We start from the raw sequence: 44,678 nt of genomic DNA, 5'->3' as shown, positions 1-44,678 counted from the left end.
GCTACAGCGCTAATTGATAGAGAGGGGGCTAACCGCGAACTACAGACAAAAGCTAACGAGAAGAAGGCTACGATTAACGGCATTCAACATCTTACGAAAGAGGAGAATGCTGTGAAAGCAGCCATAGAGTCCAAAGAATACGATTCAACACCTCAAATTGACCAAGCCAAGATCAAAATAGTGTTAACACGGCTAAGAATAGCGCTGTTTCCGAGATTAATTGTTTAAAAGACGGGTCAAGTGGGACGCGAGTTATCTAAGACAACAAATGAATGAGCTAGAAGCTAGACAAAATTCAATTTTATACTCATTTATAGTAAATCGTAACCGCCCAATAACGAAGTATATTGAAAAATCTCCAGACTAGAGAACTCACTGATGGTTCCTAATCTGGAGATTTTTTATTTGCACTTTTCTTGTATAGTAGATTGAAATAGGAGACGAACACATTAATTTGACTTCCCCAATTGATTCACCTAATTCCTACTTCATTTTGATGTAACTATTTTTATCGAGACCATAACTCACATACAAAATTTTTAATTTTCGTTTTTAAGAATTTCTTCTAATTTATGATAGTCTTGGACACTATCGATCTCATAGATGCTATTGCCTTCTAATTCTTCAACATAGACATCCAACTCTTTGATATTATCCTTAACCATATTGTCCCAATAGAGATCAACAAATTCACCACTTGCATAAGCCTTGTCAATAAAGCTGACAATCTTTTCTGCAGTTGGAGCATCCCAGAAGGATACACCACTAAGGATGCGACCTGCCTTGCTATCAACAATAATGTCTTGAACCTTGTAGTCATCTCCATAGACCAAGAACCATTCGTTGGTACAATCTTCACGATAAACACTAAAATAAGTCGAACGTGTCAAATCATTGCGGAACATATTTTTAAAGAGATAGTTATCTGCATCAATAACATAGCTGTTGGCCAATTCTTCTTTTACAAGATAGAGAGAGTAAAAGTTATTGTAGTCAGCGTATTTATCATTGAAAACGAGGCGAACTCCATATTTTTCTTTTAAGTAATCGAATTGTTCTTTAAGGTAACCAACTATGATGATGATGTCATTGATTCCTTTTTCTTTGAGAAACTCAATTTGGTATTCAATCAAAGGTTTTTCATTAACCTGAACCAAGGCTTTAGGGGTATTTTCAGTCATAGGACGCAAGCGAGTTCCCAATCCCGCTGCTAAGATGATAGCTTTCACACAAATCTCCTTTATTCTTTAATAATAATATAAACTCCAGCAATGACGACAAGTGACGTAATAATTGTCAACATATCTAGCGGTGCACCCAAGAAAACAACTGCAAACAAGACTGTCCATACTACATAGCTCACATTCAAGCCTGTAGCCTTGGCTGGTTGCAAGCGATTGATAGCGATATAATAAGCCAAGTAGGAAATCATATCAAAGGCTGCAAAGACAATCATAAGACCTAGCAATTGTCCATTGGCCACTTCTGCAAATGACTGATGAGAGAAGAGCACAATCACAAGATAGGACAAGAATGAAGTCACTTGACGGATTAAGAGGGCTTCGATTTCACTCAATTCACTTTCCATGGCAAAAGAGCTAAGAACACTCTCACTTCCCCATGCAATAGCACAAACCAAAGCACAGAGAATCCCAATGTAGAAAGAATTGACTTGTTCAACCTTATAGGTCTGAGCAATTATCCCTCCAATAATCAAGACGATCCCAAACACAGTATTTTTCGAAATCTTGTGCTTCAAAAAGAAGAAAGCCAATAAAACTGAAATCGCAGGGTAAATAGCCGACACAGATGAAGCTAAGGAACTTCCGATATACTTAACCGCATAAAGATTGGCCTGCATACCGATAGGGCCTGCTAGCAAGGCTCCGATGATAACACTAACATTGCGAATATTTAAGAAAATTGAGAGACGAATTTTTCCTTCTTTTACCAAGAGAAAAGCTAGTAAGATAAAGATACTCAAGAAATCGTGAGCAGCGGCCACCACAAAGGGCGACAAATCTGTAAAAATCGAAAAGATATAAGCACTAATCGTTAGACCTAAACCCCAGAAAATACCTGAGAGTAGACCAAAAGAAACTCCATTTTTATTTTTCATCTGAACCTCCATAATAGGCCAAACCTTTAACAGCTCTTTGGTAACGACTCACACCATAGTCACCAAAATCTGCACCTTGCTCTTCTTTGTAGACTGTCCATAGACTCCAAATAGCATCTTGTAAAATTTTATAAATGGCAATCTTTTCACGAGAGACAGGTGTTTGCTCACTCTCATAGTGAGACAAGAAGTCTTCTTCCTCTTGACGAGTGAATTCAGACTCTAAAAAGAGAGCAGCCAAATCCCACATTGGATCGTTCATTGATGAATATTCCCAGTCAATCAGATAAAGTCGTCCTTGTGGTGACTCGATAAAGTTTTCAGGCACCAAATCAATATGACAAGATTTTCTGTCAACACCTAAGTCAACCAGTCTTTTCTCTAAGGAGAAGACTTCTTCTCGAACAGTTTCATAGTTGGCATAAGGGATTTTCTCTTCAATCAAGGATTCGTATTTTTTGATTTCTTCAAAAGGAGCAAATTCTCCTCTTAATTCCTTGCCAGAAGCATGAATGGTTTGTAATATTGGAGCAATTTTATCAAATTTGGTCTTGATTGACCTTGAATCAAGCGTAATCGCAGATTCGATATACTCATTTACTTTGATACCAGCTTCAATATCAAAAAGGTAATTTTTCACATCTAAATCTAAATCTTTTAGTAGTTCAAGATTGTACTTTTCATCTTGTCGATTGATAAGCTTTTCTGTCCCTTTACCAAAGAATTTAACAATGTATTGCTTATTTGTTGTTTTGACCAAATAGTTTTGATTGGTCATTCCCCCCAGTTGTTCAACACTGAGGACTTCCTCTTCTTGACTAAGTAAGGAAGAAATTTTTTCTTTAATGATTTTCTCCACAATTAACCTCCAGCACTTATACTTCCCACTTAAACACAGTTTTAAAGGCTGTGTTTAAATCGGTCGCAAAGACACGGTGAATATCTTTAATTTCTCTTACAGGTTCTTCTAGATAAAGGATATTTTTAAGACGATTGGCAAATTTCTTGACTTCCATCATTTGGATAGCATTTTCAAAATCAATGCGACCAGAACGAGAGGAACCAACCAAGAGCAAACCTTTTTCTAAGGCATCGCGTGTATTGAGATTGACTTTATACTCACTAACTCCCATCATAAGAATCGTTCCCTGAGGACGAATATAGCGAATCAAATCATTAATAGCTGGTCCAGTACCATCACCACCACAACACTCAAAAGCATGGTCAAAGGCCAAATCTTCAGGAATATTATCCGTAATATAGCATTCTTTGGCAAATGAGAAAAGTTCCAATTTTTCCCAATGACGACCAATAACCACAATCTCTGCTTCTGGCAAAGTATAGTTGATAATATTGGCAACCACAAATGCTAAACTTCCATCTCCGATAACGGCGATTCGGTCCCGCTTGCTATGAGCAAGGGTCAATAGACGATTCATAGCGTGCATGCCGACACTGACAAACTCTGTAATGGCTGCAACCGTATCTTCAATAGCATCATAAGCCACCACACGGTCTTTAGGGAGAGAAACAAACTCTCTCATAAAGCCATCAAAGCCACTGGACAAGAAATGGGTCCCTGTCATGTAGTTCTCATAAAATTCTTCATCACTCTGCATAGGAGGCTGATTGGGAATCATGACAACTTTTTGCCCAACCTCATAGGTTCCTGTCGGGTCAGAAATAACGGTTCCACATGACTCGTGAATCATTGCCATTGGAAGCTTTTTATTCAAAATCTTTGGATCACGTTTTCCTTGGTAGTAACGCTGATCCGCATGACAGACAGCCATGTAGTTAGGGCGGATGAGGATATGATTCTCTTGTTCAATAGCCTCTTCCTGATATTTGACATTGATAAACTTAGGCTTAGTTAGTTGATAAATTTGATTAATCATTTTACTAGTCTTTCTCAATCATACTTTTTGCAATCTTCAAATCTGTTACGGTTGTAATCTTCAGATTTGAGTATTCACCTTTGGCCAAGGCCACATCTTTTCCTTTGATCACAAAGATTTTACATGCATCTGTCAAGATTTCCTTCTCTTCATCAGAAAGAGATCCATAAAGGTCCATGAAGTCCTTGCAACGGAATGTTTGAGGTGTTTGTCCTTGATAAAGGTGAGCACGATTTGGAATATCTGTAATAAATTGGCCATTAGTACTTTCAACGATAGTATCAACCGCTTCTACCACTGTGTCCACTGCGTCATGATTTTGAGCAAGTTTGATATTGTCTTGAATCATGCGAAGTGTAATAAATGGACGAACAGAATCGTGGGTAACAACAATGTCCTCTGGAGTAAGCGGACGATAAGCATCAATGGCTTCAATGATTTTCTCAATACTTGTATTGCGGTCAGCACCACCTTTTGTAATGATGATACGTTCCTTATGAAGAGGAAGATATTTATCTACAAGATCTTCTGCATGAGAAACCCAGTCTCCATGAACCCCAACTACAATTTTTTCAATACTTGGTTCCAAGACAAATTTTTCAATTGTATGAATCAAAATAGGTCGATCACCTAGCTCTAAAAATTGTTTTGGCAAGTTACTGATTCCCATGCGTGTGCCAGTTCCACCAGCAAGAATTCCTGCATAAATCATCTATTTTCTCCTTTGTCTTACTAAAAAAACTTATTCTCTCTATTATACCACAATCTAGTCCTATCATGAAAGAAATACCGACCCTCCCGTTCTAGAATAGAAGGTTTAAGGAGTTCTATTATTCAAAGAAACTAGTCCATTTCTAGTAATGACTAGGAATTCTGTAGTCATTACCGATAAATGGCTGTGAAATTTTAGAGTTCTTCAGAATAATATACTTTCCTTAAAGAAAACTTAAAATTAAGCTTTGAAACTTCAAAGTGATTACTTGACTTATACTCAATGAAAATCAAAAAGCAAACTAGGAAGCTAGCCGTAACTGTACTTGAGTACGGTAAGGCGACGCTGACGTGGTTTGAATTTGATTTTCGAAGAGTATTACTTCCCTTCATTTCTTATTAGCTGACTTTATGATATAATGAAAAACGAGGTAAATTGAATGAAAAGTATAAAATTAAATGCTCTATCCTACATGGGAATTCGTGTCTTAAATATTATTTTTCCCATCCTAACTGGAACCTATGTCGCGCGTGTCTTGGACCGAACTGACTATGGTTACTTCAACTCAGTTGACACTATTTTGTCATTTTTCTTGCCCTTTGCGACTTATGGGGTCTATAACTACGGTTTACGGGCCATCAGTAATGTCAAGGATAACAAAAAAGATCTGAATAGAACCTTCTCTAGTCTTTTTTATTTGTGCATAGCTTGTACAATTTTGACTACCGCTGTCTATATCCTAGCCTATCCTCTCTTCTTTACAGATAATCCAATTGTCAAAAAAGTCTACCTTGTTATGGGGATTCAACTCATTGCCCAGATTTTTTCAATCGAATGGGTCAATGAAGCTCTGGAAAATTACAGTTTTCTCTTTTACAAGACTGCCTTCATCCGTATCCTGATGCTGGTCTCTATTTTCTTATTTGTTAAAAATGAACACGATATTGTTGTCTACACACTTGTGATGAGTTTATCGACACTGATTAACTATCTGATTAGTTATTTTTGGATTAAAAGAGACATTAAACTTGTTAAAATCCACCTAAGTGATTTTAAACCGCTCTTTCTCCCTTTAACAGCCATGTTGGTCTTTGCCAATGCCAATATGCTCTTCACATTTTTGGACCGTCTCTTCCTCGTTAAAACAGGGATTGATGTCAACGTTAGTTACTATACCATGGCTCAGCGAATTGTGACCGTTATAGCTGGGGTTGTAACAGGTGCAATTGGAGTGAGTGTGCCTCGTCTCAGTTACTATTTGGGTAAAGGAGACAAAGAAGCCTATGTTTCTCTGGTTAACAGGGGCAGTCGAATCTTTAACTTCTTTATCATTCCACTGAGTTTCGGACTCATGGTTTTAGGACCAAATGCTATCCTACTTTATGGTAGTGAAAAATATATCGGAGGCGGTATCTTAACCTCTCTCTTCGCTTTTCGCACGATTATCCTGGCACTGGATACCATTCTTGGTTCCCAAATTCTCTTTACAAATGGCTATGAAAAACGAATCACAGTCTATACAGTCTTTGCAGGGCTACTCAATTTGGGCTTAAATAGTCTCCTCTTTTTCAACCATATCGTGGCTCCTGAATACTACTTACTGACAACTATGCTATCAGAGGCCTCTCTACTTGTTTTCTATATCATTTTCATCCATAGGAAACAACTTATTCACTTAGGACATATCTTTAGCTATACTGTTCGATACTCGCTCTTTTCACTTTCCTTTGTAGGAATTTATTTCCTGATTAATTTCTTGTATCCTGTGGATATGACCATTAATTTACCATTTTTGATTAATACTGGTTTGATTGTCTTGCTATCAGCCATCTCTTATATTGGTCTACTTGTCTTCACCAAAGATAGCATTTTCTATGAATTTTTAAACCATGTCCTAGCCTTAAAAAATAAATTCAAAAAATCATAGGAGTTTAAAATGAAACAACTAACCATTGAAGATGCCAAACAAATTGAATTAGAAATTTTGGATTATATTGATACTCTCTGTAAAAAGCACAATATCAACTATATTATTAACTACGGTACTCTGATTGGGGCAGTTCGACATAAGGGCTTTATTCCTTGGGACGACGATATTGATTTATCCATGCCTCGAGAAGACTACCAACGATTTATAAACATTTTTCAAAAGGAAAAAAGTAAGTATAATCTCCTATCCTTAGAAACGGATAAGAACTACTTTAATAACTTTATCAAAATAACCGACAGTACAACTAAAATTATTGATACTCGAAATACAAAAACCTATGAGTCAGGTGTTTTTATCGATATTTTCCCTATGGATCGCTTTGATGATCCTAAGGTCATTGATACTTGTTATAAACTGGAAAGCTTCAAACTTCTGTCTTTCAGTAAACACAAAAATATTGTCTATAAGGATAGCCTTTTAAAAGATTGGATACGAACAGCCTTCTGGTTGCTCCTTCGACCTGTTTCTCCTCGTTATTTTGCACATAAAATCGAGAAAGAAATTCAAAAATATAGTCGTGAAAATGGTCAGTATATGGCCTTTATCCCTTCTAAATTTAAGGAGAAGGAAGTCTTCCCAAGTGGTACCTTCGATAAAACAATTGATCTCCCCTTTGAGAATTTAAGCCTTCCTGCACCTGAAAAATTTGATACTATTTTGACGCAATTTTATGGAGATTATATGACCTTGCCACCTGAAGAAAAACGCTTCTACAGTCATGAATTTCATGCCTACAAATTGGAGGATTAGAATGCAATATTTAGAAAAAGAAGAAATTAAAGAAATTCAACTAGCCCTGCTAGACTATATTGATGAGACTTGTAAGAAACATGATATTCCTTATTTTCTCAGTTATGGAACCATGCTTGGAGCCATCCGCCACAAAGGTATGATTCCTTGGGATGATGATATTGATATTTCTCTCTATCGTGAAGATTATGAGCGTTTACTGAAGATTATTGAAGCAGAAAATCACCCTCGCTACAAGGTTCTTTCATATGACACTTCTTCTTGGTACTTCCATAATTTCGCATCGATTTTAGACACTTCTACTGTTATCGAAGACCATGTTAAGTACAAGCGTCATGATACCAGCCTTTTCATCGATGTCTTCCCAATTGATCGCTTTACAGACTTGAGCATTGTCGACAAGAGTTATAAGTATGTGGCCCTTCGTCAACTAGCTTATATCAAAAAATCACGCGCAGTTCACGGTGATAGCAAGCTAAAAGATTTTCTAAGATTATGTAGCTGGTACGCTCTCCGAGTGGTCAATCCCCGTTACTTTTACAAGAAAATTGATCAGCTAGTCAAAAATGCTTCAACCAGCACTCCTCAATATGAGGGAGGAATTGGTATTGGTAAAGAAGGAATGAAAGAAGTCTTCCCAGTTGATACCTTTAAAGAACTCATCTTAACTGAGTTTGAAGGTCGTATGTTGCCTGTGCCAAAAAAATATGACCAATTTTTAACCCAGATGTATGGGGATTATATGACACCACCATCAAAGGAAATGCAAGAGTGGTATAGCCACAGTATTAAAGCTTATCGCAAAAGCTGATTAAGGGCAATTATACAAAGTATTGAGTGAGACTTGGAAAAAACTCAATTGCAGGAAAAAATGAAGTAAGCCCCCCCCACAACAAAACGCATAATATCAAGGATTTCTACACCTGATATTATGCGTTTTATAATTTTAAAGACCTTTTTCTATCTTATTTTTCTATTTAAATTGCTTCTGTGACAAAACTACGGCTTTCCAATACTTTAAGCATGGCATTAGCTGTATCTAGGGCTGTGAAGAGGGGCACTCCGTGTTCAATAGCTGAACGGCGAATCTGCTCACCATCTTCGTCTGCAGTTCGTTTGGTTCCTACTGTGTTAATGATAGCTTGGATTCTTCCTTTACGAACAAAGCTTGGAATATCCTTATCGTCATCACCAATCTTACCAACAGGTTGGGCTTGCAATCCATGACTGGCAAAGAAGGCTGCTGTTCCTTCTGTCGCGAGGATTCCATAGCCAATATTTTGGAAACGACGAGCCAAGTCCAAGGCTTCTTCTTTGGCATCATCAGCGATGGTAAAGACAACATTTCCAAAAGTTGGCAAGTGTAAGTAAGAAGCTTCAAAGGCCTTATAGAGAGCTTTTTCCAAAGTCGTATCAGAACCCATAACTTCCCCTGTTGACTTCATTTCAGGACCAAGTAAGCTGTCTACCTTAGCTAGTTTGGTAAAGGAGAAGACAGGTGCCTTGATATGAACGCGGGTGCTTTCAGGGTAAAGTCCATCTTGGTAGCCAAGTTCTGATAAACTTTGACCAAGAATGAGCTTGGTTGCTACTTGAGCCATAGGGATATTGGTCACTTTAGAAAGAAATGGAACCGTACGGCTGGCACGTGGATTAACCTCAATAACATAGACTTTTTCATCCTTGATGACAAACTGGATGTTCATCATTCCAAGACAGTTGAGGCCGATTGCTAGGCGTTTTGTGTAGTCTGCAATAGTTTCCTGAACCTTTTGCGACAAGGTTTGTGGTGGGTAAACGGCCATTGAGTCACCTGAGTGGACACCGGCACGTTCGATATGTTCCATGATACCAGGGATAAGGACATTTTCTCCGTCTGAGATGGCATCAACTTCGCACTCTTGCCCAACGATGTATGAGTCAACAAGAACTGGATGATCTGGACTAGCCTTAACCGCTGTACGCATGTAAGAACGAAGGTCTTCCTCATTTTCTACGATTTCCATGGCACGTCCACCAAGTACATAAGATGGGCGGACAAGAACTGGGAAGCCAATCTTTCGAGCTGCAAGCACTGCTTCTTCTTCATTTGTAGCCGTTTGTCCTGGTGGTTGTGGAATATCCAAATCTTTGAGGGCTTGTTCAAAGAGGTCACGGTCTTCCGCACGGTCTAGGTCAGCGACCTGTGTACCAAGGATGGTCACACCTGCTTTTGCCAATGGCTCCGCAAGGTTGATGGCTGTTTGACCACCGAACTGAACGATAACCCCTTTTGGTTGCTCCAAGTCAATGACGTTCATAACATCTTCGAATGTCAATGGCTCAAAGTAAAGCTTATCTGATACAGAGAAGTCTGTTGAAACAGTCTCTGGGTTTGAGTTCATGATGATAGCTTCATAACCAGCAGCTTGAATAGCCTTGACAGAGTGAACGGTTGCGTAGTCAAACTCAACCCCTTGCCCGATACGGATTGGACCTGAACCTAGGACAAGTACAGATTCCTTATCAGACTTGATAGATTCATTTTCCCAACCATAGGTTGAATAGAAGTATGGTGTTTCAGAGTCAAACTCCGCCGCACAGGTGTCGACCATCTTGTAAACTGGGACAATCTTGTTTTCCAAGCGAAGTTGACGAACTTGGTCAGCTGTCATTTCCCAGAGTTCAGCAATCTTACGGTCTGAAAATCCATTGAGTTTAGCAGTTTTCAAAACGTCTAAATCTTGTGGATGGGCACCCAACTCCTGCTCAATTTCAAAGATATGTAGGAGTTTATCAAGATAAAAAATATCGATTTTTGTAAGCTCTGCAATTTCTTCTGGTGTGTAGCCACGGCGAATGGCTTCTGATACGTAGAAGAGACGGTCATCTTGAGCTTTGACAACCTTTTCAATCAAGGCATCATCAGGAACTGCTACAAGCTCTGGCATTTCATTGTGGTGAACTCCAATTTCAAGTGAACGACAAGCCTTAAGAAGAGATTCCTCGATGTTACGACCAATCGCCATGACTTCTCCAGTCGCCTTCATCTGGGTACCAAGACGGCGCTCACCCTTTTCAAACTTATCAAATGGGAAACGTGGAATCTTGGCAACCACGTAGTCAAGGGCTGGCTCGAACATGGCATAGGTTGAACCTGTAACTGGGTTGATCACCTCATCCAAGGTCAAGCCAACTGCAATCTTAGCAGCCAATTTTGCAATCGGATACCCTGTCGCTTTAGAAGCAAGGGCTGACGAACGTGATACACGTGGATTTACTTCAATGACGTAATACTTAAAGCTATGTGGATCGAGAGCTAACTGAACGTTACATCCCCCTTCAATCTTAAGGGCACGAATAATGCTCAAGCTCGCGTCACGTAGCATTTGGTTCTCATAGTCTGACATAGTCTGAGCTGGGGCAAATACAATGGAATCTCCTGTGTGAATCCCGACTGGGTCAAAGTTTTCCATGTTACAAACAACCAAAGCATTATCAGCTGAGTCGCGCATCACTTCGTATTCGATTTCCTTGAAACCTGCGATTGAACGCTCAATCAAACATTGGGTAACAGGTGACAACTTCAGACCATTTTCAGCGATCTCGCGCAATTCTTCCTCGTTGGCACACATACCACCACCAGTACCACCAAGGGTAAAGGCTGGACGGACGATGACTGGGTACCCAATTGTTGCTGCAAAGGCAACAGCTTCTTCGACTGTGTTGACAATTTCAGATTCTGGAATTGGTTGTTCCAATTCTTCCATCAATTGTTTAAAAAGGTCACGATCCTCCGCTTGGTCGATGGCAGATAATTTTGTACCCAGAAGCTCAACACCAAGCTCATCGAGGATACCATTTTTAGACAATTCCATGGCCATGTTGAGACCTGTCTGACCACCGAGTGTTGGTAGCAAGGCATCTGGACGTTCCTTACGGAGAATACGAGTCACAAACTCAAGTGTAATAGGTTCAATATAAACCTTGTCTGCAATCTCCTTGTCCGTCATGATAGTTGCAGGGTTTGAGTTAACCAAAACAACCTCATAACCTTCCTCTTTCAACGACAAGCAAGCCTGGGTCCCAGCGTAGTCAAACTCAGCAGCCTGACCAATAATAATCGGACCAGAACCAATCACCATAATTTTTTGAATATCAGTACGTTTAGGCATATATAAGATATTGAGGGCGTCAAGCGGACAAAGCTAAAATAGGAGTTATGACGAAGAACTATCAGTTCTAGGAATAACTATCTTTTTAGCACCGTCCGTAGCCCGTATTCAGTTCAACAAATACGGAGCACCCTTCTCCTTTCTATTCGGCAACTCTCGGGTTGCCATTAAATAAATTCTCCGACGATTTTTTAGCGAAACGATACTTTTCGATAAAAAATCTAGTGCAGGGAGTTTTTAGTTCGCCCAATAGCGACTAAAAGAAACGACCTGCCTCTCTATTCGTCGCCTCTCAGGGCGACATTAAATAAATTCTCTGACGAGCTTTTACTCGTTCTTAGTTTGATTGTTTAAAAGCTTCCATCATCTCTATAAACTCGTCAAATAGGTAGCTTGCATCATGAGGACCAGGAGCTGCGTCTGGGTGGTATTGGACAGAGAAAGCAGGTTGGTATCTGTGACGCACACCTTCAACTGACTTGTCATTGATTTCTTCGTGGGTGATAATCAAGTGTTCTGGCAAATCCTCACGGCTGACTGCATAACCATGGTTCTGGCTGGTAAAGTCTACACGTCCTGTAGCAATTTCGCGTACCGCATGGTTGAATCCACGGTGTCCAAATTTCATCTTGTAGGTCTTAGCCCCGTTTGCCATTGCAAAGAGTTGATGCCCCATACAAATACCAAAGATTGGAATTTTTCCTTGCACACCACGAATCATATCCAGTGCTTGTGGAACATCTTCTGGGTTACCCGGACCATTTGACAACATAACTCCGTCAGGATTGAGATGGAGAATTTCTTCAGCCGTTGTCGAATAAGGAACAACCGTCACGTTACAGTTACGCTTAGAAAGTTCACGTAGGATTGAGTGCTTGAGACCAAAGTCCACTAGAACCACGCTCAAACCAACTCCTGGAGCTGGATAGGAAGTTTTAGTAGAAACCTGTTTGATATTATCTGTCGGCAAGACTGTTGCTTGGAGCTGGTCCGTCACATGGTCCATGCTGTCCCCAACATGGGTCAAGGTTGCACGCATAGTACCATGTTTACGGATAATCTTAGTGAGGGCACGCGTATCAATCCCTGAAATACCTGGAATTTTCTTGGCTTTCAAAAATTCATCCAAGGTCATTTGGTTGCGCCAGTTACTAGCTCTACGTGCTTCTTCGAAAACAACAACTCCCTTACAAGTTGGAATAATAGATTCGTAATCATCACGGTTGATTCCATAATTTCCTACCAAAGGATAAGTAAAGGTCAAGATTTGTCCATTATAAGACTGGTCTGTAATGGATTCTTGATAGCCGGTCATTCCTGTATTAAAGACGATTTCGCCTGTTACATCAATATCTGCTCCGAAGGCCTTGCCTTCAAAAACTGTGCCATCTTCTAATACTAGAAGTCTTTTTGTCATATTTTCACCTCTCGTGGACGCTCACTGGCGTCTTTTAACGTCTTGTGTTTTAGTTGGCGTTTCTACTCGCCAATACGGATTCTAAGATTGCCATTCGAACAAAGACACCATTGGTCATTTGTTGGACAATCCGTGATTTTGGTGCTTCAACCAAGTGGTCTGCGATTTCTACATCACGGTTGACTGGAGCTGGGTGCATGAGGATTGCTGTTTCTTTCAAACGATCGTAACGTTCTTGAGTCAAGCCATGTTGGGCATGGTAGTCTTCTTTGGAAAAGACTGCACCACTATCATGGCGTTCATGTTGCACACGAAGAAACATCATGACATCCACCTGATCAATGATTTCATCAATGGTTACAAACTGTCCATAATCTGCAAACTCTTGACTTCTCCATTTCTCAGGTCCAGCAAAGTAAAGTTCAGCTCCCAAGCGTTTCAAAATCTGCATATTGGATTTGGCAACACGTGAATGATCCAAGTCACCTGCAATAGCAACCTTAAGACCCTCAAAGTGACCAAATTCCTCATAAATAGTCATCAAATCAAGCAAGCTCTGGCTAGGGTGTTGGCCCGAACCATCTCCACCATTGATGATGGAAGTCGTAATCGTGGGACTAGCAATTAACTCTCTGTAATAGTCGACCTCAGGGTGGCGAATCACACAGACATCCACTCCTAAAGCAGACAGAGTCAAAATGGTATCATAAAGTGTCTCACCCTTATTGACTGAACTAGTTTTCACATCAAAGTCAAGTCGCTCCAATCCCAGTTTAATCTCTGCCACTTCAAAGGACTTATGCGTCCGTGTAGAATCCTCAAAGAAAAGATTGGAAACAATCGGATGGTCTTCATAAGGAAGCTGAGCTCCGTTTTTAAACTCAATTCCTCGCTTGATCAATTTCATCACTTGATCGACAGTGAGGTCTTCCATGGATACCACATGGTTCAATGCTTGTTGATTTTCTGACATGGCTACTCCTTTAGCTTTCTAAGCTTCTTCAGTAATCAGAACTCTGTCTTGGCCATCAAGTTCTGCCATCTCTACGATGATTTCTTCAGAACGACTGGTTGGGATGTTTTTTCCAACGTAATCTGGACGGATTGGCAATTCTCTATGTCCACGATCGACTAGAACTGCTAAACTCACGCGCGCAGGACGACCATGACCTACAATATTATCAATAGCAGCACGGATGGTACGACCTGTATAGAGCACATCATCCACCAAGATAACTTCGCGGTCTGTCACATCGACAGAAACCAAAGAAGTATCTTCTCCACTTTTAACATCATCACGGAAGGGTTTAGTATCCAATTCCACAACAGGAACTGAAAGATTTTCTAGTTGCTCCAAACGTTCTTGGATTCGGTGGGCGATAAAGACACCACGAGTTTTAATACCAGCCAAGACGATTTTATTCAAATCTTTGTTGCGTTCGATAATCTCATATGTAATACGCGTAATCGCTCGTTTGACGGTCAATTCGTCTACAACTTCTTTTGTCTTCATGACAAACCTCCAAAAAGAAAAGTCTCCTTAAACAAGGAGACTTGAAATGTATAGCTAAGCAAGCCCAACTGCTAACAGTATAGACTTCACCCTTCTACTTTATCGCGCTCCTTGCCTGCCTCACGGGACAGGTTTAAAGGAATATTTAATTATCAATTACTATAGCACAAAGCGAGCGTAAAATCAAGCAAAAACTTTTGAGCCCCCATCTTATAAATTGCTAAAATCATATAACTGTGGGTACTGGTCACACTCTGGATTTTTAGGATGGCAAATGGCTCTTCCAAAATAAATCATGGCCTGATGAGCTGCTAACCACTGCTCCGGTGGTAAGATATCCATGACCCTCTTTTCCACCTCAAGTGGTGTCGCTGACTTTTTAACGATATCGTGGTGTTTACAAATACGCTCCACATGAGTGTCTACTGCAAAGGCTGGAATTCCAAACCCCACACTCATGACAACATTGGCTGTTTTGCGACCAACTCCTGCCAAACTCTCCAATTCCTCACGTGTTTGAGGAACTTGACCATCAAAATCGTCTAGTAACTGTTGGGCACATTTTTTAAGGAATTTAGCCTTATTCCGATACAATCCCAAGCGAGAAATGTGTGAAGCAATCTCACTCTCAGTCGCCACAGACATGGCTTGTGGCGTTGGAAAGGCAGCAAAGAGACCCGGTGTGGCCTTATTTACCGCTGCATCCGTTGTCTGAGCTGACAACATGACCGCAACCAAGAGTTCAAAATGATTGGTAAAATCAAGACTGGGTTTGGCATCTGGAAAAAGAGCAATGATTTCTTCTAGCACTTTTCGTGCTCGTTTTTTTGACAAGACCATTATTCGTCTCCGTCAAATAGTCCTTGTAAGCCAGCAAAAGGACTGTTTTCTTCTTTCTTAACCGCTTGTTGGGCTTGGTATTCTTCTTCTGTCATGATTTGCCAGTCATTTCCTGACACAAAACCTTGACCAGCTTCTTCTTCAGCCGTCAAGACCTTGATAGGAATGTTTAGTAGGATATTGTCTGACACGCTCTCAGCAAGGTCAAGTTCTCCATTTTCGATAGGCAAGACCAAATCATCGTCTAAAACTTCTTGATCTAGCTGGTTAGTTGCGCCTTCCATGAAAACTTCTGTGACTGGATAAGATTCAGCCAACTCAACTGGCTCCATACTACGACTTGAAGCAAGGACAATGGTATAAGACAACTGATAATCTAAGAAATACATACGGTCTTCATATTGGACTTTCCCAACTGCAAGGATATCTTTTACATCTAAAATTTCTTGATTACGTGCACGTAGGTCAGCAACTAAATCTAACGCTTGTTCAAAATGCAAGCCTTCAGACTGCTTACGAATTTCTTGAATATTTAATTTCATACTTCCTCCATAAAGATTTACTCTCTTGATTATACCATGAAAAGGCTACAAATCAGCACAGCAAACTTTGTAATTAACATTCGAGTTTTTAACATGTTTACTATGTCATTTTTTTAGTTCTATACTATAGGCAAGAATACATCAGAGCAAGGAAGATACTCACATGGAAGACAAAGAACTCATTACTAATGCCTACCACACGGATTTTAGAGCATAGAATTTCCAGTTTTCTGTTGACAAAATTTCCTTAAAGGTATAGTATAAAGATACTAATACTCGGAGGTAAGGGAGACATGAACAACTAAGTCTATCAAATAAAGAACCTTTATTTAGTAGATCTTGTTTTTGTCTCTTTTTGTGTGCTCTTTTATGCTCTTTTTTCTGGCATTTTCATAGAGTTTTTTTGACATAGACTTTGGGCTCTACTAGGTAAAGTAGAGCTTTTTGTTATGCACTATGGACATTCTAGAAAGGGCAATCATATGATAAAAATCAATCACCTGACCATCACACAAAACAAAGATTTACGAGACCTTGTCTCTGATCTAAGCATGACCATCCAGGATGGGGAAAAGGTAGCTATTATTGGAGAGGAAGGAAATGGCAAATCAACCTTACTTAAAACTTTAATGGGGGAAGCTTTGCCTGATTTCACTATCAGGGGAGACATCCAGTCTGACCATCAATCACTAGCCTACATTCCTCAAAAACTCCCCGAGGAGCTGAAAAAGAAAACTCTACACGACTACTTCTTTTTAGATTCTATTGATTTAGACTACAGTATCCTCTATCGTTTGGCTGAGGAATTGCATTTTGATAGCAATCGTTTCGCAAGCGACCAAGAGATTGGCAGTCTATCAGGGGGTGAAGCTTTGAAAATTCAGCTCATCCATGAGTTAGCCAAACCCTTTGAGATTCTATTTTTAGATGAACCTTCAAATGACCTAGACCTTGAGACGGTTGATTGGCTAAAAAGTCAGATTCAAAAGATTCGGCAAACTGCTATTTTCATCTCCCATGATGAGGACTTTCTTTCTGAAACGGCAGACACTATTGTTCACTTGCGACTGGTCAAACACCGTAAAGAAGCAGAAACGTTAGTAGAGCATTTAGACTATGACCGCTATAGTGAGCAGAGAAAGGCTAATTTTGCCAGACAAAGTCAGCAAGCGGCTAACGATCAAAGAACCTACGATAAAACCATGGAAAAACATCGGCGAGTCAAGCAAAATGTAGAAACTGCACTTCGAGCTACCAAAGACAGTACTGCCGGTCGCCTATTGGCTAAAAAGATGAAAAATGTTCTATCTCAAGAAAAACGCTTTGAAAAGCTAGCTCAGTCCATGACCCAAAAACCACTTGAAGAGGAAGAAATCAGACTTTTCTTCTCAGATATACAGCCATTACCGGCTTCTAAAGTCTTAATCCAACTGGAAAAAGAGAATTTGTCCATTGGCGAGCGAATTTTGGTGCAAGAACTACAACTAACTGTCCGTGGGCAAGAAAAAATCGGTATCATCGGGCCAAATGGTATGGGGAAATCAACTCTGTTAGCAAAGTTGCAACAAATGCTAAGTCAAAAAAGAGAGATTTCTCTTGGTTATATGCCACAAGATTACCATAAAAAACTACAATTGGATTTATCCCCTATAGCCTATCTCAGCAAAACTGGTGAAAAAGAGGAACTGCAGAAAATCCAATCTCACTTAGCCAGTCTCAATTTCAGTTATCCAGAAATGCAGCATCAAATTCGCTCCTTATCTGGCGGACAACAGGGTAAACTCCTGCTTTTGGATTTAGTCTTGCGCAAACCAAACTTTCTCCTTCTGGATGAACCCACACGAAACTTTTCTCCAACTTCTCAACCCCAAATCAGAAAACTCTTTGCAACCTATCCAGGCGGTCTCATCACTGTTTCGCATGACCGTCGTTTCTTAAAAGAGGTCTGTTCAAGCATCTATCGCTTAACAGAACACGGTTTGGAGATAGTTAATTTAGAAGATTTATAAATTTGCAACATAGTAAAAATCCAGAGATGACCTCTGGATTCTTTTTACATATGTTTTAAACGTTCAAGCCGTTCTGAAATAGGTGGGTGGGTATAAAAGAGTTTTTGGAACCCTCCCCCTTTCTTAGGATCATTGATATAAAGTGCACTGCTGGCATCATCGACAGGACGACTCATGGGTTTACTATTATCCAACTTACGTAGAGCATTGATCATCCCTTGAGGATTACGAGTCAACTCGACACTGGAAGCATCAGCTAGGAATTCCCTCTGACGAGAAATAGCTAGTTGCACCAAGGTTGCAGCGAGAGGAGCCAGTACAATAGCTAGTAGAGAAACCACGAGCATAATGATTTCTAAGCCATTTCCTTCTCGGTCATCGTCACTTCGTCTACGGCCTGCTCCACCCCACCACATCATACGACCTGCCATACTAGAAAGCAAGGTGATAGCACTAGCAAGGGCGACAGCAATAGTCGAAATACGGATATCGTAATTACGAATATGACTGACTTCATGTCCCATAACAGCTTCTAGTTCCTCACGATTCATGATAGCTAGGAGACCTGAAGTCGCAGCAACAGCAGCATTTTGAGGGTTAGAACCTGTCGCAAAGGCATTTAAGGCTGGATCATCAATGATGAAAACACGGGGCATAGGAATCTGAGCCACCATAGCCATATCTTCTACTACATGGTAGAGGTCTGGTGCCGTTTGTTCATCCACCTCACTCGCTCCATTCATGGACATGACAATCTCTGTCGATTGAAAAATCATGGACAAGGCATAGATAAAGCCGATAATCAGTGCGATAACCAAACCACCAAGCCCAGATCGCATAAAAAGGTAACCAACCGCATAGCCCACAAGAGCTAAGAGTAGGAAAAATACCAGCAACAAAATCCACGTTTTTCGTTTATTGCTTGCAATTTGATCAAACAACATCTTAGTCACCTAAACCGCTAAAATCAACTTTAGGAACTGCCTTTTCCTCTTCTGGTGTTTGAAGGAAATCTGCTGCTTTAAATCCAAACATTCCAGCGATAATATTGCTTGGGAAAGTTTCTAATTTTACATTGTAGTTGCTGACAACACTGTTGTAGAGTTGACGAGAGTAAGAAATTTTATTTTCTGTGTTTGTCAACTCCTCTTGCAATTTAACAAAGTTGGCACTAGCTTTCAAATCTGGATAGCTTTCTGCAACTGCAAAAATACCTGAAACCTGACGAGTGAGGGCATCACTAGCTTTCATAGCTTCTGCTGGTGAAGTCGCTGCCGCCACTTGGTTACGCAGTTCTGCCACCTTTTCAAGGGTAGAACCTTCATATTTAGCATAACCTTTTACAGTTTCAATCAAGTTTGGCAAGAGGTCATTTCGACGTTTCAACTGAACATCAATTTGACTCCAAGCCTCCTTGGTTTGCATACGATTCTTAACCAAACCGTTATAGCTAACAATCACAAAAATAACAATAAGAGCTAAAACTCCAAGAATAATCCAAGTCATGATATAAGTCCTTTCTACTTTTAGATTAGTACCAGTATATCAAATTTTTAATGATTGTGGTAAAATAAGATGATACTAAAGAAGGAAATAACTATGAAACCAGAAACATTTTACAACTTGCTTGCCGAGCAGAATCTTCCACTTTCGGACCAGCAGAAAGAACAATTTGAACGTTATTTTGAACTCTTGGTCGAGTGGAATGAAAAAATCAATCTAACAGCTATTACAGACAAGGATGAAGTTTATCTCAAACATTTTTACGATTCGATTGCACCCATCCTTCAAGGTTTGATTCCTAATGAAACTATCAAACTTCTTGATATTGGAGCTGGGGCAGGATTTCCTAGTCTACCAATGAAAATCCTCTATCCTCAGTTAAATGTAACTATCATTGATTCTCTAAATAAGCGCATCAACTTCCTCCAACTTTTGGCTCAAGAACTGGATTTGGACGGTGTTCATTTCTACCATGGACGTGCCGAAGATTTTGCCCAAGACAAGAACTTCCGTGCTCAATATGATTTTGTAACAGCTCGTGCGGTTGCCCGCATGCAGGTTTTATCTGAATTGACAATTCCTTACCTTAAAGTTGGCGGAAAACTATTGGCGCTCAAGGCCAGCAATGCGCCTGAGGAGTTGTTAGAAGCTAAGAATGCCCTCAGTCTCCTTTTTAGTAAGGTCGAAGACAATCTCAGCTACGCCCTACCAAATGGAGATCCGCGCTACATCACAGTGGTAGAAAAGAAAAAAGAAACGCCCAACAAATACCCACGTAAGGCTGGCATGCCCAATAAACGCCCACTTTAAACTTTTTAGTAAAAAATATTTACAAAGTTTGCAATTTTTGCTATACTATCACAAGCAAAGGTTTTTAATGTCATCCCGTGAGGTGACGAAGACGCAGAAATATTTGAAACTCTTTAAAATCTAGATTTTAAAGAAGTCTTACTCTGAGGGCCTATTGCTGTAAAATAATGGGCTCTTTTTTGTTGCCCAAAAGTGAGGTTTATATGAAACAAGAATCAACTGTTGATTTGTTACTAGACGTTGACCAACGTCCTTCGGCTGGAAAAGGAATTCTCCTTAGTTTCCAACACGTTTTCGCCATGTTTGGTGCGACCATCTTAGTACCATTGATTTTGGGAATGCCTGTATCTGTTGCCCTTTTTGCTTCAGGTGTTGGAACACTCATCTACATGATTGCTACTGGATTTAAAGTTCCAGTTTATCTAGGTTCTTCATTTGCCTTTATCACAGCTATGTCACTGGCTATGAAAGAAATGGGTGGTGATGTATCTGCTGCCCAAACAGGGGTTATCTTGACTGGTTTGGTCTATGTCCTTGTTGCTACCAGCATCCGATTTGTAGGAACAAAATGGATTGATAAACTCTTGCCACCAATCATTATCGGTCCTATGATCATCGTTATCGGTCTTGGACTTGCAGGTTCAGCTGTTACCAATGCAGGGCTTGTAGCAGACGGAAATTGGAAAAATGCTCTGGTAGCCGTTGTTACGTTCTTGATTGCTGCCTTTATCAATACAAAAGGAAAAGGCTTCCTACGAATCATTCCATTCCTCTTTGCCATTATCGGTGGTTACCTCTTCGCACTAACTCTTGGCTTGGTTGACTTTACGCCTGTCCTAGAAGCTAACTGGTTTGAAATTCCTGGTTTCTACTTGCCATTTAGCACAGGTGGTGCCTTTAAAGAATACAATCTTTACTTTGGTCCAGAAACTATCGCTATCTTGCCAATCGCTATCGTAACAATTTCTGAGCATATCGGAGACCATACTGTTTTGGGTCAAATCTGTGGCCGTCAATTCTTGAAAGAACCAGGTCTTCACCGTACTCTTCTTGGTGACGGTATCGCAACTTCTGTTTCTGCCTTCCTTGGTGGACCAGCCAATACAACTTATGGAGAAAACACAGGGGTTATCGGTATGACTCGTATCGCTTCTGTCTCAGTTATCCGTAACGCTGCCTTTATCGCGATTGCCCTCAGCTTCCTTGGTAAATTCACTGCCTTGATTTCAACTATTCCAAATGCTGTACTTGGTGGTATGTCAATCCTTCTCTATGGAGTTATCGCCAGCAACGGTTTGAAAGTTTTGATTAAAGAACGTGTTGATTTCGCTCAAATGCGAAACCTCATCATCGCAAGTGCTATGTTGGTCCTTGGACTTGGAGGAGCTATCCTTAAACTTGGTCCAGTTACCCTTTCAGGAACTGCCCTATCAGCCATGACAGGAATCATCTTGAACTTGATCTTGCCATACGAAAATAAAGATTAAATGTCTAAACACCAAATCCGCTCAGACAACTGAGTGGATTTTTTCGTACACTATAATACAAATATCTGTAAATTGTTAAAATCAAAAAACGTATAATATCAGGTATTCTAAAACCTTGATACTATACGTTTTATCATAGATAATTTTTACTTCATGTTCTCATCAAATGAGATTTGCATCAATCCCTTGTCTTACTTACGTTTCTTCTTCGCTTTTTTCATTTTGTTAGCCATGCGTTTCATAGACTGTTTCATGGCAAATTCACCGATTTTACCTTTTAGTCCGCCACCAAACATCTGACTCATATCTGGCATTCCTGCTCCTCCAAGAGCTGACAGGTCAGGCATACCGCCTTGTCCCATCATTCCTTCAAGGGCAGACATATCCATTCCTCCCATATTTGGCATATTTTTAGGAAGGTTGTTTGGATTGATTCCCATTTGCTTCATCATCTTATTCATGTCGCCAGACATAACACCCTGCATGAGTTGTTTAGCCTGGTTAAAGTCCTTGATGAATTTATTGACTTCGACGAATGTATTTCCAGAACCAGCAGCAATACGACGTCGACGGCTCGGATTTAACAAATCTGGATTTTCACGTTCTTCAGGTGTCATGGAAGACACAATGGCACGTTTGCGCGCAATCTGGCGCTCATCCACCTTCATGTTTTGAAGAGCTGGATTATTGGCCATACCTGGAATCATCTTGAGCAAGTCTTCCATTGGCCCCATATTTTGCACCTGATCCAATTGATCAATGAAATCATTGAAATCAAAGGTATTCTCACGCATTTTCTCAGCCATTTCAAGGGCTTTTTGCTCATCGTATTCTTGAGAAGCTTTCTCAATCAAAGTGAGCATATCCCCCATACCAAGGATACGGCTAGACATGCGGTCTGGGTGGAAGGTTTCAATGTCCGTAATCTTTTCACCTGTACCAGTGAACTTGATTGGTTTTCCAGTAATGTGACGAACAGATAGAGCCGCACCACCACGAGTATCGCCATCAATCTTGGTAAGGATAACCCCAGTCACTTCCAACTGAGCATTAAACTCACGCGCAACATTGGCCGCTTCCTGACCAATCATAGCATCAACCACGAGTAGAATTTCGTTTGGTTGAGCTAGTGCTTTCACGTCACGAAGTTCATTCATCAAAAGCTCATCAATCTGCAAACGACCTGCCGTATCAATCAAGACATAGTCGTTATGATTGGCTTGGGCTTGCTCCAAACCTTGACGTACAATCTCAACAGCTGGTACTTCTGTTCCAAGTGCAAAGACAGGCACATCAATCTGTTGTCCCAAGGTCTTAAGCTGGTCAATGGCAGCTGGACGATAAATATCCGCCGCAATCATCAAAGGACGGGCACTTTCTTCCTTCTTGAGTTTGTTGGCCAATTTACCAGCAAAAGTTGTTTTACCAGCCCCCTGCAAACCGACCATCATGATGATTGTAGGAATCTTAGGTGACTTGATAATTTCTGCCGTATCAGAACCTAAAACGGCTGTCAGTTCCTCATCAACGATTTTGATAATCTGTTGCGCAGGATTAAGGGTATCAATGACCTCATGCCCAACTGCACGCTCACGAACTTTCTTGATAAAGTCCTTTACAACAGGCAAGGCAACGTCGGCCTCAAGCAAGGCCAAGCGAATTTCTTTGGTTGCCTCTTGGACATCAGATTCAGAGATTTTTCCTTTTTTACGTAGATTTTTAAAGACGTTCTGCAAACGTTCTGTTAAACTTTCAAATGCCATTTTTCTTCCTCTTATTCTCTATTATCAATGCTTGTTAAAATTTCTATCTGCTCCTGCAGAAAGCTATCCTTGGGATAGCGCTCCAAAATCTGGTCAAAAATCTGACTGCGGACAATGTAGTCCGAGTACATGTGCAATTTCATCTCATAATCTTCCAGAATCTTTTCTGTCCGCTTGATATTATCATAGACAGCCTGACGACTAACACCAAACTCCTCGGCAATTTCAGCAAGGCTGTAATCATCAGCGTAGTAGAGCTCGATATAGTTCATTTGCTTGTCTGTCAAAAGCGCCGCATAAAATTCAAAGAGCGCATTCATACGATTGGTTTTTTCGATTTCCATAACTTTTATTATACCAAAAATTAGCCTAATCTACCACACTAGGAAGCCAATCCAAGAAGATAGCTAGCTAAATTTGAGAAATATAAGAGCCTAGCCCCAAGTAATTTCCAATTGATAGCTGGCAAAGAGATGTCCCTCTTGATTTTGTAGTTGATAATCTAGTTCAATCTTTTGCCTATCAACTTGATAATGGCTCGTTTGGATGATAAATTCCTGCATGCCCATTGGTGTAGGAATGTAGGCTAAACTATCGCTATCCTTTAAAAAGCGCATAATGGTATTGGGATTGGAAAAACGGCTCATCACCAGTTCTTGACCATGAAATTTAATCACTACTTTTTCCTTTTCCTCATTGTAGAACAGCAGGTAGCTATAATCTCCCTTTTCATGCACTTCTACATCATAAAGCTGGTCAATCACTTCCAACTGCTCATCAAACTGAATCGTATTTCGCATCCGAATCTTCACATCAGGTCCTCTTTCTTGTCTCTTGTCCTACTATTTTACCAAAAAGAGCAGGATTTTGCTATAATGGTCATATGAACGAAAAAGTATTCCGTGACCCAGTTCACAACTACATCCATGTCAATAATCAAATTATCTATGACTTGATCAATACAAAAGAATTTCAACGTTTGCGTCGCATCAAGCAACTGGGAACTTCCAGTTATACCTTCCACGGTGGAGAACACAGCCGCTTCTCTCATTGTCTAGGAGTTTATGAAATTGCACGACGTATCACAGAGATTTTTGAAGAAAAATATCCTGAGGAATGGAATCCTGCCGAGTCTCTCTTGACCATGACCGCTGCTCTCCTACATGACCTTGGTCATGGTGCCTACTCCCATACTTTTGAACATCTCTTTGATACAGACCACGAAGCCATTACTCAGGAAATCATCCAAAGTCCTGAGACAGAGATTCACCAAGTCCTGCTACAAGTGGCGCCAGATTTTCCAGAAAAAGTAGCCAGTGTCATCGACCATACCTATCCTAACAAGCAGGTCGTGCAGCTCATTTCTAGTCAGATTGATGCAGACCGCATGGACTATCTCTTGCGCGACTCCTATTTTACAGGAGCATCCTATGGGGAATTTGACCTGACTCGCATCCTCCGAGTCATTCGTCCTGTCGAAAATGGTATCGCCTTTCAGCACAATGGCATGCACGCCATCGAAGACTACGTCCTCAGTCGCTACCAGATGTACATGCAGGTTTATTTCCACCCAGCAACACGGGCCATGGAAGTTCTCCTGCAGAATCTCCTCAAACGCGCTAAGGAACTCTATCCTGCGGACAAGGACTTCTTTGCACGAACTTCTCCACACCTCCTGCCTTTCTTTGAAAAAAATGTGACCTTATCTGACTATCTGGCTCTAGATGATGGTGTGATGAATACCTACTTCCAGCTCTGGATGACCAGTCCTGACAAGATTTTAGCTGACCTGTCACAACGCTTTGTCAATCGCAAAGTCTTTAAATCCATCACCTTTTCACAAGAAGATCAAGAACAATTGAAATCTATGAGAAAACTGGTTGAAGACATCGGCTTTGATCCTGACTATTACACAGCTATCCATAAGAACTTTGACCTTCCTTATGATATCTATCGCCCTGAATCTGAAAATCCACGGACACAGATTGAGATTTTACAAAAAAATGGTCAACTGGCCGAACTCTCTAGCCTGTCTCCTATCGTTCAATCCCTTGCTGGTAGTCGCCACGGAGATAATCGTTTCTATTTTCCAAAAGAAATGTTGGACCAAAACAGCATCTTCGCAAGCATTACCCAGCAATTTTTACACTTGATTGAGAACGACCATTTTACCCCAAATAAAAACTAGAAGAGGAAATTTATGAGTATTAAACTAATCGCCGTCGATATCGACGGAACCCTAGTCAACAGCCAAAAGGAAATCACTCCTGAAGTCTTTTCTGCCATCCAAGATGCCAAAGAAGCTGGTGTCAAAGTCGTGATTGCAACTGGCCGCCCCATCGCAGGTGTTGCCAAACTTCTGGACGACTTGCAGTTGAGAGACGAGGGTGACTATGTGGTGACCTTTAACGGTGCCCTTGTCCAAGAAACCGCTACAGGACATGAGATTATCAGCGAATCATTGACTTATGAGGATTATCTGGATATGGAATTTCTCAGTCGCAAGCTCGGTGTCCACATGCATGCTATTACCAAGGACGGTATCTACACTGCCAATCGCAATATCGGAAAATACACGGTGCACGAATCAACCCTCGTCAGCATGCCTATTTTCTACCGCACTCCTGAAGAAATGGCTGACAAGGAAATTGTCAAATGTATGTTCATCGATGAACCTGAGATTCTCGATGCTGCCATTGAAAAGATACCAGCCGAATTTTACGAGCGCTACTCTATCAACAAATCCGCTCCATTCTACCTCGAACTCCTTAAAAAGAATGTAGATAAGGGTTCAGCTATCACCCACCTAGCTGAAAAACTAGGATTGACCAAAGATGAAACAATGGCTATCGGTGACGAAGAAAATGACCGTGCCATGCTGGAAGTCGTTGGTAACCCAGTTGTCATGGAAAATGGAAATCCAGAAATCAAAAAAATCGCCAAATACATCACTAAATCTAATGATGAATCTGGCGTTGCCCATGCCATCCGTACATGGGTACTGTAAAATAATTTGAATATAGAAAAAGCACTCCAGAAGTTAGAGATAATGTACTGACCCCAAAAGTTAGACAGAAAAAATCTTACTTTTGGGGTGCAGTTTAAGATTCAGTATTTTTGGTTTCTAGTTCTATCCCCTTAATAATTATTAAATCTGAAAAACATAGTACATTATGTAAAACCTTTTTCAATTTTTTATTTTACTACAAATTAATATTATTTTTTCTAATGATAACTGATCCACTAATCTTCCTTTATAAATATTGCAGTGCTTTTCTTAATTAGCTTTTTTTCATAACTCTTTATAAGAATAACCAATAAACTACTTAGTAATCCCAAAATAACTAGACTTAATCTCGGGTTTAAAAGCCAATTAAAATAAGCAGCCAGTATCCCTCCAAAAGGAGCAAAAATGGTAGCTATTACAAAAGAACTAGAAAGTATCTTTCCAATATTATACACAGTACTTTCTTGCTGCTGTATTGTTGTAATCGAAACAGAAGCTATTGTAATTAATCCGCTCAAAATTGAATAACAAATTCCAAAAAATATCCAATTTTCTACTATTCCGCTTGCCATAATGACAAGTGGGATAGTTGCCATTGATATATTCATTAAGATAAAGGTATCCTTCTTATTCAAAAAAGTAGAAAGAAGGGTTACTGCTATCAAACTACCAAATCCAGCAATGGAGTAAACAATCCCAACAAGACTATTTGATAATTTTAATTACGTCCATTTTTTTCTCTCATTAATTGGACATAGCCCTTTGTTTCTATTTTTGAATTTAAAAACGAGAACTCTCCGCACATTTTATCATAAAAATTATTATAATCTTCTTTTGAAAAATCTCCTAAAATCTCTATCTCAAGATAAAATCCAAGACCATCAATCTTATCTAGATTAATCGTTTTATTTTCTAATGCGTCATGATAAGTCTTTCTATATTTACTTATTGTGAAAATATTTGAAAAACCATCTTGTAAGATATTCCTTACAAATTCTAATTTTTCAGATTCCAACTCTATTTCACTTTCACTCCACATTCCTTGTTTTATCGTATCTTTTCTTGTGAAAACACATGCTTTATTATCATCTTCTTGGCGAATTCTGTAGATAAAGCTACCTACCTCATCATTTTCAAATTCTCTTCCTTTTATTTTAAAATATTCATCAATTTGCTTATTTTCACTCTTAAATTTATAAGATTTTTCTAAATATGAAATAGCATTATTATAATCTCTCTCATCGTTGAGTTCAAATCTAACTTCTAATTCATTCATTAATTTTACCTCTCAATTCTTCAAAGGCTGAAGTCTCTTTACATTCACTCAGTCTATAGTAAGTTTCTGGTGATGTTTTATAGACACAAAGCCTAATATTTTCTTGCACTCATTGTAGCACTTCAATATAATACTGTCAATATTTTTGATAATATTTTTTTATTAAATACATATTTGTATTGTTTTGGATTAAAAAAACGATGCTTAATTGAACATCGTCTTTACTATTCTGTTATATCTGCAATGTAATGCTCGATTTTAAGAGCCATTGACATATTGCTCTCAAGCTTATATAGGAAATAAGCCGTTTCAAAGTACTCTTTTACTGCAACTTTAGAAGAAAAATTCTTACTGACATTTCCCATCAACACATACAAATCAGCCAAAAGATATGTTGTTCTATACGTCTTACATTGCTTTATCGTATCTGTGATTTTAGAAATAGCCTCTTCAGTATTATTCTGCAACCATAGATAGCGACAAACATTATAATTAAATTTAATAGAAAGGTTTAATTCTTCGATTGTGTTTAACTTGAGTTGATTTACTTGACACTCTAACTTTTCTCGAATTTCATTAAAGCTCTCTAAATCTTCAATATCATAATAAAAATTAAATAGAGTATTTGCAACTTGAAGGTAGATTAGGTCAGTTACACTTAACTGAGACAGTACCTTCTCCAATCTTGCCACAGCCTCCTCTTTTTGCCCATAGAAATAAAAATCTATAAGAGATTTTATCCACTCCATATAAAATTTATTTACTAGAGACAAGCGATGTACCTTTACACTCTCTAATTCATATATATATTTCAAAGACTCATAATTTCGATTGGTGATAAATGTCTGGGCTAACTTTTTAAACTCTAATAACTCATCAATCTCTTCTACAATCTGCTCATTAAAAAAATAATCTATACTAACTTTTAACTTCTTAGACAGAGCATATAAAAAGTCTGCTCCTGGAGTAAATTCTCCATTCTCTAATCGACTAATCTGTCCCTGTTTGCATATCCCCTCAGCCAATTCTCGCTGAGACATTTTTAATTCTTTTCGTCTATTTTTTAATCTTGTTGCTAAAAGTGTGCCCACGTTTGCATTTTCTTTTTCTATTCGATTTCAATTTCAATTGTAACATGATTAAATTTTAAATACAAATTAATAAACCAAAAGATACAAATTATATATAAACAATGACTAGATAGGTTATTTTTGAAAACCTATCCTTCTTCTTTTAAGATTTTCTTACGCAAACGATTGATAAACGTATTCACTTTAAATGGATTAGATATTAGACTATCATGTTTAAATTTTGTTATTGATATATTTAACAGACCAGAAATAATCTTTTACAGCATATCAAATTCAGGGGAATGGTAACATTTTTAACGCTCTCTATTATATAATGATTAATTCATCTTGTCATATACCTTAATCCGAAACCTCCACATCAAATCTTTTTGAAAGCTGTTTAAAGCTTTGTACTTACTTTCTGAGTTCATAGATCTGAACCTTTACCTCATTTGTCCAATTCCATAATAAAAATAAGGACATTCTAACAAAGGAAGTCCTTATTTTTTAACTAATAGATGTCAAAGTTACTATGCAGATCCACTTTATTCTGTACTCATTAATCAAAATATAACTTTTGCTCAAAATTTGGTCAAAAAATACTAAATTATTTTTAAAAATGAACTTGTGATAATTGCCATTAAATAAACACTTTGAATTTTCTTTATTTTTCTTAATTTACTAAAAATGCCCCCTGCCGGAATCGAACCAGCAACTACTCCTTAGGAGGGAGTTGTTATATCCATTGAACTAAGGGAGCTAGATAAAAACTCTGCTGAATGAGCAGAGTTCTTTAGTCGAATTAACGACGGATTTCTTTGATACGAGCTGCTTTACCTTGAAGAGCACGCAAGTAGTACAATTTCGCACGACGCACTTTACCGTAACGAACAACTTCGATTTTTTCAACACGTGGAGTGTGGATTGGGAAGATACGCTCAACACCTACACCGTTAGAGATTTTACGAACTGTGTAGTTTTCTGAGATGCCAGCACCTTTACGTGCGATAACAACACCTTCAAAAATCTGGATACGTTCACGGTTACCTTCGACAACTTTCGCGTGTACACGAACAGTGTCACCAGGACGGAATGATGGGATATCTGTACGAAGTTGACCTTCAGTCAAGCTTTGGATTAATGGATTCATTTTATTCTCCTATCTTTGTCAATCTTGAGGAACCTTCCTCAGCGGATAAACTGTATTTTTGTGCGTCCATTACACACAAGATACAGTTTACCAAATTTCCACAAAAAAGTAAAGAAATTTATAGAAGAATTCCTAAAAAAATCGCAATCAAACCACCTAGGTAGGTCAAAGCTAAATAAGAATAAAATACCTTCTTATCACTTAACAGTCTTTGGAGTTCGTCATTCAAGGTCGAAAAAGTCGTTAAACCGCCACAAAATCCTGTTGCTAAAATAGCATAGACTTCCTTAGACTCCACATGATTGTAGAATAATCCAATCAACAAACACCCTAAAAGATTGGCTATTAGCGTTCCGATAGGCAATTTAGATGCTTGATTATAGCGGGAAAAGAAATACCGTACTAGAGCTCCGAAGCCACAAGCAATTGCAAGATAGACGATTACCATTTTTTCCTCCCTAGACAGTAAGCCAAGAGCAGGCCTCCACCTATACTCAAAAGCAAATACATGACCAAACTCAGATAACGCTCTGTATCCAGTAGTTTAACAGCATCAAGCATTAGACTGGAAAAGGTTGTCAAACCGCCACAAAAACCTGTACCCAGTGCTAAAATAACACCTTTACTGGTTCCTTTATAGACCAGATAGCCCTTGACAAGACACACCAAGCAGAAAATACCCAGATAGTTAACAAGAAGGGTGCCCCAAGGGAAATCCGGACTGGCTGGTAACCAAGTAGAAACCAGATAGCGAACCAATCCGCCCAACATAGCAGCTAGAAAAATTCCTAGCGGATAAAATTGTTCTTTTTTCATTTGATGTTTTGATCCTGATAATCACGCGAACGTTTGAGTATGTCCGAAAATGTTGCGACAATAGTTTCCTGATAGCGCTTGTCTCCTACACGACTTCTAACCTTTTCAAAAATAACTTCTTCTCTCTTGGTATCTAAAATTGGTTTACCCGAAGCTTTCTTATAAGCAACTACACCCTCAACCAAATGCATTCGTTCTTCTAACAGTTTGACAATTTGGTCGTCGATTTGATCAATTTCTTGACGAATACTATCTAAATCCATAGTGTCTCCTCCTTTATTTGAATTATTGTATCAAAAAGCCACCAAATAGGCTAGTAAAATCCCAACTCTCGATAAGAAAAATGCACTGATTGATTACATCAGCGCACTTTTGTGCTTATCCTACTTTAGCAGCCAATTCTTCTGCGAATTGTTCCAAGCGTTCAATATCTTCTTCCTCGGCAGAAAGATCAACTTTAACACACTCTGAACCTTTTTCTGCTCCTGTTGACACAAAGACACGGTCAAAGTCATCAACAGCCTTACAGAATTCATCGTAGAAGGTATCACCTGAACCGACTACTCCATAGATTTTGCCATTCAAGTTGAGATCTGCTAGGTCTTCGTAGAAGTCCATCATCTCATCTGGCAATTCACCATCACCATAAGTATAGGTCGCAACGATAGCGATGTCTGCTTCCAAGAAGTCTGAAGCGTCAACAGTTGTACATTCATCAACATCGACATCCAAGCCCAAGTCACGTAATTTGTCTGCTACAATATCTGCAATTTCTTCGGTATTACCGGTCATACTGGCAAATACAATTTTTGCTAATGCCATATCGTCCTCCTCAATTTATCTTTCTCCATTATATCACATCTTTTTCATTTTAAAAATAAAAATTCTTGTGCTACAATGAGATGAGAAAGAATTGAGGTTATTTATGGACATTTGCCATCAAATTTTAGAAAAAATCAAAGAATACGACACGATTATCATTCATCGTCATATGAAACCAGACCCAGATGCTTTGGGAAGTCAAGTGGGCTTGAAAGCTCTTCTCAAACATCATTTTCCAGAAAAAACCATCAAAGCCGTTGGTTTTGATGAACCAACTCTAACTTGGATGGCTGAGATGGATCTTGTTGAAGATAGTGTCTACCAAGGGGCACTTGTTATCGTCTGTGATACGGCGAATACTGCTCGTATCGATGATAAGCGCTATCGTCAAGGTGAATTTCTCATTAAGATTGACCACCATCCAAATGATGATGTATACGGTGACATATCTTGGGTAGATACTAGTTCAAGTAGCGCTAGTGAGATGATTACCCTATTTGCCCAAACAACCCAGCTGGCCTTGTCAGATCGCGCTGCTGAGTTGCTCTTTGCAGGAATTATTGGTGATACAGGCCGCTTCCTTTATCCTTCTACGACTGCACGGACTCTTCGCCTGGCTGCTTATTTGAGAGAACATAACTTTGACTTTGCGGCTCTCACTCGCAAAATGGACACTATGAGCTACAAAATCGCTAAACTTCAAGGATACATCTACGACCATCTGGATGTGGATGAAAATGGCGCGGCGCGCGTTATCCTGAGTCAAGAAGTCTTGAAACAATTCAATGTTACCGATGCTGAAACTGCAGCCATCGTAGGTGCACCTGGACGCATTGACAGTGTGAGTCTTTGGGGAATTTTTGTAGAACAGGCTGATGGCCACTACCGCGTTCGCTTACGCAGTAAAATCCATCCTATCAATGAAATCGCCAAGGAACATGATGGTGGAGGCCACCCTCTAGCAAGCGGTGCTAATTCCTATAGCCTAGAGGAAAACGAAATCATCTACCAAAAGTTAAAAAACTTGCTTAAAAATTGATAAAATACTTGCCAAACTTTTCAGAATCTGATAGACTAGTATGGTAACAATCTATGGCTCGCAAAGAGACCATGGCAGAAAGGAAATATTGCAAAATGAAAAAAGATATCCATCCAGAATATCGCCCAGTTGTCTTCATGGACACAACTACTGGTTACCAATTCCTTAGCGGTTCAACAAAACGCTCTAACGAAACAGTTGAGTTCGAAGGCGAAACTTACCCATTGATCCGTGTGGAAATTTCATCAGACTCACACCCATTCTACACTGGACGTCAAAAGTTCACTCAAGCAGATGGACGCGTGGATCGTTTCAACAAAAAATACGGTCTCAAATAGTGATAAAAAGACAGCTTCGGCTGTTCTTTTTTGTTTCTTGAAATCAACTACTGTTTTCATGTTCAAAACTCAAAAAAACTTTGAACTCTAGCTAGCCACACAATGGTTTCTAGAGAACAAAGTTTTTTCTTGCCTAAAAAGTATAAAAGATATATACTAGCTATATATAGTATAGATTGGAGATATACCATGACTACATCACTTACTAAGCAATACAATTTTAAAATCAATGAATCATCAATGGAACAAGCTAGAGCTATCATCAAGGAAAAAGGAATGACTATGACGGATGCTATTAGTCTTTTTATCGAGCAGATTGTTCTCGAACAAGATTTGCCAATAAAAACTGCAGAAGATTTACACTGTGAACGATTGATTCAGGAGCTACAAGCCCAATCTGAACGCGCCTTAAGAGAATATGAATCCGGACAAGGAACTTCCCTAGATGACATGAGGCTACGATATGACTTATAAAGTGATTCTATCTACTGAAGTGAGTCAGGCAATTGACAGTATCCATAACTACATCAGCACTGTTCTTTTATCACCCCAGTCGGCTAAAAATACTGTAGCCAGAATTTTAGACGGCTTAAAAAGTTTAGAAACTTTTCCTGAAGCTGGCTTTGATGCAGATGAAAAAATAGGACTAAAAATCAACAGTAAGTACCCTACGCGAGGAAAAATTATCGGTCAGTATATCTTGCTTTACTTTATCGACCAAACTCAAAGAGCTGTTTTTCTTTCCCACTTATTCCACACCAAAAGTGACTATGTTACCTTGCTCCAAAGCAAAAATAACAAAAACTCAAAATCATCATTTTAATGTCCACCACTCTCTTAATAACCTTGTACTTATAAGGAACACAGTCTTCATTTTAACTAAAAAATAAAAAAACTTTGCACTCTAGCTAGCCACACAATGGTAACCAGAGTACAAAGTTTTTTTATCTGACAAGATTTAGTCTTCCTTATCTTGACTTTCAGTTCCTTTAACTGCTTTTTTAAATTCAGATAGCATTTTACCGATTGACTCGCCTAGTTCAGGCAATCGTTTTGGTCCGAAGATCAAGAGAGCTCCTAAAACGATAATAATCAATCCTGGTGCTCCTATATCACGTAAGATTCCCATTTCTCGCTCCTTTCTGCTTTCGTTTCATAATATATTTGCTGATAGCTATACTCAATTCATAGAGTAAAATCAAGGGGGCAGTCATTGCCAAATCGCTGACAAAGTCAGCTGGTGTCAAGATGACTGCAAGTACCAATAAGATAAAATAAGCATATCGGCGATAAGCAATCAACCATTCTGGTCCAATGAGTCCAATCGACGTCAAAAAAGCAATGATAACTGGCAATTCAAAAATCAATGCCAAAGGCAAGGTCGTTTGAAAAACAAAGGACAGATAATTTTGGGCGGTTAACTGCGTTTCAAATAATCCCTCTCCCAACCCTAATAAAACCTGAAGTAAGGCTGGTGTTACAAAGTAAAAACCAAAAGCCAGTCCAACTAGAAAACAAAGGAAACTAGCTGGAATATAAGCAAAAACTGCTCTAGCCTCTTCCTTCTTTAAACCGGGTTTAATGAAAGACCAGATGTGATAAATTGTGTAAGGCAGGGTAACGGTAAAGGCCATCAGACTAGCCAAACGTATGTAAATCCATAAAATATCATTGGGCCCTAAAACAATCAATTTTTGCTGAAAAGATTGGGTCACATACTGGTAAATCTGGTCTGCAAAAAGCAGAGAGACACAGAATACCAAAAAGAAACAAATGACTACTGCCAATAATCTCTTTCTAAATTCTACCAGATGTTCAACGATTGTCAATTCTTTTCTATCCATTTATTTTTCACCCTGTCTAAAAGTGACAATCAAGACAATGACAACAAAGATTAGCTGGCTAGTCAAACCCTCCCAACTTGGATAAATTCCAAGTAGGTCGATAGTTGGAAAGTCTGTCAGCAGGTGATTTGGTGCCATATTGGTCAACTGAAGAGCATGGACACTAACCCCCAGCATCTTGAAGGCTAGGGCATAAATCATCCAAGTCAGGATAAAGAAGACCTTATGTGGCAGGAAGAATTGACTGGCCTTGTTCATCACAAGGGCAATAATTATCAGAACCAGTAAGGCAAGTGAAATTCCCAAGACAAATTCAAAGCTAGAAATCCTTGGTAAAATCCCAACATAAAAGAGAATGGTTTCTGCTCCCTCACGGAAAACAGCTAGAAAACTGAGAGCAAACATGGAAATAAAAGATCCTGTCTTAGTCACTGTTTCCATTTGTGACTCCATAAAGGTATTCCATTTTTTGACTGAGGATTTGCTGTGGAGCCAGATTCCAATCAAAATCATCATAGCTACTGCAAAAATCCCCACTGCTCCTTCTATGATTTCTCGATTGGAGCCTGATGTTACTGCTGGAAAGGCTATTTGCAGGATGAAAGCAATGACCAGACTGGCCATAATTCCAGTGATAGAACCACCATAAACCCACTTGAGCCCTTTTCGCATCTTGGCTGCTTTCAAGGTCGTCACCAAGGCCATGACGATTAAGAGGGCCTCTACTCCTTCTCTTAGAAGAATCAGCATAGCATCAAAGGCATTGTAACGTGCGCTAGTATCAATTTGTGATAAATCTGCTATCAGTTTTTTTAATTTTTCTTGGTATTCCTTCTCACTTCCCTTGACCATAATCACAGGACTTTCACTTTCCACTCGTGTATAGAGGGAAGGATTGGTCGTGCTAACAGAACCCTCAATCGTTGGCCAAATGGTAATAAATTCCTTCATACTGGCTACTCCTAATGCTTGGTCACCAGCTTGGAATTGTTCCAAAGCCTTCTTCAAAAGGGCAATACCATCTTTAAGACTCAAATCAGAAGATGCTTCTGCAACTTCTTTTCCACTCACAAAATCATCAATAGCCTTTTTTAAGTCCTCAAAGGAAGTCTGGATGGAGTTGAAATCTGTAGGCTCGGTTTCCATACTACTACGCAAGAAAGAAATAGCTGTTTCAACACGGCCATAATGGGCTGTACTATTGTCACGAACCACACTTTCATTGATAGTCCAAGTGGAATTCATTTTCTTAAAGGCTTCACGAACCTTTTCCAAATCTTTGGAGGCAATGGCCTGTTCCAAAGCTTCAAAACGAGGACTTAGGCGGTTGACCAATTTTTCCTTTTCCGCATCTAGGTCAATAGGATTTTGTTCTTTTTCAAAGGCTAATAAGGCTGAAGAAATTTCGGTGAGTTTATCTTCAGTAATCTCTCCAGATAGAGCTAACTTTTTCTTAACAACCTTACCAGCCTCAGAACTGCTGTCTTCTACTCTTTCGAAGTCTGATGCCATCTCTTGAACAAGTTTCTGAGCCTCAGATTGATTCCCATTTTTGACCGCTTTAGAAGCATCTGTGATTTTCACAAAGTAAGAACTCAAGCTTTCTTGGGCACCTGCTGGGGAAAGAATTAAAAATGACAAAGCTAAAACTAGTAACCAGCTTTTAGCCTTCCAATAATTTCTGACCAACGTAGCCTCCTTTCTCCACACCACCAAAGCAAGCAAAGAGTCCACTACCGATGTGAGTGATGTATTCATTCATCTTATCAGTAGCACCTAGATTGGTTTGAACCTTGACAAAGTTATCAGGATCCTTCTGGAAAGAAATGAAGAGCAAGCCTGTATCAAACTGGCCAGTCTTTTCATCAATCCCATCTGAGTAAGAATAAGAACGACGTAAAAGTGGCTTATCCACTTCTTTGGCCAAACGAACATGCGAATCATCAGGCAAAAGACTCAAATCCACTTCATCAAACTCATTCTTCTTACCAAAGGGGGCACCACTTTCCTTATAACGGCCAAATGTATTTTCTTGTTCTTCGAGACTAGTGCGATCCCAGGTCTCTAAAAACATTTGAATCCGACGGACTGCCATATAAGAACCATGTTCCATCCAGTCCTTACTATCAGCCCAGATAACACGGTCAAAGTCTTGCTCCTTGGTTGGATTTGCTGTCCCATCTTTAAAACCAAAGAGGTTACGCGGAGTCTCCATTCGATCTCCGATGGCAGCAAAACCAGACTGACTCCAACGAAGGGTCACTGCATTTCTCCCCTTACGAATGAGATTTCGAATAGCATGAAAGGCAACCTGCTCATCATCTGCACAGGCCTGGATGACAATATCCCCACCAGTATATTTTTCACGCAATTGCTCCTTAGGAAAAGGCGGCAAATCCCTAAACACTTGAGGACGCTTGTTTTCCAAGTTCATCTTTTTCAAGAAACTGGCAGACACACCAAAAGTCAGAGTCAAGCGATGCGGGTTAAGCCCGACTGTCTCCCCAGTATCGCTAGGAGGTAAGAGAGCATTCTGTCCATCTTTTTTGACCAATTCCCCCTCAACCAACTTAGCACTATAATCCGTCCAATCCTTGAATAGTTGGATAATCTTATCTCTATCCGTCGTATGCAAGTCCAAAACGACAAAATAGATATTCTTTTGCATGGGCGTACTAATCCCTGCTTGATGCTTGCCATAAAAAGCAATTTTTTCATTTCCGTACGAGATTTTTTCCTGACTTCCTAGCTTAGGTGCGAAAAAAGCAGAAGCACCAGAGAGTCCTAGCGCTAAACCAGCCCCTCCAATCCCTGCTTTTTTTAGAAATTCTCGACGGTCCATTTTCTTCTCAAAAAACTTTTCGTCTTTTTCAGTCATGACTCTTATTCTCCACTAAGAAATTTACCCATTTGTGACAGAGGTTCACCAAGTTTTGTCACAGCTTCTGACAATTCTTTGGTATCTTCTTTTGTCAAATCAGTATAGAGTTTGTAGTGTTCCTTATCTGTCATGTGTTTATCCAACAAACTATTGACAGACTTGAAGTCTGCTTCCAATTCTTTAACTAGGTTAGCATCTGATTTTTCAAGTAAAGGTTTAAAGAGTTGGAAAATCTTCTCAGCACCCTCAATATTGGCACGGAAGTCATACAAGTCTGTATGAGAATAAATTTCCTCTTCCCCTGTAATCTTGCTTGTTGCCACTTCGTTAAGCAAGTCAACTGCCCCAGTCAGCATAACCTTGTAGTCCACATCAACAGTTGCAATCTTAGCTTTCAATTCCTTGATATCATTGACCAACTGATCGCCATAGCTTTCAGTCCCTTTAGTTGTATTGTCTTCCCAAAGAATACGCTCAATACGGTGGAAACCTGACCAGCCTTCCTCTGTCTTGTTTTCATCCATGTAGTCTGCTAAACGGAAGTCAATCTTGACATCTGACTCACCAAAACTCTCGGCAATCGGTTCTGAACGCTCATAAGACATACGAATCAGTGGATAGACCTTCTTAGCTTCTTCTAACTTACCTTCTTTCAAAAGTTTGACAAAGCCTTCCGTATCTGTCAAGAGTTTATCGATTTGCTCTTGCACAAAAGTCTTATAGTCAGCAGTGGCCTTATCAAGCATTTTTTGCTTGTCTTCAGACAAGGCTGTCACCTTAGATGAATCGGTTGTATCTGCTGATTTTTCAAACCTAACAGCACAAGCTGTCAATAGCAAGGCTGAAGATAAAAGGACAAAACCTAGTTTTTTCATTGTATACTCCTATTGGTTCAGGAAACCTGAATTAATTTTACGTTTCATTATACCATGTTTTCACTCATTTTTCAATAAATTTTCAGACAATTTAATGTTATGAATAGCATTACAAATGCAAAAAACTAAGCCTAGGACAATCTCCAAAGCTTAGTTTGATCTAGTTTCTTAATTTCCAGCGTAATATTTTTGAATTCCTTTAATAATGCCTTCAACTAACTTATCTTGGTATTGATCACTACGGATTCGTTGGTTTTCTTCTGGATTATCCATATAACCCAATTCTAATAACACAGCAGGTTTCGCAGTCTCACGAAGAACAGCGAAGGTGGCTTGCAGAAGTCCAGCATCTCTAGCTCCTGTCTCGGTTAAGAGAGATGAATGAAGGTCAGCTGCCAAACGATTACTTTCACTTATACGGTCTGGATTATTATGCCAGTACTGATTAATCTTGCTCGGGTAACCTGCATCTTCCTTATAAGAATAAGTCTGTATTCCCAGATTCAGTGTTGTGTCATTCCCAGTAGCGTTAAAATGAATACTAATAAAGAAGTCTGCATTCGTTTTATTTACCATACGAGAACGCTCCGTCACAAAGTCAACATCCATATCACTATCACGAGATGTTAAAACTGTATAGCCAAGTTCTTCTAAACGTTTCCGTAATTTACGAGAGACCTGTAGATTCAAATCTTTTTCAGCTATTCCATAATAATAAGCACCTGAATCACGTCCACCATGCCCAGGATCTAGGAAAATAGTTTTACTATAGCGCCCCTTTTCAAATCCTTTTGGAAGTTCTTGCACCCATTTACCATTATCTTTGAAAAAATGGCTGCTTCCATTAATAGTATAAGTTCCAGTTACATAAACGCCATCTTCTTTAAGATAATACCAAGCTTTGTAATCCTGATCATAAATCCACTCTTTGTGAGCCATATAGCCACCAGATTTTAGATAGTAAGAGCCTACCCATTGCTGTTCAGCATAGTGCCCACCTGACTTGAGATAAAACCAGCTAGAGTAGCTCGGATCGTACACCCATTCTTTATCTGCCATAGCCCCACTGGACTTCAGGTAATAATTTCCCTTCCAGGTATTAGCCATCATGGTACCATTTTGATCAAATGCATACCATTTACCATTGATTTGACTCCATTGATTAGACAGATATTTTCCTGAGCCATTGGCGTAGTACCACTTGTTAGCCATCTGATACCAGCTATTTTCAAGTAAGTAACCATTCTTATCAAATAGGTAGCCTTCATAAAGAGTATCTGTAAATTTGACACCCGTTTGACTATAATAAGTCCACTTCCCGTCTTCTTTTACCCAACCAGTTTGTAGCTTAGACTCAGTAGGAAGAGTTGGTTTTGTCTCCTGCTCACTCGAACTAGGAGTCGTTGGCTGATTTTCTGTAGCTACTTGAAAAGGACTTGCAGAGCTAGTAGTTGAACCACCGATAGAGTTATTCGTAGGATGACTAGCATCATTAGCTAAAACTGTTTGGCTAGTGAATCCAAGAAGAGCCAGAGCAAGAATCGTAAATTTCTTATATGATTTCATTTATTTAACCTTTCTAGGGGAATGGAATCCCTGTGTTATTGAGTTCTTTAACTTCCTTGATGAAGGAAGATTTGTTCTACATCCTCTAAACTATAATTTATATGACATCATAGAGTGTTTAGCTTATTTAAAGATGTGAAACCTAAAAAGTATGGCTAAGTTGTAACCTTAAAAATTCAATTTCTGAACACCTAATCTCGCTTCAGATAGTTATCGAACAAGTCGAGTAGATTTCATTAAAATCATCTATTTATATTATACACCAAATTTAAGAAAAATTTTTGCAAACATCTAAATTTAAAATAAATCTAGTCCCTAGCTATACCGAATTTTAGTTTACTCTGCCCAGTAGAGATGTTATAATAAAAATAGGAGGACACAAAATGAACAATAAAACTAAAAAGTTCACACTTGCTACAGTTTTAATACTTTCCTTGTTAGGAGCTGGAACTCTTACATCACAATCAGTAGCTGCTAATGATAGGCTGGTTTCCACTCAAGCAATCAATGGTCAATCCTACAATATCTTAAACTCTGAGGTCACTAGTGCTTCTTCTGGTACTACTCTAGTTGGGATTGAAGGGACTTTCTTAACGCCAGATAAACAGGCTATCTTAGACCGTATCAATGCCATTCGAAAAGAGGCAGCAGATGAAGGTCTAGTTACTAGCTATGTTCCTATCAAATGGTCAACTGCACTAGAAAAAACTGCCTTTGTTCGTGCAGCAGAAGCTTCGATCACCATTGATCACACACGCTTGTCTAGCAAGGATATTTGGACTTCCTGGCCTGCAGGAAATTTCTCCCTTTCAGAAAATTTGGCTTGGAACTACAATGGATTTATGAAGGCCATCCAGCAATGGTATGATGAAAAAGCCGATTATGTTAAATCTCGTAGTGGTGTCAGTGTTACAGGTCAAACTGGACACTACGAATCCTTAATTAACCCAAAATTGACCTATATGGGGCTTGCAGCCTTTGAAAACCCTGTCACTCAAAATGGATGGATTACCGTTGCACAAAGTTTCGGAACAGCATCTGGTGGCTCTGAAGAATTAGCTGGTGGTTATGGAAAGGCCATTCAATATACAGAAGCAAATTCTTCTCAGACTCAAACATTTGCAACTAAGGCGAATCTTTTTGACAAAGACTTAAAGGCTATCGGAACTCATAAAACCAAAAATGAAAATACAAATTCAAGTCAGAAAAATGGGTTCAATCATTCCCAATACTTCGGAAGTTGGATTCAATCAAACGGACATTGGTGGTTTAAACACAATGACGGCTCATACACGAGTAATGGATGGGAAAAAATAAATAGAACTTGGTATCGCTTTGACAACTCTGGCTGGATGCAAACTGGCTGGATAAAAGACGGTAGCTGGTACTATCTCGACGGTTCAGGCGCTATGAAGACTGGTTGGCTCAAAGATAATGGTAGCTGGTATTATCTTGATAGCTCAGGTGCTATGAAAACAGGCTGGATGAAAGTATCTGGTAAATGGTACTATGCCTATAGCTCTGGTGCCCTAGCAATCAATACGACGACCCCTGACGGTTATCGTGTTAATTACAATGGGGAATGGGTAGGATAATTTAACTATAACAAAAAGACTCTATACTATCTCACAGTGAGTAATCTTCACTTTCAGATAGTATAGAGATTTTTATTTACCTAGTACAGGTCTTATCTTAGGCATTTATAACAAATTGAAACAAGAGTGGGACAAAAGAGCCTCGTAAAAGGTATTTCAACTTAGTAATACCTTTTTGAGATGCTTTTTGATATGAGCCCATATTTTCTCAATAGGATTGTACTCAGGTGAGTAGAGAGGAAGAGGTAAAAATTTATGCCCAAACTCTTCACATAAAAGTTCTAGCTTCCCCATTCTATGGAATCTTGCATTATCCATAATAATAACTAATGGTGTATTTAATGTTGGTAAGAGAAACTTCTGAAACCAAGCCTCAAAAAAGTCGTTCGTCATCGTCTCTTCGTAGATCATTGGAGCGATTAACTCACCATTTGTTAGCCCTGCAACCAAAGAAAATCCTCTGATATCTTCTTCCAGATACTTTACCCCTTATTAACTGACCTTTTAATGAGCGACCATATTCTCGATAAAAATAAGTATCGAATCCTGTTTCATCAATATAAACAGGTGCTAAGCGCTTTAAACTATTAAAATTCTTAAGAAATAAGGCTACTTTTTCTGGGTCTTGTTCATGGATAGTATAGTACTTTATGGTTACCGAACAAGTCTAATGAAAAAATTCCGATGATAGTTCTAAATCACAATAACCGCTTGGGTTCCATGATCCAACTCCAGCAAGACATCTATACTTGTATAGAAAATCCTGCCCTGAATAAGGGGATGTAAATATTGCTTTCCTCCAAAATGGTCATAGTTTTGCTGGCAAATCTAACATATCACGGATAAATTAACAAGTGATTTCTGAATTGCTAAACATTTTCTTTTCTTATACCATATTTTCAGATTTTCTCTTTGAGAAAGATATTTACAAGAAAAAGGTTCGTTTTTTTATCTATTTTCAAAAAATCCCAAAAACTGAATTGAAAGAATTTTTAGAAAATTTCTGTTTTTTTCTTTACAGTGAAAAAAAATTCTGATATAATGACTCATGTAATAAAATATGACAATAAAAGGAGAACGATATGACATCTGCTAAAGAATATATCCAAAGCGTGTTTGAAACTGTAAAAGCTCGTAACGGGCACGAGGCTGAATTCCTCCAAGCTGTTGAAGAATTTTTCAACACTTTGGAACCTGTATTTGAAAAACACCCTGAGTATATCGAAGAAAATATCTTGGCACGTATTACTGAGCCTGAGCGCGTGATTTCTTTCCGTGTTCCTTGGGTTGACCGTGATGGAAAAGTTCAAGTAAACCGTGGCTACCGTGTTCAATTCAACTCAGCTGTTGGACCATACAAAGGCGGACTTCGTTTCCACCCAACTGTAAACCAAGGGATCTTGAAATTCCTCGGATTTGAACAAATCTTTAAAAATGTCTTGACTGGACTTCCTATCGGTGGAGGTAAAGGTGGATCAGACTTCGATCCTAAAGGTAAAACAGATGCTGAAGTGATGCGCTTCTGCCAAAGCTTCATGACTGAATTGCAAAAATACATTGGGCCATCACTTGACGTACCTGCTGGTGATATCGGTGTAGGTGGACGTGAAATTGGTTATCTTTACGGTCAATACAAGCGTCTTAACCAATTTGATGCTGGTGTCTTGACTGGTAAACCTCTTGGATTTGGTGGTAGCTTGATTCGTCCAGAAGCAACTGGTTACGGTTTGGTTTATTACACTGAAGAAATGCTCAAAGCTAACGGTAATAGCTTTGCTGGTAAGAAAGTGGTCATTTCAGGTTCTGGTAACGTAGCCCAATACGCTCTTCAAAAAGCGACTGAACTCGGTGCAACTGTTATCTCTGTATCTGACTCAAATGGTTATGTCATCGATGAAAATGGTATCGACTTCGATCTTTTGGTTGATGTTAAAGAAAAACGTCGCGCTCGTTTGACTGAATATGCCGCTGAGAAAGCAACTGCAACCTACCACGAAGGTTCTGTATGGACTTACGCTGGAAACTATGACATTGCGCTTCCATGTGCGACTCAAAACGAAATCAACGGTGAAGCAGCTAAACGTTTGGTTGCTCAAGGCGTGATCTGTGTATCTGAAGGTGCCAACATGCCAAGCGACCTTGATGCTATCAAAGTCTACAAAGAAAATGGTATCTTCTACGGACCTGCCAAAGCTGCCAACGCTGGTGGTGTAGCCGTTTCCGCCCTTGAAATGAGCCAAAATAGCCTTCGCCTCTCATGGACTCGTGAAGAAGTTGATGGACGTCTCAAAGACATCATGACAAACATCTTTAACACAGCTAAAACGACTTCAGAAACATACGGTCTTGATAAAGACTACCTTGCAGGAGCTAACATTGCTGCCTTTGAAAATGTAGCAAACGCTATGATTGCCCAAGGTATTGTTTAAGATTCATTTGCTTAATCCTCAATCGCTCTGATTGGGGATTTTTAGTTGAGTTAGACAGTTGGGAAATTCTAATTTAATTAAATTAAATGAAATAAAAACCAAACAACTTGATTACGGAATTCACACCAATTTCTAACAATGTTTTATAAAACTCGGTGGACTATTCTAAATTCAATCTATTTTATACTCTTCGAAAATCTCTTCAAACCACGTCAGCGTCGCCTTACCGTATGTATATGATACTGACTTCGTCAGTTCTATCTGCAACCTCAAAACAGTGTTTTGAGCTGACTTCGTCAGTCTTATCTACAACCTCAAAACAGTGTTTTGAGCAGCCTGCGGCTAGTTTCCTAGTTTGCTCTTTGATTTTCATTGAGTATGAGATGCTGGTCTTTATCACATCCTATCTAGCTAAGCGGATACGCGTCACGATTCCATCTGGGTCTGTCACTTCTAACTGAGT

Annotated in this window: 45 protein-coding genes, 1 tRNA gene and 1 pseudogene; 15 read left to right on the top strand and 32 right to left on the bottom strand. The window is 39.3% G+C overall.

Features of this window, described 5'->3' with window-relative positions; translation table 11 throughout:
- Positions 1-228, top strand: a 228-nt coding sequence (locus HT730_RS10370; protein ID WP_205380742.1) for a hypothetical protein, incomplete at its 5' end; no start/stop codon positions are given.
- 311 nt (positions 229-539) lie between these two features.
- Here HT730_RS10370 and HT730_RS08555 read toward each other — a convergent pair.
- From HT730_RS08555 to HT730_RS08535, 5 genes are read right to left on the bottom strand one after another with little or no spacing between them, the layout of a single operon-like run.
- Positions 540-1,229: a sugar phosphate nucleotidyltransferase gene (locus HT730_RS08555; RefSeq protein ID WP_061589800.1), complete on the bottom strand. Its 690-nt coding sequence runs from the start codon at positions 1,227-1,229 to the stop codon at positions 540-542.
- Positions 1,230-1,240: 11 nt separating this feature from the next.
- Positions 1,241-2,119 carry a DMT family transporter gene (locus HT730_RS08550; RefSeq protein WP_173307338.1) on the bottom strand — a complete coding sequence of 293 codons (879 nt, stop codon included), beginning with the start codon at positions 2,117-2,119 and terminating at the stop codon, positions 1,241-1,243.
- Positions 2,109-2,978 (bottom strand): phosphotransferase, encoded by an 870-nt coding sequence (locus HT730_RS08545; protein ID WP_173307337.1) that lies wholly within the window; start codon positions 2,976-2,978, stop codon positions 2,109-2,111. The genes HT730_RS08550 and HT730_RS08545 overlap by 11 nt, the downstream gene beginning before the upstream one ends.
- A gap of 16 nt (positions 2,979-2,994) precedes the next feature.
- Positions 2,995-4,017, bottom strand: a complete 1,023-nt coding sequence (locus HT730_RS08540; protein ID WP_172922424.1) for a ribitol-5-phosphate dehydrogenase — start codon at positions 4,015-4,017, stop codon at positions 2,995-2,997.
- A 4-nt stretch (positions 4,018-4,021) separates the two neighbouring features.
- Positions 4,022-4,729 (bottom strand): 2-C-methyl-D-erythritol 4-phosphate cytidylyltransferase, encoded by a 708-nt coding sequence (locus tag HT730_RS08535; RefSeq protein WP_024057711.1) that lies wholly within the window; start codon positions 4,727-4,729, stop codon positions 4,022-4,024.
- Between the two features lie 439 nt (positions 4,730-5,168).
- On the opposite strand from HT730_RS08535, the gene tacF reads away from it, so the two are divergent.
- The 3 genes from tacF to HT730_RS08520 are packed head-to-tail and all read left to right on the top strand — an operon-like array spanning position 5,169 to position 8,280.
- Complete coding sequence (tacF, locus tag HT730_RS08530; protein ID WP_173307336.1) at positions 5,169-6,656, top strand: type IV teichoic acid flippase TacF; 1,488 nt, start codon at positions 5,169-5,171, stop codon at positions 6,654-6,656.
- A 9-nt stretch (positions 6,657-6,665) separates the two neighbouring features.
- Positions 6,666-7,469 (top strand): phosphorylcholine transferase LicD, encoded by an 804-nt coding sequence (locus tag HT730_RS08525; RefSeq protein WP_173307335.1) that lies wholly within the window; start codon positions 6,666-6,668, stop codon positions 7,467-7,469.
- A gap of 1 nt (position 7,470) precedes the next feature.
- Positions 7,471-8,280 carry a phosphorylcholine transferase LicD gene (locus tag HT730_RS08520; RefSeq protein WP_173307334.1) on the top strand — a complete coding sequence of 270 codons (810 nt, stop codon included), beginning with the start codon at positions 7,471-7,473 and terminating at the stop codon, positions 8,278-8,280.
- A 166-nt stretch (positions 8,281-8,446) separates the two neighbouring features.
- Here HT730_RS08520 and carB read toward each other — a convergent pair whose 3' ends face one another.
- From carB to HT730_RS08490, 6 genes are all read right to left on the bottom strand, one after another.
- On the bottom strand, positions 8,447-11,623 hold the full coding sequence (gene carB / locus HT730_RS08515) for a carbamoyl-phosphate synthase large subunit (RefSeq protein ID WP_173307333.1): 3,177 nt from the start codon (positions 11,621-11,623) through the stop codon (positions 8,447-8,449).
- Positions 11,624-11,960: 337 nt separating this feature from the next.
- Positions 11,961-13,040, bottom strand: coding sequence for a carbamoyl phosphate synthase small subunit (locus tag HT730_RS08510; protein WP_000166853.1), 1,080 nt, complete (start codon positions 13,038-13,040; stop codon positions 11,961-11,963).
- A gap of 49 nt (positions 13,041-13,089) precedes the next feature.
- Positions 13,090-14,013, bottom strand: coding sequence for an aspartate carbamoyltransferase catalytic subunit (locus tag HT730_RS08505; RefSeq protein WP_001293844.1), 924 nt, complete (start codon positions 14,011-14,013; stop codon positions 13,090-13,092).
- 18 nt (positions 14,014-14,031) lie between these two features.
- Positions 14,032-14,553: a bifunctional pyr operon transcriptional regulator/uracil phosphoribosyltransferase PyrR gene (gene pyrR, locus HT730_RS08500; protein WP_000850023.1), complete on the bottom strand. Its 522-nt coding sequence runs from the start codon at positions 14,551-14,553 to the stop codon at positions 14,032-14,034.
- Between the two features lie 210 nt (positions 14,554-14,763).
- The gene (gene nth / locus HT730_RS08495; protein WP_000244443.1) at positions 14,764-15,393 is read right to left on the bottom strand and encodes an endonuclease III; all 630 of its coding nucleotides are present in this window, start codon (positions 15,391-15,393) and stop codon (positions 14,764-14,766) included.
- Entirely contained in the window at positions 15,393-15,935 is a 543-nt protein-coding gene (locus HT730_RS08490) for a DUF177 domain-containing protein (RefSeq protein WP_088791026.1), read from the bottom strand. The genes nth and HT730_RS08490 overlap by 1 nt, the downstream gene beginning before the upstream one ends.
- Before the next feature lie 449 nt (positions 15,936-16,384).
- Between HT730_RS08490 and HT730_RS08485 the strand changes: the two genes are divergently transcribed.
- Positions 16,385-17,944 (top strand): ATP-binding cassette domain-containing protein, encoded by a 1,560-nt coding sequence (locus tag HT730_RS08485; RefSeq protein WP_173307332.1) that lies wholly within the window; start codon positions 16,385-16,387, stop codon positions 17,942-17,944.
- Positions 17,945-17,988: 44 nt separating this feature from the next.
- Here the strand turns inward: HT730_RS08485 and htpX are convergent, their stop codons facing one another.
- Both htpX and HT730_RS08475 read right to left on the bottom strand, forming a co-directional pair.
- Positions 17,989-18,888, bottom strand: coding sequence for a zinc metalloprotease HtpX (gene htpX, locus HT730_RS08480; protein WP_173307331.1), 900 nt, complete (start codon positions 18,886-18,888; stop codon positions 17,989-17,991).
- Position 18,889: 1 nt separating this feature from the next.
- Positions 18,890-19,450 carry a LemA family protein gene (locus HT730_RS08475; protein WP_000219833.1) on the bottom strand — a complete coding sequence of 187 codons (561 nt, stop codon included), beginning with the start codon at positions 19,448-19,450 and terminating at the stop codon, positions 18,890-18,892.
- 93 nt (positions 19,451-19,543) lie between these two features.
- Between HT730_RS08475 and rsmG the strand changes: the two genes are divergently transcribed.
- Together rsmG and HT730_RS08465 are read left to right on the top strand one after the other, a co-directional pair.
- On the top strand, positions 19,544-20,257 hold the full coding sequence (rsmG, locus tag HT730_RS08470) for a 16S rRNA (guanine(527)-N(7))-methyltransferase RsmG (protein ID WP_173307330.1): 714 nt from the start codon (positions 19,544-19,546) through the stop codon (positions 20,255-20,257).
- A 203-nt stretch (positions 20,258-20,460) separates the two neighbouring features.
- Positions 20,461-21,744 (top strand): solute carrier family 23 protein, encoded by a 1,284-nt coding sequence (locus HT730_RS08465; protein WP_050089223.1) that lies wholly within the window; start codon positions 20,461-20,463, stop codon positions 21,742-21,744.
- A 191-nt stretch (positions 21,745-21,935) separates the two neighbouring features.
- Here HT730_RS08465 and ffh read toward each other — a convergent pair whose 3' ends face one another.
- From ffh to HT730_RS08450, 3 genes are all read right to left on the bottom strand, one after another.
- Positions 21,936-23,507 carry a signal recognition particle protein gene (gene ffh / locus HT730_RS08460; protein WP_173307329.1) on the bottom strand — a complete coding sequence of 524 codons (1,572 nt, stop codon included), beginning with the start codon at positions 23,505-23,507 and terminating at the stop codon, positions 21,936-21,938.
- Between the two features lie 11 nt (positions 23,508-23,518).
- Positions 23,519-23,851 (bottom strand): putative DNA-binding protein, encoded by a 333-nt coding sequence (locus HT730_RS08455; RefSeq protein ID WP_000402073.1) that lies wholly within the window; start codon positions 23,849-23,851, stop codon positions 23,519-23,521.
- A 90-nt stretch (positions 23,852-23,941) separates the two neighbouring features.
- The gene (locus HT730_RS08450) at positions 23,942-24,319 is read right to left on the bottom strand and encodes a DUF1934 family protein (RefSeq protein WP_173307328.1); all 378 of its coding nucleotides are present in this window, start codon (positions 24,317-24,319) and stop codon (positions 23,942-23,944) included.
- Between the two features lie 71 nt (positions 24,320-24,390).
- Here HT730_RS08450 and HT730_RS08445 point away from each other — a divergent pair, with 71 nt between their 5' ends.
- On the top strand, positions 24,391-25,695 hold the full coding sequence (locus HT730_RS08445) for an HD domain-containing protein (RefSeq protein ID WP_173307327.1): 1,305 nt from the start codon (positions 24,391-24,393) through the stop codon (positions 25,693-25,695).
- Positions 25,696-25,707: 12 nt separating this feature from the next.
- Positions 25,708-26,514, top strand: coding sequence for a sugar-phosphatase (gene yidA / locus HT730_RS08440; RefSeq protein WP_049521599.1), 807 nt, complete (start codon positions 25,708-25,710; stop codon positions 26,512-26,514).
- 236 nt (positions 26,515-26,750) lie between these two features.
- Here yidA and HT730_RS08435 read toward each other — a convergent pair whose 3' ends face one another.
- From HT730_RS08435 to HT730_RS08395, 9 genes are all read right to left on the bottom strand, one after another.
- Positions 26,751-27,122 carry a hypothetical protein gene (locus HT730_RS08435; protein ID WP_240151478.1) on the bottom strand — a complete coding sequence of 124 codons (372 nt, stop codon included), beginning with the start codon at positions 27,120-27,122 and terminating at the stop codon, positions 26,751-26,753.
- A 110-nt stretch (positions 27,123-27,232) separates the two neighbouring features.
- Positions 27,233-27,790, bottom strand: a complete 558-nt coding sequence (locus tag HT730_RS08430; RefSeq protein WP_173307326.1) for a CYTH domain-containing protein — start codon at positions 27,788-27,790, stop codon at positions 27,233-27,235.
- A gap of 224 nt (positions 27,791-28,014) precedes the next feature.
- On the bottom strand, positions 28,015-28,881 hold the full coding sequence (locus tag HT730_RS08425; RefSeq protein ID WP_173307325.1) for a helix-turn-helix domain-containing protein: 867 nt from the start codon (positions 28,879-28,881) through the stop codon (positions 28,015-28,017).
- A 667-nt stretch (positions 28,882-29,548) separates the two neighbouring features.
- Positions 29,549-29,620: transfer RNA gene (locus tag HT730_RS08420), tRNA-Arg, on the bottom strand.
- A gap of 42 nt (positions 29,621-29,662) precedes the next feature.
- On the bottom strand, positions 29,663-30,010 hold the full coding sequence (gene rplS / locus HT730_RS08415) for a 50S ribosomal protein L19 (protein ID WP_001068669.1): 348 nt from the start codon (positions 30,008-30,010) through the stop codon (positions 29,663-29,665).
- A 118-nt stretch (positions 30,011-30,128) separates the two neighbouring features.
- Entirely contained in the window at positions 30,129-30,458 is a 330-nt protein-coding gene (gene crcB, locus HT730_RS08410) for a fluoride efflux transporter CrcB (protein ID WP_173307324.1), read from the bottom strand.
- The gene (gene crcB / locus HT730_RS08405) at positions 30,452-30,826 is read right to left on the bottom strand and encodes a fluoride efflux transporter CrcB (protein ID WP_173307323.1); all 375 of its coding nucleotides are present in this window, start codon (positions 30,824-30,826) and stop codon (positions 30,452-30,454) included. The genes crcB (HT730_RS08410) and crcB (HT730_RS08405) overlap by 7 nt, the downstream gene beginning before the upstream one ends.
- The gene (locus tag HT730_RS08400; protein ID WP_173307322.1) at positions 30,823-31,089 is read right to left on the bottom strand and encodes a chorismate mutase; all 267 of its coding nucleotides are present in this window, start codon (positions 31,087-31,089) and stop codon (positions 30,823-30,825) included. Before HT730_RS08400 ends, crcB (HT730_RS08405) begins: the two co-directional genes overlap by 4 nt.
- A gap of 115 nt (positions 31,090-31,204) precedes the next feature.
- Positions 31,205-31,648 (bottom strand): flavodoxin, encoded by a 444-nt coding sequence (locus tag HT730_RS08395; RefSeq protein ID WP_001162128.1) that lies wholly within the window; start codon positions 31,646-31,648, stop codon positions 31,205-31,207.
- Positions 31,649-31,751: 103 nt separating this feature from the next.
- Between HT730_RS08395 and HT730_RS08390 the strand changes: the two genes are divergently transcribed.
- The 4 genes from HT730_RS08390 (at position 31,752) to HT730_RS08375 (ending at position 33,848) form a co-directional block, all read left to right on the top strand.
- Entirely contained in the window at positions 31,752-32,687 is a 936-nt protein-coding gene (locus HT730_RS08390) for a bifunctional oligoribonuclease/PAP phosphatase NrnA (protein WP_173307321.1), read from the top strand.
- A 95-nt stretch (positions 32,688-32,782) separates the two neighbouring features.
- The gene (locus HT730_RS08385) at positions 32,783-33,025 is read left to right on the top strand and encodes a type B 50S ribosomal protein L31 (RefSeq protein ID WP_000710764.1); all 243 of its coding nucleotides are present in this window, start codon (positions 32,783-32,785) and stop codon (positions 33,023-33,025) included.
- A 189-nt stretch (positions 33,026-33,214) separates the two neighbouring features.
- Positions 33,215-33,499, top strand: a complete 285-nt coding sequence (locus HT730_RS08380) for a type II toxin-antitoxin system RelB/DinJ family antitoxin (RefSeq protein WP_173307320.1) — start codon at positions 33,215-33,217, stop codon at positions 33,497-33,499.
- A complete protein-coding gene (locus tag HT730_RS08375; RefSeq protein ID WP_173307319.1) occupies positions 33,489-33,848 on the top strand; it encodes a type II toxin-antitoxin system RelE/ParE family toxin in 360 nt (119 codons plus the stop codon). Before HT730_RS08380 ends, HT730_RS08375 begins: the two co-directional genes overlap by 11 nt.
- 135 nt (positions 33,849-33,983) lie before the next feature.
- Here the strand turns inward: HT730_RS08375 and tatA are convergent, their stop codons facing one another.
- From tatA to HT730_RS08345, 6 genes are all read right to left on the bottom strand, one after another.
- Complete coding sequence (gene tatA, locus HT730_RS08370) at positions 33,984-34,154, bottom strand: twin-arginine translocase TatA/TatE family subunit (protein WP_173307318.1); 171 nt, start codon at positions 34,152-34,154, stop codon at positions 33,984-33,986.
- Positions 34,138-34,869: a twin-arginine translocase subunit TatC gene (gene tatC, locus HT730_RS08365; RefSeq protein WP_173307317.1), complete on the bottom strand. Its 732-nt coding sequence runs from the start codon at positions 34,867-34,869 to the stop codon at positions 34,138-34,140. The genes tatA and tatC overlap by 17 nt, the downstream gene beginning before the upstream one ends.
- Entirely contained in the window at positions 34,870-36,558 is a 1,689-nt protein-coding gene (locus HT730_RS08360; protein ID WP_173307316.1) for an FTR1 family protein, read from the bottom strand. It lies immediately after the preceding gene.
- Positions 36,533-37,747: an iron uptake transporter deferrochelatase/peroxidase subunit gene (efeB, locus tag HT730_RS08355; RefSeq protein ID WP_173307315.1), complete on the bottom strand. Its 1,215-nt coding sequence runs from the start codon at positions 37,745-37,747 to the stop codon at positions 36,533-36,535. The genes HT730_RS08360 and efeB overlap by 26 nt, the downstream gene beginning before the upstream one ends.
- Before the next feature lie 5 nt (positions 37,748-37,752).
- The gene (gene efeO, locus HT730_RS08350; protein ID WP_173307314.1) at positions 37,753-38,625 is read right to left on the bottom strand and encodes an iron uptake system protein EfeO; all 873 of its coding nucleotides are present in this window, start codon (positions 38,623-38,625) and stop codon (positions 37,753-37,755) included.
- 168 nt (positions 38,626-38,793) lie between these two features.
- Positions 38,794-40,191, bottom strand: a complete 1,398-nt coding sequence (locus HT730_RS08345; RefSeq protein ID WP_173307313.1) for an N-acetylmuramoyl-L-alanine amidase — start codon at positions 40,189-40,191, stop codon at positions 38,794-38,796.
- Between the two features lie 383 nt (positions 40,192-40,574).
- Here HT730_RS08345 and HT730_RS08340 point away from each other — a divergent pair, with 383 nt between their 5' ends.
- The gene (locus tag HT730_RS08340) at positions 40,575-41,786 is read left to right on the top strand and encodes a CAP domain-containing protein (RefSeq protein WP_173307312.1); all 1,212 of its coding nucleotides are present in this window, start codon (positions 40,575-40,577) and stop codon (positions 41,784-41,786) included.
- 156 nt (positions 41,787-41,942) lie between these two features.
- Here the strand turns inward: HT730_RS08340 and HT730_RS08335 are convergent.
- Positions 41,943-42,426: pseudogene (locus tag HT730_RS08335) on the bottom strand (transposase); the annotation flags it as partial.
- A gap of 442 nt (positions 42,427-42,868) precedes the next feature.
- Here HT730_RS08335 and gdhA point away from each other — a divergent pair.
- Positions 42,869-44,215 (top strand): NADP-specific glutamate dehydrogenase, encoded by a 1,347-nt coding sequence (gdhA, locus tag HT730_RS08330; RefSeq protein ID WP_000199543.1) that lies wholly within the window; start codon positions 42,869-42,871, stop codon positions 44,213-44,215.
- The last annotated feature ends 463 nt before the right edge of the window (positions 44,216-44,678 follow it).

The sequence above is a fragment of the Streptococcus sp. k-628 genome (assembly GCF_013277475.1).
Classification (GTDB): Bacteria; Bacillota; Bacilli; order Lactobacillales; family Streptococcaceae; genus Streptococcus.
This window is presented reverse-complemented; position numbering and strand designations above follow the sequence as displayed.

Bases quoted from the DNA above. Each gene is read 5' to 3' on its own strand.
- HT730_RS08550 (WP_173307338.1), bottom strand. From the start codon at position 2,119: ATGAAAAATAAAAATGGAGTTTCTTTTGGTCTACTCTCAGGTATTTTC.
- HT730_RS08540 (WP_172922424.1), bottom strand. From the start codon at position 4,017: ATGATTAATCAAATTTATCAACTAACTAAGCCTAAGTTTATCAATGTC.
- HT730_RS08535 (WP_024057711.1), bottom strand. From the start codon at position 4,729: ATGATTTATGCAGGAATTCTTGCTGGTGGAACTGGCACACGCATGGGA.
- tacF (WP_173307336.1), top strand. From the start codon at position 5,169: ATGAAAAGTATAAAATTAAATGCTCTATCCTACATGGGAATTCGTGTC.
- HT730_RS08525 (WP_173307335.1), top strand. From the start codon at position 6,666: ATGAAACAACTAACCATTGAAGATGCCAAACAAATTGAATTAGAAATT.
- HT730_RS08520 (WP_173307334.1), top strand. From the start codon at position 7,471: ATGCAATATTTAGAAAAAGAAGAAATTAAAGAAATTCAACTAGCCCTG.
- carB (WP_173307333.1), bottom strand. From the start codon at position 11,623: ATGCCTAAACGTACTGATATTCAAAAAATTATGGTGATTGGTTCTGGT.
- HT730_RS08510 (WP_000166853.1), bottom strand. From the start codon at position 13,040: ATGACAAAAAGACTTCTAGTATTAGAAGATGGCACAGTTTTTGAAGGC.
- HT730_RS08505 (WP_001293844.1), bottom strand. From the start codon at position 14,013: ATGTCAGAAAATCAACAAGCATTGAACCATGTGGTATCCATGGAAGAC.
- pyrR (WP_000850023.1), bottom strand. From the start codon at position 14,553: ATGAAGACAAAAGAAGTTGTAGACGAATTGACCGTCAAACGAGCGATT.
- nth (WP_000244443.1), bottom strand. From the start codon at position 15,393: ATGGTCTTGTCAAAAAAACGAGCACGAAAAGTGCTAGAAGAAATCATT.
- HT730_RS08490 (WP_088791026.1), bottom strand. From the start codon at position 15,935: ATGAAATTAAATATTCAAGAAATTCGTAAGCAGTCTGAAGGCTTGCAT.
- HT730_RS08485 (WP_173307332.1), top strand. From the start codon at position 16,385: ATGCACTATGGACATTCTAGAAAGGGCAATCATATGATAAAAATCAAT.
- htpX (WP_173307331.1), bottom strand. From the start codon at position 18,888: ATGTTGTTTGATCAAATTGCAAGCAATAAACGAAAAACGTGGATTTTG.
- HT730_RS08475 (WP_000219833.1), bottom strand. From the start codon at position 19,450: ATGACTTGGATTATTCTTGGAGTTTTAGCTCTTATTGTTATTTTTGTG.
- rsmG (WP_173307330.1), top strand. From the start codon at position 19,544: ATGAAACCAGAAACATTTTACAACTTGCTTGCCGAGCAGAATCTTCCA.
- HT730_RS08465 (WP_050089223.1), top strand. From the start codon at position 20,461: ATGAAACAAGAATCAACTGTTGATTTGTTACTAGACGTTGACCAACGT.
- ffh (WP_173307329.1), bottom strand. From the start codon at position 23,507: ATGGCATTTGAAAGTTTAACAGAACGTTTGCAGAACGTCTTTAAAAAT.
- HT730_RS08455 (WP_000402073.1), bottom strand. From the start codon at position 23,851: ATGGAAATCGAAAAAACCAATCGTATGAATGCGCTCTTTGAATTTTAT.
- HT730_RS08445 (WP_173307327.1), top strand. From the start codon at position 24,391: ATGAACGAAAAAGTATTCCGTGACCCAGTTCACAACTACATCCATGTC.
- yidA (WP_049521599.1), top strand. From the start codon at position 25,708: ATGAGTATTAAACTAATCGCCGTCGATATCGACGGAACCCTAGTCAAC.
- HT730_RS08435 (WP_240151478.1), bottom strand. From the start codon at position 27,122: ATGAATATATCAATGGCAACTATCCCACTTGTCATTATGGCAAGCGGA.
- HT730_RS08430 (WP_173307326.1), bottom strand. From the start codon at position 27,790: ATGAATGAATTAGAAGTTAGATTTGAACTCAACGATGAGAGAGATTAT.
- rplS (WP_001068669.1), bottom strand. From the start codon at position 30,010: ATGAATCCATTAATCCAAAGCTTGACTGAAGGTCAACTTCGTACAGAT.
- crcB (WP_173307324.1), bottom strand. From the start codon at position 30,458: ATGGTAATCGTCTATCTTGCAATTGCTTGTGGCTTCGGAGCTCTAGTA.
- crcB (WP_173307323.1), bottom strand. From the start codon at position 30,826: ATGAAAAAAGAACAATTTTATCCGCTAGGAATTTTTCTAGCTGCTATG.
- HT730_RS08400 (WP_173307322.1), bottom strand. From the start codon at position 31,089: ATGGATTTAGATAGTATTCGTCAAGAAATTGATCAAATCGACGACCAA.
- HT730_RS08395 (WP_001162128.1), bottom strand. From the start codon at position 31,648: ATGGCATTAGCAAAAATTGTATTTGCCAGTATGACCGGTAATACCGAA.
- HT730_RS08390 (WP_173307321.1), top strand. From the start codon at position 31,752: ATGGACATTTGCCATCAAATTTTAGAAAAAATCAAAGAATACGACACG.
- HT730_RS08385 (WP_000710764.1), top strand. From the start codon at position 32,783: ATGAAAAAAGATATCCATCCAGAATATCGCCCAGTTGTCTTCATGGAC.
- HT730_RS08380 (WP_173307320.1), top strand. From the start codon at position 33,215: ATGACTACATCACTTACTAAGCAATACAATTTTAAAATCAATGAATCA.
- HT730_RS08375 (WP_173307319.1), top strand. From the start codon at position 33,489: ATGACTTATAAAGTGATTCTATCTACTGAAGTGAGTCAGGCAATTGAC.
- tatA (WP_173307318.1), bottom strand. From the start codon at position 34,154: ATGGGAATCTTACGTGATATAGGAGCACCAGGATTGATTATTATCGTT.
- tatC (WP_173307317.1), bottom strand. From the start codon at position 34,869: ATGGATAGAAAAGAATTGACAATCGTTGAACATCTGGTAGAATTTAGA.
- efeB (WP_173307315.1), bottom strand. From the start codon at position 37,747: ATGACTGAAAAAGACGAAAAGTTTTTTGAGAAGAAAATGGACCGTCGA.
- efeO (WP_173307314.1), bottom strand. From the start codon at position 38,625: ATGAAAAAACTAGGTTTTGTCCTTTTATCTTCAGCCTTGCTATTGACA.
- HT730_RS08345 (WP_173307313.1), bottom strand. From the start codon at position 40,191: ATGAAATCATATAAGAAATTTACGATTCTTGCTCTGGCTCTTCTTGGA.
- HT730_RS08340 (WP_173307312.1), top strand. From the start codon at position 40,575: ATGAACAATAAAACTAAAAAGTTCACACTTGCTACAGTTTTAATACTT.
- gdhA (WP_000199543.1), top strand. From the start codon at position 42,869: ATGACATCTGCTAAAGAATATATCCAAAGCGTGTTTGAAACTGTAAAA.